This window comes from Finegoldia sp. BIOML-A1, assembly GCF_009678325.1.
GTDB classification, from domain to species: Bacteria; Bacillota; Clostridia; order Tissierellales; family Peptoniphilaceae; genus Finegoldia; species Finegoldia magna.
Genome location: NZ_WKZF01000006.1, coordinates 1 through 57,671 on the forward strand (window position 1 = coordinate 1; position 57,671 = coordinate 57,671).

42 protein-coding genes, 7 tRNA genes, 1 pseudogene and 1 other annotated feature (1 of these 51 running past the window's edge) are annotated in these 57,671 nt (G+C 36.4%); of the genes and pseudogenes, 32 read left to right on the top strand and 18 right to left on the bottom strand.

Annotated features, from left to right (window positions below):
- The first annotated feature begins 2 nt into the window (after nt 1-2).
- From GKG00_RS06290 to GKG00_RS06370, 17 genes are all read left to right on the top strand, one after another.
- Nucleotides 3-77 (top strand) — tRNA-Glu (locus tag GKG00_RS06290).
- A gap of 7 nt (nt 78-84) precedes the next feature.
- Nucleotides 85-160: transfer RNA gene (locus tag GKG00_RS06295), tRNA-Val, on the top strand.
- 42 nt (nt 161-202) lie between these two features.
- Nucleotides 203-279, top strand: a tRNA-Asp gene (locus tag GKG00_RS06300).
- A gap of 5 nt (nt 280-284) precedes the next feature.
- Nucleotides 285-360, top strand: a tRNA-Thr gene (locus GKG00_RS06305).
- 26 nt (nt 361-386) lie between these two features.
- A tRNA-Tyr gene (locus GKG00_RS06310) sits at nt 387-471 on the top strand.
- Between the two features lie 11 nt (nt 472-482).
- Nucleotides 483-557: transfer RNA gene (locus tag GKG00_RS06315), tRNA-Gly, on the top strand.
- A 39-nt stretch (nt 558-596) separates the two neighbouring features.
- Nucleotides 597-673, top strand: a tRNA-Arg gene (locus tag GKG00_RS06320).
- 844 nt (nt 674-1,517) lie between these two features.
- Entirely contained in the window at nt 1,518-15,305 is a 13,788-nt protein-coding gene (locus tag GKG00_RS06325) for a SpaA isopeptide-forming pilin-related protein (protein ID WP_154254774.1), read from the top strand.
- Nucleotides 15,306-15,437: 132 nt separating this feature from the next.
- A complete protein-coding gene (locus GKG00_RS06330) occupies nt 15,438-16,061 on the top strand; it encodes a hypothetical protein (protein WP_154254775.1) in 624 nt (207 codons plus the stop codon).
- A 208-nt stretch (nt 16,062-16,269) separates the two neighbouring features.
- Nucleotides 16,270-18,534 (top strand): pilin N-terminal domain-containing protein, encoded by a 2,265-nt coding sequence (locus GKG00_RS06335; protein ID WP_154254776.1) that lies wholly within the window; start codon nt 16,270-16,272, stop codon nt 18,532-18,534.
- Between the two features lie 127 nt (nt 18,535-18,661).
- On the top strand, nt 18,662-20,047 hold the full coding sequence (locus GKG00_RS06340; protein ID WP_154254777.1) for a SpaA isopeptide-forming pilin-related protein: 1,386 nt from the start codon (nt 18,662-18,664) through the stop codon (nt 20,045-20,047).
- Nucleotides 20,048-20,224: 177 nt separating this feature from the next.
- Nucleotides 20,225-21,091, top strand: coding sequence for a class C sortase (locus GKG00_RS06345; RefSeq protein ID WP_002840364.1), 867 nt, complete (start codon nt 20,225-20,227; stop codon nt 21,089-21,091).
- Nucleotides 21,078-21,917 (top strand): class C sortase, encoded by an 840-nt coding sequence (locus tag GKG00_RS06350; RefSeq protein WP_154254778.1) that lies wholly within the window; start codon nt 21,078-21,080, stop codon nt 21,915-21,917. Before GKG00_RS06345 ends, GKG00_RS06350 begins: the two co-directional genes overlap by 14 nt.
- Nucleotides 21,904-22,755 carry a class C sortase gene (locus GKG00_RS06355; protein ID WP_154254779.1) on the top strand — a complete coding sequence of 284 codons (852 nt, stop codon included), beginning with the start codon at nt 21,904-21,906 and terminating at the stop codon, nt 22,753-22,755. Before GKG00_RS06350 ends, GKG00_RS06355 begins: the two co-directional genes overlap by 14 nt.
- A 102-nt stretch (nt 22,756-22,857) precedes the next feature.
- Nucleotides 22,858-23,361 carry an acetyltransferase gene (locus GKG00_RS06360; RefSeq protein WP_154254780.1) on the top strand — a complete coding sequence of 168 codons (504 nt, stop codon included), beginning with the start codon at nt 22,858-22,860 and terminating at the stop codon, nt 23,359-23,361.
- Nucleotides 23,361-24,095 carry a carbon-nitrogen hydrolase family protein gene (locus GKG00_RS06365; protein WP_154254781.1) on the top strand — a complete coding sequence of 245 codons (735 nt, stop codon included), beginning with the start codon at nt 23,361-23,363 and terminating at the stop codon, nt 24,093-24,095. The genes GKG00_RS06360 and GKG00_RS06365 overlap by 1 nt, the downstream gene beginning before the upstream one ends.
- A 1,358-nt stretch (nt 24,096-25,453) precedes the next feature.
- Entirely contained in the window at nt 25,454-26,029 is a 576-nt protein-coding gene (locus tag GKG00_RS06370) for a Fic family protein (RefSeq protein ID WP_154254782.1), read from the top strand.
- Nucleotides 26,030-26,588: 559 nt separating this feature from the next.
- Here GKG00_RS06370 and GKG00_RS06375 read toward each other — a convergent pair.
- The 3 genes from GKG00_RS06375 to GKG00_RS06385 all read right to left on the bottom strand — a co-directional run bounded on the left by GKG00_RS06375 (nt 26,589) and on the right by GKG00_RS06385 (nt 28,606).
- A complete protein-coding gene (locus GKG00_RS06375) occupies nt 26,589-26,831 on the bottom strand; it encodes a type II toxin-antitoxin system Phd/YefM family antitoxin (protein ID WP_154254783.1) in 243 nt (80 codons plus the stop codon).
- A gap of 162 nt (nt 26,832-26,993) precedes the next feature.
- A complete protein-coding gene (locus GKG00_RS06380) occupies nt 26,994-27,596 on the bottom strand; it encodes a hypothetical protein (protein WP_154254784.1) in 603 nt (200 codons plus the stop codon).
- An 83-nt stretch (nt 27,597-27,679) separates the two neighbouring features.
- Nucleotides 27,680-28,606, bottom strand: a complete 927-nt coding sequence (locus GKG00_RS06385; RefSeq protein ID WP_154254785.1) for a YdcF family protein — start codon at nt 28,604-28,606, stop codon at nt 27,680-27,682.
- A gap of 79 nt (nt 28,607-28,685) precedes the next feature.
- On the opposite strand from GKG00_RS06385, the gene GKG00_RS06390 reads away from it, so the two are divergent.
- From GKG00_RS06390 to thiE, 7 genes are all read left to right on the top strand, one after another.
- Nucleotides 28,686-29,471 carry a patatin-like phospholipase family protein gene (locus GKG00_RS06390; RefSeq protein ID WP_154254786.1) on the top strand — a complete coding sequence of 262 codons (786 nt, stop codon included), beginning with the start codon at nt 28,686-28,688 and terminating at the stop codon, nt 29,469-29,471.
- Nucleotides 29,472-29,577: 106 nt separating this feature from the next.
- Complete coding sequence (locus GKG00_RS06395; RefSeq protein WP_094204231.1) at nt 29,578-30,072, top strand: hypothetical protein; 495 nt, start codon at nt 29,578-29,580, stop codon at nt 30,070-30,072.
- Nucleotides 30,073-30,133: 61 nt separating this feature from the next.
- Nucleotides 30,134-31,882 carry an ABC transporter ATP-binding protein gene (locus GKG00_RS06400; RefSeq protein ID WP_154254787.1) on the top strand — a complete coding sequence of 583 codons (1,749 nt, stop codon included), beginning with the start codon at nt 30,134-30,136 and terminating at the stop codon, nt 31,880-31,882.
- Nucleotides 31,860-33,596, top strand: a complete 1,737-nt coding sequence (locus GKG00_RS06405; protein WP_154254788.1) for an ABC transporter ATP-binding protein — start codon at nt 31,860-31,862, stop codon at nt 33,594-33,596. Before GKG00_RS06400 ends, GKG00_RS06405 begins: the two co-directional genes overlap by 23 nt.
- A gap of 1 nt (nt 33,597) precedes the next feature.
- Complete coding sequence (gene malQ, locus GKG00_RS06410; RefSeq protein ID WP_154254789.1) at nt 33,598-35,061, top strand: 4-alpha-glucanotransferase; 1,464 nt, start codon at nt 33,598-33,600, stop codon at nt 35,059-35,061.
- Nucleotides 35,062-35,120: 59 nt separating this feature from the next.
- A complete protein-coding gene (gene thiD, locus GKG00_RS06415) occupies nt 35,121-35,924 on the top strand; it encodes a bifunctional hydroxymethylpyrimidine kinase/phosphomethylpyrimidine kinase (protein WP_154254790.1) in 804 nt (267 codons plus the stop codon).
- The gene (gene thiE / locus GKG00_RS06420; RefSeq protein WP_154254791.1) at nt 35,917-36,555 is read left to right on the top strand and encodes a thiamine phosphate synthase; all 639 of its coding nucleotides are present in this window, start codon (nt 35,917-35,919) and stop codon (nt 36,553-36,555) included. Before thiD ends, thiE begins: the two co-directional genes overlap by 8 nt.
- Before the next feature lie 373 nt (nt 36,556-36,928).
- Here thiE and GKG00_RS09050 read toward each other — a convergent pair whose 3' ends face one another.
- A complete protein-coding gene (locus GKG00_RS09050) occupies nt 36,929-37,057 on the bottom strand; it encodes a hypothetical protein (protein WP_277752819.1) in 129 nt (42 codons plus the stop codon).
- Between the two features lie 129 nt (nt 37,058-37,186).
- Here GKG00_RS09050 and GKG00_RS06425 point away from each other — a divergent pair, with 129 nt between their 5' ends.
- The 5 genes from GKG00_RS06425 (at nt 37,187) to pepD (ending at nt 43,298) form a co-directional block, all read left to right on the top strand.
- Nucleotides 37,187-38,497, top strand: coding sequence for an MATE family efflux transporter (locus GKG00_RS06425; protein ID WP_154254792.1), 1,311 nt, complete (start codon nt 37,187-37,189; stop codon nt 38,495-38,497).
- A 22-nt stretch (nt 38,498-38,519) separates the two neighbouring features.
- On the top strand, nt 38,520-39,020 hold the full coding sequence (locus tag GKG00_RS06430) for a DNA-deoxyinosine glycosylase (RefSeq protein ID WP_154254793.1): 501 nt from the start codon (nt 38,520-38,522) through the stop codon (nt 39,018-39,020).
- A gap of 96 nt (nt 39,021-39,116) precedes the next feature.
- Entirely contained in the window at nt 39,117-40,370 is a 1,254-nt protein-coding gene (locus GKG00_RS06435; RefSeq protein ID WP_154254794.1) for an L-serine ammonia-lyase, iron-sulfur-dependent, subunit alpha, read from the top strand.
- Between the two features lie 229 nt (nt 40,371-40,599).
- Nucleotides 40,600-41,811, top strand: a complete 1,212-nt coding sequence (locus GKG00_RS06440; RefSeq protein ID WP_154254795.1) for a DUF819 family protein — start codon at nt 40,600-40,602, stop codon at nt 41,809-41,811.
- 71 nt (nt 41,812-41,882) lie between these two features.
- On the top strand, nt 41,883-43,298 hold the full coding sequence (pepD, locus tag GKG00_RS06445) for a beta-Ala-His dipeptidase (RefSeq protein WP_154254796.1): 1,416 nt from the start codon (nt 41,883-41,885) through the stop codon (nt 43,296-43,298).
- 373 nt (nt 43,299-43,671) lie between these two features.
- On the opposite strand, the gene GKG00_RS06450 is transcribed toward pepD, so the two are convergent.
- The 12 genes and pseudogenes from GKG00_RS06450 to GKG00_RS06500 form a co-directional block, all read right to left on the bottom strand.
- Entirely contained in the window at nt 43,672-44,835 is a 1,164-nt protein-coding gene (locus GKG00_RS06450; RefSeq protein ID WP_154254797.1) for a pyridoxal phosphate-dependent aminotransferase, read from the bottom strand.
- A 1-nt stretch (nt 44,836) separates the two neighbouring features.
- Complete coding sequence (locus tag GKG00_RS06455) at nt 44,837-46,192, bottom strand: AMP-binding protein (protein ID WP_154254798.1); 1,356 nt, start codon at nt 46,190-46,192, stop codon at nt 44,837-44,839.
- Complete coding sequence (locus tag GKG00_RS06460) at nt 46,185-47,078, bottom strand: thiamine pyrophosphate-dependent enzyme (protein WP_154254799.1); 894 nt, start codon at nt 47,076-47,078, stop codon at nt 46,185-46,187. Before GKG00_RS06460 ends, GKG00_RS06455 begins: the two co-directional genes overlap by 8 nt.
- On the bottom strand, nt 47,075-48,214 hold the full coding sequence (gene porA, locus GKG00_RS06465; RefSeq protein WP_154254800.1) for a pyruvate ferredoxin oxidoreductase: 1,140 nt from the start codon (nt 48,212-48,214) through the stop codon (nt 47,075-47,077). Before porA ends, GKG00_RS06460 begins: the two co-directional genes overlap by 4 nt.
- Nucleotides 48,211-48,504, bottom strand: a complete 294-nt coding sequence (locus GKG00_RS06470; protein ID WP_172976491.1) for a 4Fe-4S binding protein — start codon at nt 48,502-48,504, stop codon at nt 48,211-48,213. The genes porA and GKG00_RS06470 overlap by 4 nt, the downstream gene beginning before the upstream one ends.
- Nucleotides 48,485-49,021: a 2-oxoacid:acceptor oxidoreductase family protein gene (locus GKG00_RS06475; RefSeq protein WP_154254802.1), complete on the bottom strand. Its 537-nt coding sequence runs from the start codon at nt 49,019-49,021 to the stop codon at nt 48,485-48,487. Before GKG00_RS06475 ends, GKG00_RS06470 begins: the two co-directional genes overlap by 20 nt.
- 51 nt (nt 49,022-49,072) lie before the next feature.
- Nucleotides 49,073-49,298, bottom strand: a binding site (T-box leader).
- Between the two features lie 96 nt (nt 49,299-49,394).
- Nucleotides 49,395-49,694, bottom strand: coding sequence for a DUF5960 family protein (locus GKG00_RS06480; RefSeq protein WP_154254803.1), 300 nt, complete (start codon nt 49,692-49,694; stop codon nt 49,395-49,397).
- Between the two features lie 2 nt (nt 49,695-49,696).
- Nucleotides 49,697-50,032 carry a hypothetical protein gene (locus tag GKG00_RS06485; RefSeq protein WP_110058382.1) on the bottom strand — a complete coding sequence of 112 codons (336 nt, stop codon included), beginning with the start codon at nt 50,030-50,032 and terminating at the stop codon, nt 49,697-49,699.
- Nucleotides 50,022-50,858, bottom strand: coding sequence for a hypothetical protein (locus tag GKG00_RS09055; protein ID WP_341460835.1), 837 nt, complete (start codon nt 50,856-50,858; stop codon nt 50,022-50,024). The genes GKG00_RS06485 and GKG00_RS09055 overlap by 11 nt, the downstream gene beginning before the upstream one ends.
- Nucleotides 50,832-51,461: pseudogene (locus GKG00_RS09060) on the bottom strand (DNA polymerase); the annotation flags it as partial. The gene GKG00_RS09055 and the pseudogene GKG00_RS09060, both read right to left, overlap by 27 nt.
- Nucleotides 51,451-51,993 carry an ImmA/IrrE family metallo-endopeptidase gene (locus GKG00_RS06495; protein WP_154254805.1) on the bottom strand — a complete coding sequence of 181 codons (543 nt, stop codon included), beginning with the start codon at nt 51,991-51,993 and terminating at the stop codon, nt 51,451-51,453. The gene GKG00_RS06495 and the pseudogene GKG00_RS09060, both read right to left, overlap by 11 nt.
- A gap of 4 nt (nt 51,994-51,997) precedes the next feature.
- Nucleotides 51,998-52,402 (bottom strand): helix-turn-helix transcriptional regulator, encoded by a 405-nt coding sequence (locus GKG00_RS06500; protein WP_002834946.1) that lies wholly within the window; start codon nt 52,400-52,402, stop codon nt 51,998-52,000.
- A gap of 181 nt (nt 52,403-52,583) precedes the next feature.
- Between GKG00_RS06500 and GKG00_RS09065 the strand changes: the two genes are divergently transcribed.
- The 3 genes from GKG00_RS09065 to GKG00_RS06510 all read left to right on the top strand — a co-directional run bounded on the left by GKG00_RS09065 (nt 52,584) and on the right by GKG00_RS06510 (nt 54,690).
- The gene (locus tag GKG00_RS09065) at nt 52,584-52,709 is read left to right on the top strand and encodes an LDCC motif putative metal-binding protein (protein WP_002834945.1); all 126 of its coding nucleotides are present in this window, start codon (nt 52,584-52,586) and stop codon (nt 52,707-52,709) included.
- Nucleotides 52,710-52,987: 278 nt separating this feature from the next.
- The gene (locus GKG00_RS06505) at nt 52,988-53,833 is read left to right on the top strand and encodes a KilA-N domain-containing protein (protein ID WP_154254806.1); all 846 of its coding nucleotides are present in this window, start codon (nt 52,988-52,990) and stop codon (nt 53,831-53,833) included.
- A gap of 203 nt (nt 53,834-54,036) precedes the next feature.
- The gene (locus GKG00_RS06510) at nt 54,037-54,690 is read left to right on the top strand and encodes an alpha/beta hydrolase (protein WP_154254807.1); all 654 of its coding nucleotides are present in this window, start codon (nt 54,037-54,039) and stop codon (nt 54,688-54,690) included.
- Nucleotides 54,691-54,728: 38 nt separating this feature from the next.
- On the opposite strand, the gene GKG00_RS06515 is transcribed toward GKG00_RS06510, so the two are convergent.
- The gene (locus tag GKG00_RS06515) at nt 54,729-56,090 is read right to left on the bottom strand and encodes a YjiH family protein (RefSeq protein ID WP_154254808.1); all 1,362 of its coding nucleotides are present in this window, start codon (nt 56,088-56,090) and stop codon (nt 54,729-54,731) included.
- A 340-nt stretch (nt 56,091-56,430) separates the two neighbouring features.
- Nucleotides 56,431-57,671: the 3' portion of a hypothetical protein gene (locus GKG00_RS06520; protein WP_154254809.1), read on the bottom strand. It continues 19 nt past the right edge of the window; 1,241 of the gene's 1,260 nt are visible here — the last part of the coding sequence; its start codon lies beyond the right edge, outside the window; its stop codon occupies nt 56,431-56,433.

Genomic DNA, 57,671 nt, shown 5'->3' on the forward strand with positions numbered 1-57,671 from the left:
AAGGCCCTATGGTCAAGCGGTTAAGACATCGCCCTTTCACGGCGGTATCCCGGGTTCGAATCCCGGTAGGGTCACCAGATATATGGGCGATTAGCTCAGCTGGGAGAGCATCTGCCTTACAAGCAGGGGGTCACAGGTTCGAGCCCTGTATCGCCCACCATATATTTTTTATAAACAAAACGAAAATGAAATTCTAACACAAGGCCCGGTAGTTCAGTTGGTTAGAATGCCAGCCTGTCACGCTGGAGGTCGACGGTTCAAGTCCGTTCCGGGTCGCCAAGTATGCTGGTGTAGCTCAATTGGTAGAGCAACTGACTTGTAATCAGTAGGTTAGGGGTTCAAGTCCTCCCACCAGCTCCACAAATCCTTTTTAAATAAAGGATTACGGAGGAGTTCCCGAGTGGCCAAAGGGGACGGACTGTAAATCCGTTACTTTATGTTTCGGTGGTTCAAATCCACCCTCCTCCACCAAAAGAATTCATGCGGAAGTGGCTCAGTGGTAGAGCATCGCCTTGCCAAGGCGAGGGTCGCGAGTTCGAGTCTCGTCTTCCGCTCCAGACAACAACAGATGTGCATACATCTGTTTTGTTGTATATGAACGATTAGCTCAGCTGGATAGAGCGTCTGGCTACGGACCAGAAGGTCGGGGGTTCGAATCCTCTATCGTTCGCCAAGACTATAGCAATCATCATGATTACTATAGTCTTTTTTTATTTCTTCATAATTCGATATATTTTCAATTCAAATAAATAAACCTTATCTTATACCCAATTATTTTCAAAATAATCACAAATATTTAATAAATTTAAACAAATTTTAAAAAAATTTGCAAACGATACGATATTTTCCGCTCTTAGTAACAAATTATATCAAAAAATTCCTGTCTAAAATCTATAAATTATAACGTTTACTTAAAATAATCCGTAAATTTATAAAAATATTCTTAAATTTTTATGTTATAGCTTGCTAAATATACAAGGCAATATTTGAACGAAAAAATTAAAATAAATATCAAATTAGCAATTAATTTCATAATATAAAGTAAAATACAACAAATTAGTCAGTAATAAGATAAAAACAAAACAAATAAAATCTATTTAAAAAGTAATTTGTAAATATTTAATAAAATTTTATTTACAAAACATCAAAAAGTCATTAAAAAAATATGAACAAAACTTGTAAATTGACATTTCTTATATAGTATGGTAATATTTACACATAAATAGTACATGCAAATATATATTACATAAAAACAGAAGCAAACGTAATTATAATGGATATAAAAAGCAATGCATTTTATTTAGAACTAACAGAGTCAGGCAACATTATTCATAAAATATGTTGGGCTGATTCTTTCTTTATGTTAAGAAGATAAATGCAAACGATATGCATTAATTAGCTGAATGTTTGTAGTATTTTATTCTAAATGCATGTAAAGCAGTAGAGAATAAAATTAGTATAATAAATATCAAAAAACTAACATTTGAAATAAAAATCAAGTAATTCAGGAGGTTAAAATGAAGAAAATATTTGATAGACTAACGGCGTTAGTCATGGTAATGCTGATGTTCATACAATCATGCGTTCCAGCCATAACATCATTTGCTAAGGAGGAAGAGCTCGACAAGAGATACGTAATACAAAAGCTCGAGACCTTGAAACAGGATACCTATGCCAACTTTTCATTGAACCTCGCTACAGTAATTGATGACAAGAATTTGGACACAGATACGAACGTCAAGTTTGTATTGAACACTACGAACGTCAATTCTAACATCAAACTATTAGTTAGAAAGGATTTTAGTCTTTATGACGAGAGGACATTTGATACAGTAGAAGAGGCTCACAAAGAATTCGACAGAGTGGACAAATCACTCAAAGATCAAGGAGTGAGCTTGGATGTATCCGTAGTACAAGAAGATGGAAAATACAGAATCCATAACAACTACGTGCCTCAAGCTGACAAGGAAGACTTTGGAGACGACTACAAAGTATACAGCCTAAAAGTTGTTCCAGAATTTGATTTTGATAAAGAAGGATTGTTCAACAAACTTCCAGAAGATCTTAAATCAACAGAACAACACAGACTTCAACTTGCAGAAGAACGCAGACTTCAACAAGATGGCGAAGTACCAGAAGGTGACAAACACAACCGTACTTACATCTTCGACTTCAAAGTTGACAAAGCAGTTGACAGCAAACTTACAACAATAGCTCTTAATAAGGATGACAATAATCCACTTGAAGTAAAACAAAGCGCAGACTTATTTGCAGCTATATTAGATGATAAAACTTACAGCACATATCAAACAGAACAATTACCAGCTGAAGTTACATCATCAATAGAACACAAAAAAGAAGTTGCCGAAGCAAAAGCACAAGCAGACGCCAAAGCCAAAGCAGAAGCAGATGCCAAGGCAAAAGCCGAAGCTGAAGAAAAAGCAAAGAAAGAAGCCGAAGAAAAAGCAAAAGCAGATGCTAAGGCAAAAGAAGAAGCCGATGCAAAAGCAAAACAAGAAGCAGACGCTAAGGCAAAAGAAGAAGCTGAAAAAATAAAAGCAGAAGAAGCTAAAAAAACAGAAGAACAAAAAGCTCTTGAAGAAAAAGCCAAAGCAGAAAAAGATGCCAAGGCAAAACAAGAAGCAGACGCCAAAGCCAAAGCAGAAGCTGAAAAGTTAAAAGCAGAAGCCGAAGCAAAACAAAAAGCAGAAGCAGAAGAAAAAGCAAAACAAGAACAACTTGCAAAAGAACAAGCTGAAGCGGAAGCTAAAAGAGCCGCTGAAGAAAAAGCGAAAAAAGACCTTGAAAACAAAAAACTTCTTGGATTAGTACAAGGCTCAGAAGAAGAACAAGAAGAACCTATTATAAAGAAGAAGGAAACAACAGAAGAAATCAAAAAAGAACCTGCAACACCAGAAGAAAGAAAACAAAAAGCAGAAGAATTTGAAAAAGCATTGCAAGACAAAAAAGAAGACATCAAAAAACCAGAAGACAAAAAAGATGCTAATAATAAAGAAGACAATAAGACAACTGACAAAAAACAAGTCAGCAAAGAAACAAAAGGATTATTGGAAGGCATCAAAGAATTCTTCGGACTTACTAATCTTCAAAAAGCAGACCGTGAACTAAAAGCAATCCTATCAGTAAAAGCAAACGGATTAAAAGAAGTTCAAGCATTATTAGCAAGCTTTGAAGCAAAATATCACCTAACACAACAAGAACAAGCAAAGCTAATGGACGATAACAAAGATGCAATCAAAGCATTAATAGAAAAAGATGCCGACAAGAACTTTACACCACAAGTTTTGATGGCTGCGATGGGTTCTGATCCACTTACTGAAGAAGAAAAATCAAATTTAAAGAACAAGAAGTTTATAATAAGAACGAGGTTTGATGCTTCAGTTGCTAATGGAAATATTCCAACCACACAATCATTCACTATCAAGCTAGATGATAAGCTTACAGTAAATGATTCATCAAGTCTAAAAGCTATAACAGATAAAGATGGAAATGTTATAGCAAAACCAACTTATAGTAAAACTGCAAATTCCATAACTTATAATCTGGTAAAACCTATAACTAAAGATTTACAAATACCACTAGAAATTCCTGTTGACTATAATGTGGATAATATAAAAGTTGATGTTAATGGTAATTTCACAGTAACTAACAAAGTGTCGGGACTTGGAGTTAAAGCACCAAAAGACCTTGTTCCACAAAAAATCGACAAAAATGGTAAACCAGCAGGTTCTATTATCGAACCAGGCAGAAATGATGTTATAAAAATCATAGAACCTGACGATTCTAACTACAGGGTAGACACAGATGCTTATGCAATCCCTGTTATAAAAGATGGAAAACTAGATGGCTACAACTGGACTATCAAAGTGTCATCAGATACTGACCTAAATGAACTAGGACTTAAGGTTAATTTCACTGAAGTTGTAGGATCCGGTCTTGGTGAATTCCAAAATAGTAATGTAGAGTTAGACGATCAACTTGAAAAAGCCTTTGGTATTCACGATTCAAAACACCATGCTCCAAAAGCTGGTATTAAAGAAATAACATATAACTTCTACACACCAGTTCAAGGTATGCAAGAAAAGTACATGATGGATATTTCTATCATCCTTACTGCCAAAAACAAAGTTGGTGCCAAGAGATTTGTTATGAATGGCTGGCCAGCTGACAAGGTAAAAGAAGCCACACCTATAAGATCAGGTATGAACAATAGGACAACAGTCCTAGGAGAATTCAAATCAGAATCTGAAGCTAGATGGACTGTGACAGATGCAATATCAACTGGTGATGACAAAGGTACGAAAGAAAAGCCAGCTGATACAAAACTACCTTGGGAAACAAGAAAGCTAAGTGATAACCAAACTTTACAAAAAGGACAAGTTGCAGTTTATAAAATTGACACAACTTCAGGAAAGATGGTTCAAGTTGGACAAACACAACAAAATGTAAATCCAATGCCAGAAAAAGGAGAAAATCCAAACACAAACCAAACAGTTGGTACAATCGCAGTCTACGGCTATGACACAAGTTTCAACACAGACGAAAAGAAACCACTAAGTCTTGCTGGAGTAATGATTTCCAAATATAAAGACATCTATGTAAACCAAAATTGGAATCTTGACCAAGGTCTAAACATGCCAGCTCAAACTCTTAAGGCAGTAGACCCAAGTGATTCCAAAAACGAATTAGGTTCTACAAGTGTTGATGAAGAAACACCAGGTGCACAAGCAAGTAGATCTATAACAATACCTACTGTAAAAGTATGGAATATACAAAGTGAAAGGAAATTCACAAAGACACAGCCAAAAATAGTTCAAACTTTCCCAACTGATAAAACATATAATGGCAAAACTATATCCTATTACGAAAATCACAACTACTACGATCCAAACACAAAGGGATACAATATCCACAACAGGGGAACAGTAGAAGAAGTTCCAAAGAGGGCAAGCTTTACTATAGTAAAGACAGATAAAAAAGACCCTGAAAAGAAACTAGCAGGAGCTAAGTTCAAACTCTTAGGTGGACCAGAAGTAATCACAGATGCGAATGGTGAAGCTGTATTTAATAACATAGCACCAGGAACATATACAATATTTGAAACAAAAGCTCCAAATGGCTACAAATCAAATCAAGAAAATGCAACAATAAATATTGATAAAGAAGGAAGAGTAAGCCTTGAAGGTGGTCCTGCCAGCATATCTGCAGGAGCTAATCCAACTCAAACAGTTGAACACGGTGGTTATCCTGACTATATGAACGCAATGCAATATGCAACCAAGGATGCTAAGGGAAATGTTACAACTTACATCTTCCTTAAAGCCAATGAAGAACAAAGAGGTGGCTCTACAAATAGAGACACTAGACTTAACCTTAGAATGGATAATGGTAGTGTATCAACTGTAGAAGTTTTTGACGTAGATCCAAATTACCAAAGAAAAGACTTCAAATCTTATATGACTAGCCAAACTGTGGAATCGCATATAGAAAAATTAGGAGGAAGTGTATTAAACTATCCACATACCTATCCGATTAATGGTAGTGATAACATATATGATGATTTCTTGAAAAAAACCGGATATCAAATAAGTCTACCAAAAGAAAGATTTGCAAATGATTGGGGATTTTTGGTAAAGGTAACTGGAAAAGGCGATAGCCTAACATATGATTGGTTGACAAATGAGGACACAGGAAAACAAGCTAAACTCCAAGACCAAAAAATAGTTCCTTCTACTTCAAATGATACAGATAAGGCGACAAAAATCACTATTACAAACGAAGCCTTTGAAACTCGTCAAGTCGGACTTACAAAACTAGACAAGGGAAACAACCCTGTAGCTGGTGCAACTTTTGTGATAAAAGATGAAAATGGTGATGTTATCTCTACAGTAACATCTGATAAAGATGGCAAGGTATCTTTTGGAGATATGCCAGGAGGTAAATATACAATAGAAGAAACTGAAGCACCAGCAGGCTATGTAAAGTCAGATGTAATCTTTGAAGTGACAGTAGATGACTCTAAACAATTAACTTATATTCCTAAGTTTAAAAATGGTAATGGTTATCCTGTAAATGGTGAAGATTACTTCATAAAAGACATAGAACAAGGTCAAGATGATTCTAGGGCAAAAGTTACAAGCGTGACTCAAGACCTTTATGTAAATGATAAGGAAAATGGAAGTATTGGTAGAAGGCCAGGTATCTGGGAAGCATATTTCCTTGAATCTCTATCTTATACTGCGAAAATCAACCTAGACAATTCAGCACCTGGAACTAGATTTTCAATCCAATTTGACCCAAATCTAGACTTCACTCAATACTTTTCTGAATTTCCTAAGATAATGAAAGACGGAAAAGCCATTGCAGACCCTTACTTTGATTACACAACTAATAAGCTAACTTATGTCTTTAATAAAAATTCAGATGGTGGACCGACTTTAGCAGATATTAAATTAGTTGGTATGATTCCATCTAAATACTTTGCTCAAAATGATGGAACCTATAACTTCACAGTTACAGTTGCTCCAGGACAAGAAGGTTTAAATAACAACACCATAACTCCGTCTATCATTGCTGACTACAACTTATACTATTATGACCCAGCAGACTCAAGACCTTCTCAAGCATATTACTTTAGAGATGTATATAAGTCTGATGATGGCAACTGGTATGTAACAGCCTTGGCATACTATAACCCTGACTATGTAAAACCAGGAAAAAAAGACGTCCTTAACTTTAACTGGAAGTCTGTAAGACATTACACAGCAGGAAACTACGTAAAATGGAAAGGCGACGGAACTAAATCTCCATATGACCTTACAGATGTCAAGATTTATAGAACAGCACCGGATATGGGAAAAATTGATTTACCTGAATTACAAACAGATAAGAAGGTAAACTACAATATGCCCCTATCCTTTGGTGTAAGACCAGAGCAAGATCCATCAACTTATCATTTAATTTACAGTAGGAGTATAAATCCTAATGAAAAAATCACAAATGATAGAAATGGCGATGTAGTATTAAATTACGATCCTAGTAAATTAAATACATGGGGTACGGTTGAAGACAAGGGTCCTTTAAACATTCAAATGCCAAGCGTAAATAATAGCAACAAAGATGGCTATATTATTGAACAGACTTTCAAAATTTCTGATATAGACAAGTTCAACAACACATGGAGAGCCTTCAATATGTCCAATGGACCTTTCAACTCTGCCTTTGTATCAAAGGCCAATGCAAATAAAGCTATTGCTGATCAAACTGGAGGGGAAATTCCGAAATTCTACAGCCAAGAAGTTGGATTGTTCAATAAAAAATATGAACCAGGCAAGTTTAGCATACTAAAGCAAGACGAAACAAATAGTAAACCTCTTGCAAAGGCGACTTTCTCATTAACTGATGAAGACAATAATGTTATATACAGGTCATCAGGAGCAGATGGTATTGTAAGCTTTGAAAATCTAAAACCAGGTTCATATACCCTAAAAGAAGAAATATCTCCAACAGGTTTTGTAAAGACTGACAGAAGATGGAATGTCAATGTAAGTATAGATGGTAATGTAACAATTACTGAAATCGGTCTAAATGCTAGTGGCGGAACAATATATGGTAAGGAAATACAAATACCAGTAGGAAACAAACCTACAGCCACAGAGTTTAGAGTTTATAAGAAAGATGCAGACAACAAGCCACTAGAAGGTGCAGAATTTAAACTAACAAAACAAGGCGAAACAAATGCCTTTGCTACAGGTACATCTAGAGATGGTGGTGTTGTAAAGTTCAATAAATCTCTAGAAAAAGGAACTTATATCCTAGAAGAAACAAAATCACCTGATGGCTACCAAACACTTGATAGTAAATGGGTAGTGGAAGTTGATGCTAACAATAAAGTTAAGATTTACACTTACAATGAGAAAAAAGAAGACGATTCTAGTGGGGAAACACAACAATTTGAAAATTCACTTCTAACTCAAGATGGAGTCAATTGGGTCAACGTATCACAAAGACCAACTGATAAGTTTATCTCAGGTGATAACAGACAAACAGGCTATGCAGACAAATCAATAACACCTTACAAGCTAGGTACAAGAATTGTCGGTATAAATAAAACTGATAAATACGCTATCCAAAGATATGTAATAAACCCAGAAGGAAAAGATATAGACATCAACAGTGCTCTTGTTCACAGAGAAAAACTTTGGGATGACAATATGTCCTGGTATGCTGGAAAAGGAAAAGAAGATGTAAAGATTTACACTCTTGATAATCCAGTGACTACAAACGTGGAAGATATCAGACTATATTCTTATAATTACACAGATATTACTGATAAGATAGATAAATCATCTCTAGAATATTCTTATAGCGACAGACTACAATTAGTTTTCAAGAAAGAAAACTTAACTGATGCAAATGGAAACTCCTTAATCAAAGGAAGACCAATAGTTGTAGATGTTAAGATTCCTTACACATCTGAATATGGTGGAGTAGGTACTGGAATGGACCTTAACACATCAGAAGGACCATCATGGAAATCAGACTACTACGAACAAGTATCAGATATAGTAGTAGGAGATCCTATTAAGAAAAAAAATATCACAGATGATATCAAGGGTTCTTATATATCAGATGATTACCTAGATGTAACAAACGAAAAGAAAAGATACGAATTTTCTATCGACAAGGTAAACCAAGAAGAAAATGCATCTGGTGGTCACGACGCAGTCACAGGTGCAACCTTTAAACTAGTTGGACCAAAGCCTAGCGAAGATACAAGATGGACCAAGTCTGATGAAAATGGAAAAGTATCTTTCAAGGACTTAGTTCCAGGTATCTACAAATTAGTAGAAGAAGGAGCAGCCAAAGGTTACGAAAAATCTAACATTGATTGGCAAGTTGCAGTTCTTAAAGATGGCAAAATCTACATTAGAGAAAAAGATCCTTCTGCAAATACAGAAGAAAGAACTGCCAGCGAGGATAAAAATTCTAGATTAATTGTCGGAAATAATAATATATCTAGGATCATGGCAGCCTTAAGATTAGCAAATATAAGATCTTTTGCTGCAAATACTTGGGAAGTTGTTAATCCAAGTAGATCTACAACTGCTAAAGAATCCTACAATAGTGCAAATGACATTAACAAAGCTCAAGAACAACCTTACGATGTAAATCTATTGACTAGCAGTGATGTTGGCGATGGAGGAACAATCAATAGTTCAACTAGAACTGCAAAAGCAGGAGACACTGTAACAGTAACACCACAAGTAAATCCTGGTTATATCCTTGAAAAATTTGAGGTATTATATTCATCTGGAGCAAAAGTTTCTTACACTAATAACGGCACATCCTATAGCTTCACAATGCCAAATAGTGATGTAACTGTTAAGGCTAGGTTTAAGAAACAAGCTGAAGTTCCAACTAAGCACAAGATAAAAACTCAAACTCCATCAAATGGAAAGGTAGAAGTTCCTACAAGTGCCAATGTTGGAGATAAGGTAACTATTAAAGCCACTCCAAATAATGGATATGTAGTTGATAAGATTGTGGTTAGAGGTGGACAAGTTGACATCCCAGTAACTAACAACACATTTACAATGCCAAATAGCGACGTAGTTGTTGATGTTACTTTTAAAGCTCAAATCAAAAAATATACAGTAAGTTTCAATGCTAACAATGGTTCAGGCACAATGAATCCTGTAGAAGTTTCAGAAAACGACACTTACACATTACCAGCTAATAAATTCACACGACCACAAGGTCAAGTATTTAAGGGATGGAATGTAAGTGGACAAGTTAAACAACCAGGCGAAACTATAACAATTAAAGGAAATGTTGTTATTACCCCAGTGTGGGAAACATCTACATCAAAGCCACAAATGGTTAATGTTCCAAGTAATATTCAAAATGGAAGTGTATCAGTAAGTCCAACTTCTGCAGCACCAGGAGAAACTGTAACACTTACAGTAAAACCAGCTGAAGGTTATCAATTAAATAATCTAACTGTAACAAGGGCAGATAATAATGCTCCTATAGAAGTTAATGGAAAATCACAAGCAGGATCCGGTGATGTATCACTAGCAGCAGATAGTATTGGTGATCTTGAGATTTCAAGCGTATCTATCAAGAGACAAGCTGCATCAGAGGGCTCTGAAGAGATTTACTCATTTACAATGCCAGAAAGTGCTGTTAAAGTATCAGCAAGCTTTACACCAATACCAAAACCTGAAGATTTATTAGATAGCTTCGAACCAGAAGAAGGCAAGGACTTTTTAATCGGTGATAATCCTGAAAAACCAGTACAAATCACTAACAAGAAAGATGGTATAACTCCTAAGGTTATCAAGACTGATAGCTATGGAAATAAGCTTGAAGGTGCTAAATTTATCATCAAGAAGATGACTGATGATAAGTACGATACAGAAGACGACAAGTTCACACCATTAAAAGGAACATCTGATAAAGAAGGAAATGTAACATTCAAGGATGCTCAGGGAAATGTAGTTAAGCTTAAAAAGGGCTACTACGTAATGACAGAAGAAAAGTCCCCAGAAGGTTACAAGAGAATTATTGCTCCATGGAAGATTGAAGTAAGAGATGACGGTGGACGTATGTATTCTGTTTACAAGGGTCCAACAGATACTCCATCAAGCTTTATAGATAACGATAAAAAAGCAAATGCAAGAGCTTATTCTGGAACTGATATAAAAGTAAAATCTAGACTAACTTATATCAACCCAGAAACCAAGACTTATGTACAAAGAATCTATATAGACACTAGATATTACACTGGTAGCGACTTATTAAACGTACAAATCACTCCAAAATACAAGAGGGAAGAAATTGATAGACCTGGACTTCCTCCAGTAACTATCAAGGAAGGTGTAAAGACTGCCTATAGGACAACTTATGAATTAGTAAACCCAGGAGATAATGCAGACATTCAAGCTGAAGCTTTTGATAAGATCCTAAGAACTTACGACTTATCAAATCCAAATATGTCCATGGTAAACACTGCAAGGTGGAGACCATTTGACTGGGGCTTTGACGAAGACCAACTAAACATTGGCAAGGGAGTCTATATAGTAGAAGTCGAAGGCTACTATGACGATGCCATTATAAATGGTACAGCAACTAACGAAGTATATGTAGACAAAAACTTTAACTTCACTGACGCTAATGGAAAACCAAGTAAGGAACCTGTTAAAAAAGCTCCTTATAAGAAGACTGAAGCTCAAATCAATCCAGCAGACTATGGAAAGATCGACCTTCACGTTGACTTCTATCGAGGTAAGAGAGAGTTTAAGCAACTTTTAGACCCTATTCAAAATTACTTTGACACCGTTATTGGAGAGACTGGTAAAAACACAGCATCCTACCAGGGTGGTGCTGAAGCGATGAGAAAATATTTAGAAGCAAGATACGGAAAAGTAAGAGCTGATGCTTGGGCAAAAGAAAAACCAGCTGGTCAAAAATACGCTAATTATATCAGTAAAAAACTTTCTCTAAGCAATGGCGATTATATTACTGGTAAGATTGACCCAGCTATACCTACTAGGTCTTACCACAACGCAGACACATCTGTAGACCTAAATCCTATCTACTCTTCAAAAACTGAAAATGAAGTTCCAAAAGATGGGTTGGTAGTCGAAAATGAAAAGGAAAAATACAACATCACCTTCTCAAAACACGGTCGTGACAATCCAGACGATAAGGCGGACAGTCAAGAAGTAACTGAAAAAAGACTTGAAGGAGCAGTATTTAAGATTCAAAAACTTATTGGTGGAAACTATGAAGATGTCAAGGGATCAACTGTAGCATCTGCCTTCAACGGTTACTTTGGTTTCAGAAACCTAGAACCAGGTAGATACAGACTAATGGAAGTTCAAGCACCAAAGGGCTACAGACCTATAAACGAACCACTTCTATACTTCACTGTAGAAACAATAAAGACAGACTCTGGTAAGATTGTAGATCCTGAAACAGGAAAGATAATAGATATAAAAACTATTAAGGTTAAGTTCCCTGGAGATGATAAGGGTCAAGCTTTGACTAGCTTATATATGACAGATCCAAAGGATGCTAAAAAGAAAATTAAAATTAATGAAGTTGATTCTAAAGAAATCAACATGGAAACAACTATTTATAAATCTTCTGATGCAACTAGCGGCAAGCTGCTAAAAGAGTTAACTTTAGTAGTAAGTAATGGACGTGAATATGCTCTACTTCAAACTAAAATAATTTCAGATTCATCTGGATTTGTTTCTCTAGAATATCAAGGCGCTAATGGTGTTTACCAATATGTGCCAGAAAAAACAACTTCTGTACAAGATGGTAAGCTAGTTGACTTCGTAACAAGCGCCACTGCGAAAAACATGGGTAAGATAATAAACGAAAAACCTGGTAAGGGTTCTATCACTATCAACAAAAAAGATGGCGAAAGAAATGCCCTTAAGGGTGCAAACTTTAAGCTAACTAGACTATCAAGAAAGAAAACAGAAGACGAAACTGGTACAGATACTGGTACAGACAAAAAAGTTGACGGAATCTACAACGCTACTTCAGATGCTAATGGTAAGATAGAATTTGAAAATCTACCAATAGGTGATTATGAATTAGTAGAAACAGGATCAGTTAATGGCTACCAAAACAAGGGTCAAGTATGGCACTTCTCTATTGGTGGCGAGGGACTTGACCCATACAGTGGTCCAATAGCAAGAACTGGTGTAGATCTAACAAGTCAGATTACACTAAAAAAATCTGATATGACAATAGTTAGACCGGACAACGACCCTTATAAACAAATACCAAACACAATCTGGCCTAACTCAGCTCAGTTATTTAGATTTGACAATGACTTTGAAATAACAAATGGTAAAACTATAAGACCTGGAGATTATTTCCAAGTTAAATTAAGTGATTACACCGACCTATATGGTATCTACAACAAAGACTTAGTATCTGGTCTAGATATATACGCAGACGGAATTGGTACAATAGCCAAGGCTGATTATGACGCTACAAATGGCATAATCACCTACACATTTACAGAATATGCTAGAACCTATGAATTAACAGACTTCAACACAAGTATCGTAGGTCACATTACCCATTCCAAATTCACAACATCACGTTATAATGTGCCTGTTGGAATTAAAATGAACGGAGATAATACAAATAGCACATTTAAGAATGTAAATGTAATATTTGACCTAGGAACACATTTTGCAGAAGCTTATGGAACTAGACCAAACATATCTTCCAAGATAACCTACTTTGATACCAAAACTGGTGAATTTGAACACATCTTCTATCTAAATAGGGATCAAAACCTAATACATGATGGTAGGTTCACTTATCTTCCAGCTAAGGGCGTAGAAAATCTTAGAATGCAAGTCTTTAGGGTGAATGATAATTTATTGAATCATTACAATAGAAATTGGCAATACAATATGAACAATATCTTGCCACCATCTTATGCAGTAGATGTAAATAAACTTGTAAACAATGGAAGCATTTACTTGATTAACAACAACACTTATTATGGCGATGTATCTAGATACAATTCTGCAGTTTATACTTTCCCTAATGGATATTTACAACCAGAAGACACTTATATAATAAGAGTTACTGGTAATATCAAGGACAAGAAGGATACAGAAGACTATGAAGCACAAGGTAAAATCGACAGATATAACGCATACAATTACCATTTAGTGGGTGCTGAAAGACACGACTATGTCTATGCCCAATTAAATAGAACTAATGCGGAAGCTAAGCTTGAAATAACAGTAAAAAACCCTAAGAATGAAATCTCATTTAAGAAGACAGATTTAGAAGGAAGAGTTCTTAAAGGTGCGAAATTCGCCCTTGTAAAACAAGATGGTGAAAAATGGACTGAAGTGGAAAAATCTGAAAAGACTACCGGAGAAGACGGATTAGTAAAATACGAAAAACTTGCTCCAGGAAAATATGCCCTTATAGAAAAAGAAGCCCCAGCAGGCTACAACAAGATAGAAGGTCATATAGAAGAATTCACTGTAGATAAGGAAGGTATAATAACAAAAGAAGTTACTAAGCCATCAGAAGAAACACCAGCAGAAAATAAGCCGGTAACCGCAAGAATTAGAAGCGCAGTTCAAGGTCTAGCTAACAATTTAACAGGAGAAAAAACTAAAACTGAAACTGTCAACGAACCAATAGGATCAGATCCAATAAAGGTAGTAAACTACAAGAACATTGAATTTGTTAAAGTTGACGGAGATGACAATACTAAGACACTTCAAGGTGCAGTATTTGAAATTCACTACAAGGAAAAGGAAGACGACAAGTACGCTGCTCTTACTAAGAAAGTGAAAGAAAATGGAAAAGAAGTTGACAAACCAATAACTGTAACATCTGAAAAAGATGGTAAGTTCAAACTTCCAATCTCCAAAGATGGTTTCTATGCACTAGTAGAAACTAAAGCACCAGAAGGATATTCTAAACTCCCTGGTAAGATTAAAGAGTTTAAACTTGAAGGTGGAAGTGTTTCAGTTCTTGAAAAAGACCCACTAAAGGCAAGCTTGACCATGGGTAAGAAAGGACAAATAACTAGCCAAGTCCTATCAGTTGATAAGGATAAGAAGACATTCACACAAAGAATTGTAATAAATCCTAAACATGAAGAGATCACTGGTATCAACAACTTTTCTTACCTAAGAATCCTAGAAAATGGTTGGAGTATTACACCTAAGTTCATAGAATCTGATGGTAAAGAAGGAATTGGTGGAGAGGTTAAAGTCGCTCTTCTAAAGAAAGAACCAGGAAAAGATGATAAGAAATCAATTGCTGAATTAGAAGACACAGACTTCACTACACATGATGCAATCGAATATGGTACAGTAGGCAACAACACTGGTTCAAGATACTCACTAAAAGAACTTCTTGGGAAAGATACTGACTCAACAACTATTTCTACAACAGATACTATAGTTGTAGAATACACTGGAACATTAGCTGATAACAAAACATCGGTTGATCAAAAAGCAGAACTAATTATTGACAACACAATACTAGATACTGCTGATCACGGTCTTGATATAAATACGCTATCAAGAACTGATCCAGTCTATGTAGATGTGAACAAGTCCAACATTACACCAATACCAGTGGAAAACCGTAAGGCGACTTATCCATTGACAGGGGCGTTGGGTATTATTGGATTCCTTGTAGTGGGTGCTGTGATGATGACAACGGCGTACTACAAGTACAGACGTAAGAGAAGAGAGAGTGCTTTATCATGATTGGATTAGATCAAAAGATGAGGTACCCTCCGTAAAGGGACTACAAAGAGATAAGGGGATGAGGCGACATGCCAAGTCCCCGGGTCTCGATAATGTTCGGACAAATCTATTAAACGTCAATGAGGTGGTCTTATGGGAAATGATGGTAAGAAAGAAAGCAAGTTAAGATTAGTTAGATTAGAAAATAAAAATATTGTATATGAATTATCTTATACAGTATCAACAAATTGTAAAACATTTACGAAATTAGATAAGAATCAGATAATTAATTATGTAAATGAATTCTATTTGGATGCTAATCAAATTGATTATGACAAGTTATTAAATGATTTGAATGCTTTTAAAAGTTATAGAGATGATGTTGATATAAGCGTAAGAAAAGAAGGCGAATTTATAAGTTACGTGGCGCTTTTTGTATCATTAATTGCGATATCAGTAAAACTTATTGATTTAAAAGAAATTGCAAATACTATTTTTGCTGTTGTCCTTATACTTGCTATCGTTTGTCATTTTTATATGATGTATAATAATGGTATAAATTCCGGTTCAACGAAAGTAATAACTTTAAACAACGCAATATACACTCTTGAAACTATCAAGGAAGATATGTACAGGAATGGTAATTCGGGTACGGAATCTGATGAGAGATATGAAGGTCTTGAGCTTACAGAAGTAAAAGAGATAAGAACATACACATACAAGGCTACAAGAAATAAATATAGTCCAAGGGCTATGTATGAGAGAAAAAGACGTTAAGAAAAATTAACAAGCTAATCGAAGTTCTAATAAAAAGGGCTTGATTATAGAAAGCAGATAGAGAGGTCTGCGAAAGGCAAAGTCTAAGAATACCAATAAAATGATATGTTGGACGAAGCCTCAAAGAGAAAAGTGCCTAAAAGGCAAGGTTAAGGTAATAATTTGCGAAAAGCAAATGGTTATAAAATAAATATAAAGGAGTTATATTATGAAAAAAAGATTTTTATCACTAATCATGGCATTAGCGATGATCGTTGGCGTATTCACCCCACTATTATCAAGTGCAGCTGATGAAACAACAAACACTGTAACTTTACACAAATTAATTATGGACAAAGCTACACTAGCTGCATGGGATTACAAACAAGTTGAAAAAGATGGATACAATGGTACTCAAAATTTAGACCAATTAAAAGCATTGAATTCATTAGCTGGCAAAGATATCAAACAAATTGAAGGTGCATACTTTGCTGTTAAATACAACAGTGGAGATAACAAAGGCAAATATGTAACTATTAAAACAGCTACAAAAGAAGCTGAAAAACCAGAATATGGTGCAGTAGATTCTTTAGATGCAAAATTACCAGATGGATTTGAACTTCTTGCAGGTTTAACTAAGGCAGACGGTATTAAATTTACTACTAAGGGATTAAAAGGAGACTTCTCTATCGAAGAAATCCACGACAAGTCAACATATTTCAACAAAAAATCTGGTAGTATTCTTACAGATAGCAAGGCTGTTCCAGTAGAAATTACTCTACCATTAGTAAACAATAATGGTGTAGTAAAAGAAGCTCACGTTTATCCAAAGAACACAGAAGAAAAACCACAAATCGACAAGAACTTCCAAAAAGATAAAGGGTTAGAAGCTGCAAAAGGTTTTGAAAATCAAGATCTACTAAACGCTGGTGCTGCTTACGAAAACTACCAAAAGAAAAAAGCAACAGCTAAAGCAGAAATTGGTAAAAAGATTCCTTACGAAGTAAAAACACAAATTCCAGCAAAATCTAAATTAAAAACAGCTTACTGGTCAGATGAAATGACTGAAGGTCTTAAATATAATAACGATTTAAAAGTTACAATTGGTGGAGCAGATGCAAAAGTTGATGTTGATTACACAGTAACTACAGATAAAAATACAAATGGATTTAGAATAGAACTTACTGAAACAGGATTAGGAAAAGTTAATGGTAAAGATGCACCTGTAGAAGTAAAATTAACTTACTCTGCAACTGTAAAATCTATAACAGTAGTTGACATTCCTGAAGCCAACGACATCACTTTCCACTATGGAAATAACAAACCAGGCGAAGGAAACACTCCTATCCCTACAAAACCAAGCGAAAATGGAGACTTAACTGTTAAGAAGACTTGGGCTGATGGAATTCCAGCAAAAGGAGAATGGGCATCATTTAAATTAGTTAACGCTCAAACTGGTGAAGAAATTGGTACAGTTAGATTTGAAACAAAAGAAAATGCTGGAAAATTAGAAACTACTACAACTTATACAGCGAATGCAGAATACAAACCAATTGGAAATGAAAAAACTATAACAGGTCCAACTACTAAAACAGAACAAGGTAATGTATGGTCATTTAAATTTACAGGACTTGACAAAGAACTTCAATACAAAGTTGAAGAAGATAATAACATGAACCAAACTGCTCACTTTACAAAAGGTGAAAACGGTCAAATATTAATAACAAACAATAAGGATAACAATCCAAAACCACTTAACCCAACAGAACCAAAAGTTGTTACAGGTGGTAAGAAATTTGTTAAGACTGATGAAAATAAAAATAGACTTGCAGGAGCAGAATTTGTTGTTAAGAATGCAGAAGGTAAATATTTAACAACAAAATTAGAAGAAAAAAATGATGTAGCAGATAAGAAAGCTACATTAGATAAAGCTGTAGAGGATTATAACAAACTTACAGCTGAAGAACAAGCTGGTGAAAAAGGTAAAACTGCAAAAGCAGCGATTGATAAAGCACAAAAAGAATACAACGACGCATTTAAAGCAGCTGCAAATAAATATGAATGGTTTGATTTAAAAGCATATAATGATGATCCAGCAAATGCAGATAAGAAAATTAAAGATGTAAAAGACATACCAAATATTGTAAAACTTGTTTCAGATTCACAAGGTAGATTTGAAATAACAGGACTTGCATATGGAGAATATAAGTTAGAAGAAATTAAAGCTCCAAATGGATTTGCTAAATTAAATGGACCAGTTGACTTCACAGTAGCAAAAGGCTCATATGATGGTGATGCTGCTAAAGAATTCAAGTATGAAGAAACAATAGCTGAAGGTCAAACTCAAACATACGGACAACAAGTAATCAACAAGAAGGTAACTATCCCACAAACAGGTGGTATTGGTACTATTATCTTCACTGCTATTGGTCTTGCAATAATGGCATCAGCTATTATCGCTATCAAAAAAAGACAAGCAACTGAAGCTAGATAATAACTAGAAGAACAAGAACGAAGGAAAAGCAATTTTCCTTCTTCTAAAAGTGCAAATATGTGATGTATTTGCACTTTTAGAAGAATATAACAATGTTAATATAGAACTATAAATGGAAGGTAATAATATGAAGATTTTAAAAAAAATTTTAATGGTTATGATAATGGTGGCGATGACTCTTACTAGCACTTCATTTGCTGCGGGGGATTATTCGATAACTGTGACGGTGGATAAGAAGCTAGGAGAGACTCGTGGAGATATTTCGTTGTGGAAGGTGACTGGAAAACAAGTGCCATACGATAATAAATCAAGTAAGCTTGATGAACTTAATAAGTTATCTATTGAAGAGTTGAATTCTAAGTATTCTGACAAAAGGGTGATGGAGTTTAAGGACAATCAAATTGTGTTTGATAAGTTGAGTGCTGGTGCATACTATATGAGGGATACTTCTGGAATTAAAAGGGACAAGGATATTGTTCCTGCTTTGATTAACCTTCCAGATGATGTGGAGAATGACGGCAAGAATGTGACTATTCATGCGAAGGAATCTTCTACGAATGTGAGACTTGTGAAAGTGGACGAGAGCGGCAATCCTTTGAAGGGTGCTAAGTTTAAGTTACTTAAAAGAGAGGGTAGCGAGTATGTTGAGGTTAAGAACAAGGCTACTTTGAAAAAAGATGATAAGCTTGAACTATCTCCAAAAGATGACGACAGATCCAAGGTGAAATCTGAAGAAAAAGCAGATGAATCGAAGAACGCAAATTCCAAGGAAGTTAAAAAGGAAGAAAAGTCCAATAAGGAATCTAAGAATGAGGAAAAATCTGATGAGGGTTTGTATATTTCCAATGAATCTGGTGAGATTATAATCAACGATATTAAAAAGGGCGATTATATTTTCAGAGAGGTGGAAGCTCCAGCAGGTTATATGATTAAAAATATTGACACTAAGTTTACTATTTCTGATAAGTCTGTGGAACTTAGGGTTGTAAATAGTAAGACTACTACTGACAAGGGCAGACATGATTTCATGAAGACTGATGAAGCTAAGAAGCCTTTGGGTGGTGCGATGTTCAAGGTTATGACTAAGAACAAAGACGGTAAGTTTGAGCCTGTTAAGAAAGATGGCAAGGATTATATCGTGACAAGTGCTGACAATGGTAAGTTTGCTGTGGAAGATATGGATTATGGTAAGTATTACTTGGTTGAGATAAAGGCTCCGGAAGGTTTCATTTTGTTGAGTGAGCCTGTGGAATTTGAAATCAAAAAACAAGCCGATGATAAGACTATTTCCATTGCTTTCATTACTAACAAGAGAGATACTATCACTAGACGAAGAACTCCGGGCGACGATATTACTAGACGAAGAACTCCAGGTGGAGATATTACTCGTCGTATTCCAAAGACTGGGGACATTAGGTTTTTCATGAGTATGATTGGCGGTGCGATTATGTTCTTTATTGGTAAGTGGATAATTGCGAAGGACGATAAGTTAATAGGAAAAAATATTAAGTAAGTCGAAAAATAGATTTGAGAATATGCAAAAATAAACCCTCATGCTAGGTGGTCTACGATTTTGTGAGATGTGTTATTGGTGTGAGGGTTTGGTTATGTTCGTTATCAAATATTTTTCGATTTTATTTTTTTAAGGTATAATTGACTTAGAAATCGGTGTAGGAGAAAGGTTATTGTAATGTGGAAGAAGATTAAGCATAATTTTGTGTTTATTTTAATATTTTTGTTGGGATTTGGTGTGATGATGTATCCTGTGATTTCTAGGTTGTATTATAGGGTGGATTCCACAAATCAAGTGAAGGAGTTCGACAAGGCTGTGAAGGGTTTGTCGAAGGAAGAATTGGATAAGAGGTTGGCTTTGGCGAAGGGCTACAATGATTCGTTGAACAATGTGGTGAGTAAGGATCCTTACGACAAGAAGAACCAAGAAGAAGGCAGGAAGGCTTATGCGAGAATGCTCGAGGTGAAGGAGAAGATCGGTCACGTTGAGATTCCTAAGATTAATCAGGATTTGCCGATGTATGCTGGTACGAGCGAGGATGTGCTTCAGATTGGGATTGGTCACTTGGAGGGGACTTCTCTTCCTATTGGTGGGAACAATACTCACGCGGTGTTGACTGCGCACAGTGGGCTTCCTACGGCGAAGTTGTTTACGGATTTGAAGATGATGAAGATTGGCGATAAGTTCTACGTTCACAATATTTTCGGGACGTTGGCTTATCAGGTGGATCAGATTAAGATTGTGGAGCCGTCTAATTTTAATGATTTGCTGATTGTGAAGGGTCATGATTATTGTACGTTACTTACTTGTACTCCTATTATGATTAATTCGCACAGGCTTTTGGTTAGGGGTCATAGGGTTCCTTATGTTCCAGCTGTGGATGAGGCTCTGATTGCTGATAATAAGGCAAGTTATATTTACAGGTATTTGTTCTATGTTTCTTTGGTTATTATCGCTATTTTGTTGTATTTGATTTATCGTCAACGTAAGGCGAAGAAGAGGTTGAAGGAACTGGATGTAGAGGATAAGCATGAAGAAGTCTAAGTTAAAGGAAAATTTGAAGTATGTGTTGATTTTCTTGGTGGGGTTTGCTGTGGCGATGTATCCTTTGATTTCGAGGTTGTACTACAGGATTGAGGCTAACAGTGCGGTGCACGATTTTGATACTACGGCTAAGAAGATTGACAAGAAGGAGATTGACAGGAGGATTAGGCTCGCTCAGATTTACAACAAGACTTTGGATCCTAGTAAGCTTGCGGATCCTTATTCTGAGAAGGAAAAGAAGAATGCGATTAGCGAGTATGCGAGAATGCTCGAGGTAAAAGAAAAGATAGGCCACGTTGAGATTCCAAAGATTAATCAGGATTTGCCGATTTACGCTGGTACGAGTGAGGAGGTTTTGCAAAAGGGTGTGGGTCACTTGGAGGGGACTTCCCTTCCTGTTGGTGGCAAGAGTACGCACACTGTGTTGACTGCTCACAGGGGTCTTCCTACTGCGAAGCTGTTTACTGATTTGAACAAGATGAAGAAGGGCGATGTGTTCTACATTCACAATATCAAAGAGGTGTTGGCGTACAAGGTTATCGACGTTTTTGTTGTGGAGCCGAGCGATTTCGACAAGGTTTTGGTTGTAGAGGGCAAGGATTATTGTACGTTATTGACTTGTACTCCGTATATGATTAATTCGCACAGGTTGTTGGTGCGTGCTGAGCGTACTGAATACAATCCTACTGCTGTGGAGAAGGATTTGGTGAGTCAAGTGACTGGTAAGTACAAGATTTATTTGATTATTTCATTGATTATTATCGCGATTTTGTTGTGGTATTATATTAGACAAAGAAGAAGGAAGAAGAATAATGAGATCAAGTAGGAAGTTTGGTTATGTGATTTTGTTTGTGGGGATTGGGTTGTTGACGTTTTGTTTGAGCAATTTGTCGTATAAGATTTTCTCACAAGATAAAAAGATGGATGAGTTTTTGAAGGGTCAAGGCGAGATGACGACTGAGCTTTCCGAAAGAATCGAAAAATACAATTCGAATGTGAATGTGGATGAAACGGGTCTTGTGGATCCTTTTAATTCGGAGGATATTGAGCTTGAGGGTAGCAAGGTTATTGATGAGAATGGGATTTTCGGGTATTTGGAGATTCCTAAGATTAATTTCAAGAAGCCTATCTATTTGGGTGCTAGCTACAATCATTTGGCGAAGGGTGTCGGTCAACTTGACGGTACTTCGATTCCTGTGGGTGGTAAGGGCAGGCGTAGTGTGCTTGCGGGCCACAGGGGTTGGTACGGAGATATTATGTTGCTGAAGGTGGGTCAATTGTATTCTAATGATGTGGTGTATGTGCATCATCATGGGAAGACTTTGACTTACAAGGTTGTCGGAAGAGAGTACATTAGTCCGTCGGATTGGGATAGGTTGAAGCCTGTGGAAGGCAAGGATATGCTGACGATATTGTCGTGTGATCCGATGTATCCTCCGTTTACGAGAAGGATTTTGATTAACTGCGTGAGAGTTGATGAGAATTCCGGTAAGGCTATGACAGATGCTACAAGTAAGAAGAATGCGGCGACAATGAACACTAAGAGCGATTCGTCATCAAAGACTGTTGATTATGTTTTGTTGGCGCTTACGATATTAGCGTGGATTGTGCTTATTGTGAATATTAGAAAATTCGTGTTGGATATTAGAAAACACAAAAATTAGGAAACTGCGGGTGTGGGCTCGCAGTTTTTTGTGTGGGGGAAATGGCAAATGTGTGTGAATTAGGATATAATTGATGTAACGAATGATGAAAAAGAGGGATTTATGAGATATAGATTATATAATGCAGATGATTACGACAGATGTTGTGATTTGTTGAGAGATTCTAATATGAAGTATAGTTTTTCTGAGAAGAGCGATGTGAAATTGTTTGAGGACATTGTGAAATCGGAGAGTTTCTGTGAGGATTGTACGTTTGTGTTGGAAGACGGCGATGCGATTTGTGGGCTTGTGATGTTCACGAGATGTCGTGTGAGGAAGTTCGATGGGTTGTTGTTGTCGATTTTCTACATTGACGAGGAGCATTTGAGTGATGATAATGTGAATTTGCTTGTGGGAAATGCTGTCGATGATGTTATGAGTCGTGGGGTGAAATTTGTCTGCGTGATGGGAGAGCCTGGTGTGTTCACGAGGTTTGGTTTCACGAGGGCGAGGGACTACGGGATTTTGTGTCCTTTTTATGTGGAGGATGATTATTTCATGGCGAGATGCGAGGATGGTTTCAAGACTCGTGGAGAGCTTAGTTATGCAAAGGAGTTTTTTGAGTAATGAAGATTAGTTTGTGTGCTGTAGAGCAACGTTTGAATGATAAGGTATTTAATATGAAGCAGATTGAGAAATATGCGAGAGAGGAAGCTGAAAATGGAGCTGACATGTGTGTGTTTGGGGAGAGTTTCTTGCAAGGATTTGAGTGTTTGAGTTTCGTGTACAAGGATGATGTTGGTGTTCCTGTGACGCAAAATTCGAATGAGATTGCGGAGATTCGCAGGATTGCGAGGGAGAATGAGGTTGCGATTTCGTTCGGATATATTGAGAATGATCATGGTGCGTTTTATTCTTCGCAGATGACTGTGACAAAACGTGGAGAGATTTTGAACAATTACAGGAGAATGAGTGCTGGTTGGAAGGAGCCTTCTGCTTGCAGCGATTACAGGGAAGGCGACAAGCTGTATTTATTCAAGATGGATGGCGTGAGTTTTTCAACGTTGATTTGCGGTGATTTCTGGGAAGAGGATTTGTATACTTATATTTCTATGATTGACTCTGATATTTTGTTGTGGCCTGTGTTTGTCGATTTTTCGGTGAAGGACTGGTTTAAGAATGAGTTTGAGGACTACAAGAAACAGTCGCAGCTTGTGCCAATGCCGGTGTTGTTTGTGAATTCGTTTGTGGATGATGATGACAGGGCGAAGGGTGGCGCTTATGTGTTTTACCAAGGTAAGGTCGTTGAGGAATTGGAGCCAGGGAAAGAGGGCGTGTTGAGGTATGAGTTTGTAAGGTGAGGTATTAGAGAGTTTGTGTTGAGGTAGGTTTTGAGTGAGGGGTAAGTTGTTAGATGGGGTTAGAGAGTTAGTGTGAAGGTAGGCAGGGACAGGTTTTTGTTGCTAGAGATACGTTGTTTCAAACCAGAATAAAATGTTTAACTTCACTCGTCTAGCTTCCAAAAATTGGAAAACAACAAATCTCGAAATCCTAAAATTTGAAGCACGCTTCGCTTACGCGGTCAAATTTTGGCCGGATTTCTGCGATTAGAGTTTTCACAATTTTTTCCAGATGACTCGCTTAGTTAAAGCCTTTTATTCTAAAGGATCATACCTCATGGGGGATTAGGGGAGAAAGTTGATAATTCAACTCTCAAAATCCTAAATCAGTCCGCTTGCTTCGCTTTGCTCCCTGATTTTGACGGATTTTTTCGAATGAATTTTCGTTTGTATTAGGCTGATGCTTAGGTAGGTAAGGACAGGGGTTGTGGTTGCAGGATGAAGATAGAAAGTTCGTGTAAAGGTAGACAGGGACAGGGTTATGGTTGCAAGAATTACTTGGTTTCAAACCAGAATAAAATGTTTAACTTCGCTCGTCTGGCTTCCAAAAATTGGAAAACAACAAATCTCGAAATCCTAAAATTTGAAGCTCGTGCTGCGCACTCAAGCGGTCAAATTTTGGCCGGATTTCTGCGATTGAGTTTTCACAATTTTTTCCAGATGACTCGCTTAGTCAAAGCCTTTTATTCTAAAGGACTCATACCTCATGGGGGATTAGGGGGAGAAAGTTGATAATTCAACTCTCAAAATCCTAAATCAGTCCGCTTGCTTGCGCTTTGCTTCCTGATTTTGACGGATTTTTTCGAATGAATTTTCGTTTGTATGAGGCATTGCTTAGGTAGGTAAGGACAGGAGTTATGGCTGCTGGATGAAGATAGAGAGTTCGTGTGTAAGCAGACAGGGACAGGGTTTTTGTTTCTAGATTTACGTTGTTTCAAACCAGAATAAAAGGTTTAACTTCACTCGTCAACAAGGCGTAGGAGCAGGTTTGCTCGAATATCTGGTCTACAGAAATTTGTGATTTCTAAATCTTGGTCTCCTAAAATTTGAAGCTCGTGCTCCGCACTCAAGCGGTCAAATTTTGGCCGGAGCCCTTCGATTTGAATTCAACAAAATTTCTTCCGAATGATATTCTTCGTAAAACCCGGCTTCCTACTAAAAAACTCTTAAAGCTGAAAGCTCTAATCTCGAAATCCTAAAATTTGAAGCACGCTTCGCTTATATAAAAGAAAATAAAAATTATAACCGTATGAAATTCGACACGTTTAGAAATTACGCAGAATTTTACATAAAATAATGATAAGAAGGGATGGTGTTTGATGGGTAGGTTGATTGATGAGGAGCTTTTGTCTAAGAGGAGGGCGATTGAGCTTTGGGACAAGGGTTTTATCAATAACTTTGAGGTTGGTACTTACAAGGGTTTGCAGGAGATTCACGGGTTTTTGTTTCAGGATATTTTTGATTTTGCAGGGAAGACTCGTGATGTGAATTTGTCAAAGGGAAATTTCAGGTTTGCAAATTTGTTGTATTTAGAGAGTAATTTGGCGATTATTGAGAGGATGCCAGAGGGGTCTTTTGATGAGATTATTGAGAAGTATGTAGAGATGAATGTGGCGCATCCTTTCAGGGAAGGAAATGGTCGTGCGACTAGGATTTGGCTGGATTTGATGTTGAAGAAGAATTTGAACAAATGTATTGACTGGACGATGGTGGACAGGGCTGATTATTTGAGTGCTATGGAGAGGTCGCCGGTGAATTCTTTGGAGATTAAACACTTGTTGAAGAATGCTTTGACAGATATGGTTGATGACAGGGGTGTTTATTTGCGTGGTATTCAACAGTCGTATGTGTATGAGGATTTGGATAGGTATGATATTGAGGATATAGAGGAGTAAAAGAATTCGTGTGTAGGTAGACAGGAACAGGGTTTTGTTGCTAGAATTACGTTGTTTCAAACCAGAATAAAAGGTTTAACTACGCTCCTCTGGCTTCCAAAAATTGGAAAACTCTAATCTCGAAATCCTAAAATTTGAAGCACGCTTCGCTTACGCGGTCAAATTTTGGCCGGATTTCTTCGATTGAGTTTTCTAAATTTTTTCCAGATGACTCGCTTAGTTAAAGCCTTTTATTCTAAAGGAATTTATGTATAATCTTATGGTTTTCGCATGAAATACCATAAAAATCGTGGATACGAATTTGAAATTTTACTACAGATTTATATATCTCTAAACGAGAAAAAAGCAGATTATTACAATTGCTATAGAATATCATCTGGAGAAAATAATTATAAATCCAAGCGAAATGAACCGTTAAGAAATCTCACTGGTGCCAGAGCGAAGCTCGCACTTGAGATTTTAGGTTCATGAGCTTAGGATTTATTTATTTTCGTAAGCCAGATATTCGGGCAATTGTAGTTTTCTGCTTTGTTTTAATTTATGATATGTTGGCAATATTTTATTTTGAGAGTTCATTGTAAGCTTTTTTATTTTGTTTTAAGATTCTTTTTGAGATTTCTGTGATGCATTCATCATCAGCATTTTGTTCTGATTCAAATTCAGTATATTTAATAATTACGTATTTAGGATTATTATTTTTTAGTATGACAGCAGATCCTTGCTCATCTACTAAACGTGCTACTTTAGAGAAGTTTTGGTTTGCTTCTGTGATTGATACAAGATTTTTTGTATTAATTTTCATGATTATCCCTCCTAATAAAATTATACCTCTATCTAGGATAAATTAAACCTATTTTCGTAAGCTAGATATTCGGTCAATTGTAGTTTTCTGCTTTGCATATTTTGAAGAGGTTTTTATTCTCACAAAAAAAGAAGCTGTTTTGCAGCTTCTTTCCTAATTATATTAGAATTTGTTTACTACATTTTCCAAGGATTCTAGTTTGATTTGTGGATCCCATGTTGCGCCACTGTCTTTTAGTTCTTGGATGTATTGTTGTTTGTTTGATTTGTAGTATTCTATGGTATCTTTTAGTCCTTTTACTGATTGTTTGAAGTTTTCAGTGTCTTTGACTTGGGATACTTTTTTGATTAGATATTCTTGTGATTTTTCTGGTTTTGTTTCTAATGATGTGCATCTGTTGACCATTTCTGTGAATAGTCTATCCATTTTTAGTGATGCGCCTGCTGTTCCGTTTTCGTATTTTTCTAATCTTTCTACAAATTCATCTAGTGTTGCTTTTTCATCATCTGTAAGTTCTTGTTGGTTGTCTTTTTTTGTTTCGTCTTTTTCTGTAGCTTCTGTTGTTTCTTCTGGTTTTTTGTCTTCTTTGTTTTCTTTGTCTTCTTTTTTGTTTTCTTGTGTGTCAGCTGCTGTGTCTTTTTTGTTGTTTTCAGCTGTTGATGTTGTTGTATCTGGTTTATTCAATGATTGTTCGCTGCTACAGCTTGATAATGATACTGAAGCTACAAGTGCAAGTAATAGTCCAAATTTTTTAATGTTTTTCATAAAATCCTCCTCCGATTTCTTTACATATATTATACCACTATTTCGATTTTCCAATCAGGAGAATGTCTACAATATAGCTACGATTATACTAAGATGCCTATTATTATGGTGATGATGAGAAGCATTATGATGTGAACTACGATGTCCAGGTAGATTGCGGCTAATAATTCTATGAGGTATGTCGAGATTTTGGAGTTGAGGTTAGATTCTGCTGGTATTACTGTCCAATTGACTTTCATTTTGTTGCAGATGAGTTTGGTTCTGAATGCGTGGAAGTTGTTGGTGATTACGCAGACTTTTTTTCTGTCGTGTTCTGCATCTTGCTGTTGTATGAGTGTTTTTACGTATTCTATGTTTTGCATTGTGTTCATGGCAAGTTTTTCCAATAAAATATCTGTATCCTGGATGTTGTTTTGGACGGCGAAGTTTTTCATGGCTACGGATTCTTCGATGTCTCCGTTGGATTTGCCGCCGGAAAATATCATAATGCTTTTATCGGTTCTGTAGTAGGAAAATGATGTGAGCATTCTTTGTTTGATGAGATCAGACAGTTCGATTCCTTTCATGGATCCTCCAAGGACTACGATGTAGTCAAAATCTGTGGCGATTTTTCGGTATTTGATTATGAGGTTTCCAAGCAGGTGTGACAGTACAATTAAGCTCAGATACAAATTCATTCCTATTATGTATTGGTAAAGGTCAAATATTTTGAACAGGTTTATTGCTATCATTGCGATGTATAGTAAACTTGCTGATAAGTGAAGTGCGATGTTGGCTTTGACTTTTGCTTTTTGGTAGAGTCTGTATGATATTATCGCAAGGATAAATAAATTTGTGATTACGTTGATCGCTATGATTATGTTCAAAATTGTTCCGGAATTTGGTGAAAATATTAGTCCGATGGCACTAATTACGAATAAAATGGTGCTTGTTGCTGTGAACATACTTATGAAATTGTCTGAGGCTGCGATTATTAGAAGTATCGCAGATATTAGTAGTAGTGTGTACATGTGTTTTCCTTTCACGAAAAATTATATCACACATTGTGGGGTTGGTTGATGATATAATCATATTAAGAAGGGGGTCTTTATGAGAGGATTAGTGTTGGAAGGCGGCGGAGCGAGGGGCTGCTATCAGATTGGCGCTTACAAGGCGTTGGTGGAAATGGGAATTGACTTTGATTATGTCGTGGGAACTTCGATTGGAGCTATCAATGCGGCTATGATTTGCCAGGGCGATTGGGAGATAGCGTATAAATTGTGGGAGAATTTGACTTACGATGATGTGATTAGCTTAAAGGACAATGATGTCAATTCTATTATGGAACAGAGTTTAAGTTTGGATAATGCTAAGGATAAGCTTGTCTTGGCGAAGGATTTTATCGATAACAAGGGTTTCAGTGTGGAGCCTTTGAATGATTTGTTGAGCGAATATATTGATGAGAAAAGAGTTCGTGAATCTAAGATGAAGTTCGGGCTTAATACTGTTGATGTGGAACAAAGAAGGCTTTTGAATTTGTTTATTGAGGATATTCCACAAGGTCACTTGCGAGATTATTTGCGTGCGAGTTCCAATTTGTTGGTGTTTAAGCAAGAAAAACTTGACGGTAAGAGGTTGATTGATGGTGGGTATATGGAGAATAATCCGTACAAGATGATTGATGATGTGTGCGATGAGGTCGTGATTGTGTCGTTGAAGCCGTATTTGTTGACGAATAAGTTGAAGAAAAATCCAAAATACACGATTATTAAGACATGGGACAGGGACTTCCCAAAAATTTTGGAGTTTGAAAAGGAAAAGATGCGATACGGTTTGAAGCTTGGATATGATGATACGATGAAGGTGTATGCGGATTTGAAAAAAGAAAATTTGTAGAATTATTGGAAAATATGTTGAAATTTTGAAAATTTTGTTGGAAAAAGTTTTTGTTAGTTGTATAATATTTAATATAGAGAATTTTTGAAAGAAGGAGGTCTGAATAATGAGCATTAAAATTAATAATGAAGTAGTTGAAATGATGCTATATTTCTGGCAATCAGCGTCAGAAGGTCAAAAGGTTGCTGAATCTTTTATCATTGATGTAGCTAATAGAGATGAAATGAAGTTAATATACAATGACAAATTTGATGAGGAAGCTGTAAGAAGAGTTTTATCATCTATTACAAACAAAGAGCTTTTGAATGGTGGAAGTCCTGAAGAAAAAAGATTCTGGAACAACAACATGTGGATGATGGAAGATATGGGTGTGGTTGAAGCCATGGTTGACCCTATCAAACATTTGAACCTTGATGATGTTGAAACAGACAAGAAGGAATTGATTTTCGTTCCAGGTCATATTGAAGAACACTATGATTTGGGAGACAAATTAGTTGTGAACTTCTTCAAGGTATCTGTGGATATTTTTGGTGGCACAGGTGCTGTTACTATGGATGGAGAAGATTTCAGAGAACACATCATTAAATTATTGCAAAAATAGAATTTGCTATTTGGGGCTCTTTATGAGCCCTATTTTTTATTGCAAAAGTAAAGGAGTAAGTATGTTAAAAAGGTATAAGTGGTTTATTGATTACTACAAGAAAAGCTACATAATCGCAATTATCGCACTTATTTTTGATTATGCTTTCAAGTTGGTTTTGCCGTACATGATTGGTAATGTGGCGGACAATATTTTCAACAGGAATGTGACAGCTGAAAACTTGAAGATTAATTTGGGGATTTGTCTGGTTGCAAGTGTGTTGTGTTATGTGGTTAGTGTTGTGTGGAATTTGAATGTGTTTAGGGGCGATGACACGATTAGGTATTTGGTGACGACTAGGTTGTACGACAAATATTTGAAACAATCGCCGGAGTTTTTCGAGAAGAATTCCACGGGGTCTTTGATGGGGAAGGCTACAAATGATCCGTACGCTTTGGGAGATTTTGCGGGATATGGTTTGATGAGTTTATTCGATTCGACTTTTTATCCTATTTTGATAGTTATCGTGATGATTGTGACGACAGATTTCAGGTTGACTTTGTTGAGTGTGCTTCCACTTCCAATACTGGTTGTGGTGAGTAATAAAATCGGCAACAAATTGAATACGACTTTTGATGAGTCGCAAAAATCGTTCGATAAGATGAATGATCAGACTTTGGAAACTGTAAGTGGTGTGCGTGTGGTTCGTGCAAATAATTTGAAGGATTTTCAAAGAAAGAAGTTTCAAGACAGAGCGGATGATTTGTACGAAAAAAACATGGCGACTGCAAAGTTAATCGCATGGTATGGTCCCATCCAAAAGCCTATAGAGGTTATGACGTACGTTCTTGCGATTTCTTACGGAACTTATTTGATACGAACTGGCAGCATTACTGTGGGAAGACTGATGAGTTTTATGTTTTATTTGAATTTGTTGATTTGGCCGATGATTGGCATGGGCGATTTCATCAGCGTGAAGAAGCAAGCCGATGCGAGTATGGACAGGATTCAAGAGGTGTGGGATTACAAGGAAGACATTGTGAATAAATCTGATGCTGTTGATTTGAAGGAAAATCCTACGATTGAGTTTAGGAATTTGTCATTCAAGTATCCGACTTCGAAGGAGAATGTTCTCAGTGATATCAATTTCTTAATTACACCTGGAAAAACTTTGGGTGTTTTGGGAAAAACTGGAAGCGGCAAGACTACTTTGTCGAAGCAATTTCTTAGATTTTACGATGTAGAAGATGGAGAAATACTTCTGAATGACAAAAACTTGACCGATTATACTATCGAATCAGTCAGAGAAAGAATGGGATATGTTCCACAAAACCACATGATTTTTTCGAAGACTATTGGCGAAAATATCAAGCTTACAAACAAGGATGCAACGGATGAAGAATTGATGGAAGCTATACGAATGAGCGATTTTGAGAAGGATTTGGATAAGCTTGTGAATGGAACGGATACGTTGTGTGGAGAAAAGGGAATTAGTTTGTCGGGCGGTCAGAAACAAAGGATTGCGTTGTCGAGGGCTTTGATAAAGAATCCGGATATTTTGATTATGGATGACTGCATGAGTGCTGTGGATGGAACAACGGAGAAGAATATTTTGGATAATTTCAGAAAAATTCGCTCCGGCAAGACTAATATCATCGCAACTCATAGGATTAGCCAAGTGAAGGATGCTGATGAGATTATAGTTCTTGAAAACGGCAGAATAGTTGAAAGAGGTAATCACGACTCTTTGATGAAACAAGATGGTTGGTACAAGGAGCAATATTTGAGACAGACAGTGGAGAGTGCTTATGAGAAAGAGTGTGACGAATAGAATTATAAAATACTCCCTAAACGAGAAGAAAAACTTGACGATAGGGATGGTGTTTACGGTGTTGATGACTGTGTTCGAGATTATCGGGCCGATTATATTGGCGTATATCATCAACAATTTACTTACAGGAGAAAAACTTGTATACAATATTAGAAAATTAGCGTTGGTGTTGTGCTTGTATGCGGCGGTTTTCTTCGTGGATTCACTGTGGAAGTACAATTCTACGGTGTATTTGGAGAAAACTGCGAACAAAATCGCACGCAGAATGCAAATGGATGTGTACGATCACATTCAAAAAATGCCGATATCTTTTTATGATAATTTGCCGGCTGGAAAAGTTGTCAGCAGAATTACAAATGACACGAAAACTGTGAAGAGTTTCTACCAAATGGTGTTGGCACAGCTTATGGTAAGCGTAATTGTGAGTATTTTTATGATTGCGATGGTGCTTATAACTGACACGAAAATCGGGATTATTGTGTGCCTATTTTTTCCAATTATGTTTTATGTTTTTAAGAAATTTTTGCAAAAATCGCGCTTTGCATTTACAAATATGAGAAAATACATAAGCGAAGAGAATGCGAAAATCAACGAGACTATCAATAATATCGAGATAATCAAGGCGTATAATTTGGAAGATGATTTCAGTAAGGATTACGAAACTTCTGCGAAAAATGTGTATGATTACGGGTATATGGTGACCAGGGCTTATGGTACGATGAGCTACAATGTGTCACAACTTCTCAGAAACTTTGCAACGATTACGATACTTGGTATTTACGCATACAATGTTTTGACTGGAAATACTGATGTTAAGTTGGGGAGCATGTATTTGACGATGGAATACACTTCGAGGACTTTCTTGTACATCAGTAACTGCGTGGAAAGAATGGGCTCGTTGGAGCAATCGTTCAGTGCAGCAGAGCATGTGTTTGAATTATTGGATACTGAGGTCGAGGAGTTTCCAGAACGAGAAATCGGCGACATCAAGGGTGATGTTAAGTTTGAAAATGTTGATTTCTCGTATATTGAAAACGAACCTGTGCTTAAAGATTTGTCGCTTGATATAAAAAGCGGAGAGAGTGTTGCATTTGTAGGGTTTACTGGAAGTGGCAAGACTACGATAATTAATTTGCTTTTAGGATTTTACAAGCCACAAAAAGGTACGATCACAATTGACGGCAAGAATTTCAACGACTACAGCGTGGATTCTATAAGAGAGAATATTTCGCTGGTGCCACAAGATCCGGTGCTTTTTATGGGAGATGTGAAAAGTAACATCAGGCTCGACAAGGATTTTACAGATGAAGAAGTGGAGAATGCGTTGAGGGATATCGGTGCGGACAGGTTGATAGATTTCAGAAATGGTCTTGATGAGGAAGTCAAGGACAATGGTGCAAGTTTCTCAGCAGGTGAAAAACAACTTATTGCATTTGCGAGAAGTTACATCACCAATCCAAAGATTCTGATATTGGACGAGGCGACGGCAAACATCGACACGCAAACGGAATCTGTGATTCAATACGCAATCGACAAATTGAAACAAAACAGGACTACATTTATAATTGCGCACAGATTGTCTACGATTAAAAATGTGGATTGCATTTATGTGTTGGACAAGGGCGTTATTGTGGAAAAAGGAACGCACGAAGAATTGTTGGCGAATGGCAAGATTTACACGAGAATGTATCGTGAACAAAACAAGAAGGGCTAATATGAGTGTTAATAGAAAAGCAGGGATTTTGTGTCCTGTGTTCAGTTTGAGTTCTGATTATGGAATAGGAAGTTTTGGTGAGAGTGCGTATGAGTTTGTGAGGTTTTTGAAGAAATCAAAGCAGACTTACTGGCAAATATTGCCGCTTGTTCCGATAAGTTCTGATGGCAACAGCCCGTATTTGTCGCCGTCAACTTTTGCTGGAAACTACATGTACATCGACATCGACAAGTTGATTGAGGATGGTTTGCTGACGGAAAGAGATGTTCGTGGCTACAAATTCGAAGATGATTTTGTGGATTACGATTATGTGGCAAAAGTAAAGGATGAGATTTTAAGAAAGGCTTTTGAACGTAACAAGGATTTGAAGATAATCGACACAGAAAATTTTAGTGAGCGTGAACTTGTTCGTGGGTTTTGTTTGTTTGAGGCTTTGAAAAAGCATTTTAATGGCAAATCTTGGTTGGATTTTTCGGATGATATAAAATACCTCAAGAAGAAAAGCGTCGATTATTACGAAAATTTGTTAAAAGATGAGATTGAGTACAATGTATTCGTACAATGTTTGTTTTACAAGCAGTATTTCGAATTGAAAGATTACGCGAATGATTTGGGGATAAAAATATTTGGCGATTTACCGATTTATGTGTCGAAGGAAAGCAGCGATATGTGGCAAAATCCCGATATGTTTGTGGTGAACGAGGATTTGTCGCCGAAACTTGTTGCAGGAGTTCCTCCGGACAGGTTTTCTGAAACTGGACAATATTGGGGAAATCCCGTGTATGATTGGGATTATTGTGAGAAAACTGGTTTTGAATGGTGGTTGAAAAGGATGAAGCATAATTTGAAAATGTACGATGTGCTTCGTCTGGATCATTTTAGAGGATTTGAAGCTTTTTGGGCGATTGATGCATCGGAAAACACTGCTGAAAACGGACACTGGATTAAGGCAAAGGGCGAGGAGTTTTTTGAGATTTTGAAAAAAGAAAACTTGATTGACAGGATTGTTGCCGAGGATTTGGGTTTGATTACTGATGATATTATAAATCTGCGAGATAGGTTTTCCTTCAAGGGCATGAAGGTGATGCAATTTGCGTTTGATTTGAATGAGGAATCGGACTATTTGCCACACAATGTGGGAAAAACCACAGTGTATTACACTGGAACTCACGACAATCAAACGCTTAGGGGATTTGTAAATAGCAGAGGTTCTGATGAGCTTGATTACATTAAAAATTATGTTAATTCAGATGATGTGGAAATGGCTATGATAAAGGTTGCTTACATGACGAGAGCCAGTTTGTGTATGTGTCAGATGCAGGATTTCTTGGATTTGGATGATGATTACAGGACGAATACGCCTAATACGTTGGGTAATTGGACGTGGAGAATGAAAAAAGATTGGCTTACAGATGAGCTTGAATGTAAAATTTCTTCGATTGTGAAACTCTACAACAGGGATTAGTTGAAGTAAAATGATTATAGGTATATAATTTAATTTGCAGCAAATTATTAGGAGGAGTTATGAAGAAAGTTCTTACGATTGCAGGTTCTGATTGTTCAGGCGGAGCGGGAATTCAAGCGGATATCAAGACTATGTCGGCACACGGGGTGTATGCGATGAGCGTTATTGTTTCGGTGGTCGCAGAGAATACTTTTGAGGTGGTGTCGATTGAGGATTTGCCCGATGAGATTATAAAGGATCAGATTGATTGTATTTATAATGATATGGGAACTGACGCTGTGAAGATCGGGATGTTATCGAACAAGAGGATTATGAGTTGTGTTAGGGATAAATTATTGGAGTACAAACCAGAAAATGTGGTGTTGGATCCTGTGATGTACGCTAAGCACGGCGCTTGTTTGATGCAAGAAGATGCGATTGATTTGTTGATTGAGGATTTAATTCCTTTGTGCACTTGTATAACTCCTAACATTCCAGAGGCAGAGAGAATTAGTGGAATGAAAATCGACGGTGTGGACGATATGAAAAAGTGTGCTGTGATTATTCACGATATGGGAGCGAAATACGTTCTTGTGAAGGGCGGTCATCATGTGGGAGATGCGATTGATATTTTGTATGATGGCGAGAATTTTCACGAATTTGTGACTGAGAAGATTGACACGAAGAATACTCATGGGACTGGCTGTACGCTTTCAAGTGCGATTGCTAGTAATTTGGCGCTTGGAAAATCGATAGATGACGCTGTGAAATTCAGTAAGGATTACATTACTAATGCTATTAAGCACGATTTGCATATTGGCAAGGGAAATGGGCCGACAAATCATTTTTACAAATTTTTTGAAGGAGAGTTGGAAAATGAATAAGGAATTTAACTTAGGGTTGAACTTGGTCACGAATAAACAAACTCTCAAGGGCAGGGATTTGTCAGAGACTATTGAGATTGCGCTGAAAAATGGTGCAGATTCTGTGAGACTTAGAGAAAAAAACATGGATACAAGAAGCATTATGCGCGAGGCTTTTAGGATAAAAGAGATTACTCAAAGTATGGGCAAACTTTTGATTGTGAATGACAGGGTTGATATTGCGAAGGCGTGCGATGTCGACGGGGTGCATTTGGGACAAAAGGATATGCCGATAAAATATGCTAGGGAGATTCTTGGTGACAATAAGATTATTGGGATTAGTTGTCACACGTTGGAACAAGCGTTGGAGGCACAAGAGGCTGGCGCTGATTACATTGGCGTGGGGGCGATTTTTCCGACGTTCACTGGAGATGATTTCGTGAGGGTTACAATCGACACGTTGAAGGAGATTTCTGAGAAGATTCACATTCCAATCACTGCGATTGGTGGCATTAACAAGAACAATATTAGGATGATTTTCGACTGTAATGTGGATTCTGTGTCATTGACATCGGCGGTTTTTTCAACGGGAGATGTTGCAGCATCAACACAAGAGTTGAAACAAAAATTCGATATGATTTTGAGTAGATAACGAGGGGTGCGAGGGCACCTCTTTTTTGATGCGGTGAAGGTGTCGCAAGACATTGACGTTGTACAGGGACAAGGGGAAAGTAGAAAACCAGTTTGCAAGACATAGACACATGACATGGATAAGTAAACACAAAAACTCGTAAACCGCTCATCTGTCTACAAAAATTGATAAATTTATCGCTCATGAAACTAAAATCGCAAACTCGCTGACGCTCAAACAGTGCGATTTTTTAACGTTTCATTTCGCTTGAATTTATTCTTATTTTCTCCGTATGATATTCTTAGCGAACTTGGTAATCTACTTTTGTTTCAATGCACAATTAGCAACCTCGTTAATCTACTTTATTTTACAACCCTGCAAGCTACGCTCAGCTCTACGCCGCACACACACTCACATCCAACCCCTCTCCACACACGCCTACGCTCACAAACTCGCACTCATATCCAACACCCACACACGCCCACAACCCACTATCTCGCAACACACTCGCCCCTTTTACCACGCCATGCCCTCCTAATCCCACTCCCGACAAACGATGAGAGATATGGTATAATTATTTCATGGTTTGAAACGCGTCCATACACAAAGGCTATTGTGTGTGGGCGTTTTATTTTTTATTGAAGGAGTTTTTATGGGTAATAATAAGGCTTTTCTAGAGTTTGGGAAGTATGTTTTTCTGAATATTTTCGCGCAGATTGCTTTTTCTTGCTATACATTGATGGATACTTATTTTGTGTCGTGGAAGTTAAAAGCGGACGGGTTATCGGCTCTTAATATTGCATTTCCGATGTTTTGCATTATTAACGGGATGGGTTTGATGATTGGTATTGGTGGTGGTATCAAATATTCGATTTTTAAGAGTAAGGATAAGGATGATGATGCGAATACTATTTTCACGAATGCGGTGGTTTTGGGAATTAGCATTGCTTGTTTGTTTGTAATTTCAGGGGGATTTTTCTCTGATAAACTGGTGAGGTTTTTGGGAGCGGACGATAGTATTTTCGAGATGACTAATACTTATTTGAGAGTGATGATGTTATTTGCGCCGGCTTTTTTTATGAATAATATTTTGCAGTGTTTTGTCAGAAATGACAGGAATCCAAGGTTATCGATGGCTGCAATGGTTATTGGTAGTATTTCGAATGTGATTTTGGATTATGTGTTTATTTTTCCGATGAATATGGGGATTTTCGGGGCGATTTTTGCGACGGGTCTTGCTCCAATTATAAGCATGATGGTGACTTTTCCGTATATTATTTCTAGAAACAACGGATTTCATTTGAACAAGAATATTTTTGATTTCCATAGTATTAGGGAGATTGTGTCGAAGGGGATGTTTGCTTTGTTGACGGAAGCGACTTCTGCGAGTGTGATGTTCACTTTCAATATGATTATTCTTGGGATTTCTGGAAACGTTGGGGTAGATAGTTTCAGCATTATTACTGTGATTTCTTTGGTGGTTACGGCTATTTATACTGGTTTGTCGCAAGGTATTCAACCTTTGATTAGTCATTATTACGGGAAGAATGATGTTGAAAATGTAGGAAAAATTTTGAAGTATGCGATTTTTGTGCAAATTATGTTGTCGATTTTAATTTACGGTGCGATTTATTTCAACGCGGATATTTTAGCGGCATTTTATAACAAGGCGAATGATGTTTTGCTTCAAGATTACGCTGTGAGTGGTATGAAGATTTATTTTGTCGCGTGCTTTTTCATTGGTTTTAATATTGTGGTTTCGACTTATTTTACGTCAACTGAAAGATCAATTAAATCACAGGTGATTTCATTTGCTAGGGGATTTGTGATTATTATTCCTACGGCTTTGATTTTATCGAGGATTTTTGCAATGACTGGCGTGTGGGCAGCGTATCCTGTGAGTGAATTTATTGTTTGCATGATGGCTATTGTTTTATTTTTCAGAGAAAAGTCTGTGATATAATCAAGAGAGATTGGGGGATTTTATGAAAGGAAATTATGAGACTATTGTCCATCCGTTAAAACCTCTTTACGATGAGAATTCCAAGATTTTGATTTTGGGTTCTTTTCCATCTGTAAAGACTAGGGAATACGGATTTTTTTATGGGCATCCACAAAACAGGTTTTGGAAGTTGATGGAGAGGCTTTTTGATGTGGATTTGGATGTGAGTATTGAGGATAGGAAGAGATTTTTGTTGGAGCATAATATTGCTGTGTACGATTCGATTTATCAGTGCGATATTATTGGTTCATCAGATTCTAGTATCAAAAATGTGGTGCCTTCTGATTTGAAGGAGATTGTGGATTATGCAGATATTAATCATGTTTTTTGCAACGGGACTGCTTCTTTTAAGTGCTTTGAGGAATATCACGCTAAGAATTTGGGGGTGGAGGCTACGAAGCTTCCTTCGACATCACCTGCAAATGCTAGATACAGGTTGGATGATTTGGAAAAAGAATGGAAGGTTATTTTGGAGTATTTGTAAGAGTTTGAAATCATTTACAATAATGTATTTCTGGTGTTATAATGGTTAATGTATGGAAGAAATTGTTATAAAATTATTTTTTATTGAGGAGTACAAATGAAGAATTACACTGAATTATTAAAATCTGAATTAATTATGGCGTTGGGATGTACTGAACCGATTTCTATTGCGTTGGCAGCGGCTAAGGCTAGGGAAGTTTTGGGGGTTATTCCATGTAAGATAGAGGTTATGTGTTCAGGAAATATTATCAAAAACGTTAAGGGAGTTACTGTTCCAAACACTAACGGTATGAAGGGCGTGGAAGCTGCGACTGCTATTGGAACTGTTGCGGGAGATTCTTGTCTTGGGCTTGAGGTTTTGTCAAAGGTTACTGATGAGGACATCAAGGCTGCGAAGAATTTGATGGCAAAGGACATCATCACTGTTAGCTTAAAAGAAGGCGTGGAAAACTTAGACATAGAAATCGTAGCAGATGATGACAATGGAAATACTGTGGATGTTGAAATCAAAAACAAACACACAAATATCGTCAAGGTTACTAAAAACGACGAAGTAATACATATTGATAATTGCTACACTCACACACCAGAATACGAAAATTATGACGAACTTTCAGTAAAGGATATTTTTGAATACGCAAACAATGTTAACTTAGATGAGGTTAAGGATTTGTTGGAAAAACAAATTACTTTGAATTCTGAAATTTCCGATGAAGGATTGACTGGAAAATGGGGAGTTGCTATGGGCAAGATTTTGATGGATGAAGATGAATCTATCAGAACAAAAGCTAAGGCAAGAGCTGCAGCAGGATCAGATGCACGTATGAGTGGCTGTTCACTACCAGTTGTAATAAACGCAGGAAGTGGAAACCAAGGTATAACTTGCACGATGCCACTTGTTGTATTTGCAAATGAAAAAAATTACGACAGAGAAACATTATATCGTGGACTTTTGATTACGAACTTGACAGCACTTCACATCAAGAGATTTATAGGTAGACTTTCAGCGTTTTGCGGGGTTACTTCTGCGGGAGTTGCTGCAGGAGCTGGAATTTGCTACATGGAAACTAAGGATTTGGATTTGATTGAAAAAACAATAGGAAATGCTTTGATGATTGCATCGGGTATGATTTGTGACGGTGCTAAGGCATCCTGTGCTGCAAAAATCGCAACAGCTGTAGATGCAGGAATTTCAGGATATTATTTGGCGAAAAATAACAGAAACTTCGAACCTGGAGATGGTTTATTAAAAGACGATATCGAAGAAACTATCAGAAGTATTGGCTATGTTGCTAAGGAAGGTATGAAAGAAACGGATATTATTGTGCTTAACACAATGATTCAAAAATAATTTTGAGGGCGTTAGTAAATCTAATGCCTTTTTTATTTGTGCGAACAAAAACATTTTCATATTTAACACAAAAATGATTTGGTTTTAACGCTAAATTATAATGAAAATATCAGTTTAAAAGCAAGTAAATTACTTGTGATTTTTCTGATAAATGTAAAGAAAACACTTGCATAATTTATTTATTGGTATTATAATTTAATTAAATAAAATATTTTGAAGGAGGATTCTTATGGGATCATTTATTAGTGCCGAAAGTACTTGGATACTTTGGGCTGTATTGGCATCATGTGCTGCTCTTGCAATATATTTGGAACAAAAATATACATGGGCAAGTAAGGTTACAGGATGTATTTTGGCTTTGACTTTTACTTTAATTTTGTCAAACCTTAAAATTATTCCAACAGAAGCACCTGTTTACGATGCTGTTTGGGATTATGTAGTTCCTTTGGCTGTACCAATGTTGTTATTCAATGCTGATATCAAAAAAATTGGTAGAGATTCAGGAAGAGTTTTAATTATTTATTTATTCAGTGGTATTGGAACAATTTTAGGTGGATTTGTTGCATACTTTGCTTTGAAGAATGCAATTCCTGCATTGAACGATATCGTTCCAATGTTTGTGGGTACTTATACTGGTGGTTCAGTAAACTTCGTTGCAATGAGTCAACAATACAAGGTTCCTGGAGCTACTGTATCAGCTGCATTAGTTGCAGATAACTTACTTATGGCTTTATATTTCTTCACATTGATGGCACTTCCAACAATGGCTGTTATCAAGAAACATTATAAGATGCCACTTGTTAACGCTTTGGAACAACAATCAGAATCTGACAAGGAAGCTAATAAAACTATGGCTGCAAAATATTGGGGAGCAAAAGAAATTTCTCTTAAAGACATTGCTTTCACAGTTGCATTATCATTTGTTATCGTAGCCATTTCTGACAAATTAGCCACTGTTTTTGGAAACTTATTCTCAGGCGAAGGAGCTGGAAGTGCAATTTTAGGCGGATTATTGGGAAATAAATACTTGTTAATGACTACATTTACTATGATACTTGCATCAGTATTCCCTAAACAAATTTCATCTATTAGAGGTAGCCAAGAAATCGGTACTTTCTTGATTTATTTGTTCTTCGCAGTTATTGGAGCTCCAGCTTCAATAGGATTGATTTTGAGAGAATCTCCATTGTTATTAGTATTCGCATTAATCGTTGTACTAATCAACTTAATAGTTTCATTGATATTTGGAAAACTTTTCAAATTCAATATCGAAGAAATCATTATCGCATCAAATGCGAATGTCGGTGGACCAACTACTGCAGCAGCAATGGCTGTATCAAAAGGTTGGACAGAACTTATAGTTCCTGCACTTCTGGTAGGTACGTTAGGTTATGTAATTGGTAACTACTACGGTATTCTTTCGGGAATATTGTTACATTAATTTAGAAATTTGAACACATTCTTTGGGTTAATCTCAAAGAATGTGTTTGTTTGAACAGAAAAGGAGAAAATATGTTAGAAAATTTAAAACCAGAAAGAGTGTTTCATTATTTTGAAGAATTGACTAAAATTCCTAGAGAATCTGGAAATGAACAAGCAGTCAGTGATTTCTTGTACAAGACTGGAAAAGATTTGGGACTTGAAACAATTCAAGACGAAAGCAACAACATTATAATCAGAAAACCAGCTCATCCAGATTATGTGGATCATCCTTCAGTTGTAATTCAAGGTCACATGGATATGGTTGCAGAAAAAGCAGATGGTGTTGAACACGACTTTTTGACGGATCCTATTCCACTAGTTGTAGATGGTGACTGGGTTAAAACAGAAGGCACTACTTTGGGTGCAGATGATGGTATTGCAAGTGCTATTGGACTTGCGATTATGGAAGACAAAAACGCTAAGCACCCTGCACTTGAATTGTTGGTTACAACTAATGAAGAAACTACAATGGTCGGTGCAAGAGCTTTGAAGAGAGAAAACATCAAAGGAAGAAAGCTTTTGAATATTGACGCCGAAGTTGAAGGAATTTTATTGTCCGGTTGTTCTGGTGGACACAACATAATAGGAACTAAAAAGCTAAATTACGTGGACAATAAAATGAAAAACACTTTTGTTATGAACATTAACAACATGCTTGGTGGTCACTCAGGAATGGAAATTCACCAACAAAGAGGTAACTCCATCAAATTTGCACGTGAAGCTTTGAAGTTAATCGAAGAAAAATCACCGGTAGCACTTGTTAGCATCGAAGGTGGAACAAAACACAACGCTATTCCAAGAGATGCGAAGGTTGTGTTCAGTTCTAACGAAGACGATTACGATGTTGATTTTTCTGATTTAATTGCAAAATATCCATTGGATAAGGATATGAGAGTTAAGATTGAAAAATGCGACAACGCCGAAAAAGTATTGGATGAAAAAAATAAGGAAGATATCTTATCTTTCATCGAAGATGTTCCTCACGGAGTGTATAGCATGATGAAGGAATACCCAGATATCGTTGAATGTTCAAACAACTTGGCAATATTTGAAATCAAGGATAATACGTTGAAAGTAACCATTTCTCTTAGAAGTTCAAACCCTGAAACATTCGATGCACACACTGAAGATGTGTCAAAAGTTTATGAAAAATATGGATTTGAAGTTAAAAAGGAAGATTATTACAAACCATGGGCATTTGCAAAAGATTCTGAATTGAGAAACTTAGCGCTTGAAACATACAAAGATTTGTTTGGAAAAGAAATGAAGGTTGAAGTAGTCCACGCAGCATTGGAGCCAGCAGTATTCATAGACACATTCCCAGACATGGAAATGATCTCCATTGGACCTACTATGAAAGACGTTCACAGTCCTAAGGAAAGACTTTCAATCGAATCTACACAAAGAACTTACGAATTTGTGAAATCACTTCTAGAAAGACTTTAGTTTTTGACAAAATAAATCACAGAGAAAAACTGTGATAAACAAACCCTTATGCATAGAAATCGACGATTTTGTTGTCGTGTGCATAAGGGTTTTTGTGTGTGCGAATGAGAAATAAAGTGGATTACGAGTTTTTGTGTTTTGTTTGTCTTGAAACTATGTTGTAATTTACGAAGTCTAGATATTCGTGCAAATTGGTTTTCTACTTTCCTTTGTTCTGAAACGACTTTATCAATTTTTATAGATAGATGAGTGGTTTACGAGTTTTTGTGTTTTATTCCCTTGAAATTACCTTAGATTTTATAACATAGCAAAACCGCAACTAATGTCGCGGTCATTGCTTAGGAGTATTTATTTGAAATTAGGTAGATTTATTTTAGTCAACCAACAAATCGTTGATTTTTCGAAGTCGATTGATGGCTTCAATCAATGTGTCGTCGTTTTTGGCGAAATGAAATCTAACATAATCGTTATTATCGTCTTTGAAAAAAGATGAACCAGGTACTGGTGTTACGCCGATTTTTTGAGACAATTCTACGCAGAAATCATAGTCTGATTTGCGTTTGAACTTGGATATGTCGACCATCACGAAATACGTTCCTTGCGGAGAGTAGAAGTCTAGTCCGATTTCTTTTAATCCGTTAAGAAAAATATCTCTTTTGTGAGTGTATTTTTCTTGCAGCCTTTCGTAGTATTCGTCATCGAAATTAAGTCCGACTATCGCCGCTTCTTGTAGTGGGGCTGCTGCTCCGACTGTAAGAAAATCGTGCACTGATTTGATTGCTTGTGTGATTTCTTTGTTTGCGATTGTGTAGCCAAGTCTCCAACCTGTAATTGAGTATGTTTTGGACAAGGATGTCGTGGTGATGGTTCTGTCTTTCATTTTTGGTAATGATGCAAAATACGTGTGCACGTAAGGTTTGTAGACTATGTGTTCGTACACTTCATCTGTCACGACGTATGTGTCGTATTTTTCTGCAAAATATGCTATTATTTGTAATTCTTCTCTGGTGAATACTTTTCCAGATGGGTTAGAGGGATTGCAGAGGATGATGGCTTTCGGATTTTGTTTGAATGCATTTTCCAATTCGTTTATGTCAAAATCAAAATTTGGAGGGTTTAATTTTACGAATATTGGCTCTGCTCCGGACAAAATCGCGTCGGCTTTGTAGTTTTCATAAAATGGAGAGAATATGATAACTTTGTCACTAGGATTTGTGATTGCCATCATGCTCGCCATCATTGCCTCTGTACCACCGCATGTCACAACGACGTTTTCATCAGGGTTAGTGGTGTTTCCTGTAAGTTTTTCGTGTTTTTTTGCGATGGCTTCTCTCAAATTTTTCGCCCCACAAGTTATGGAATATTGGTGTGGGCCTGTCAGAGAAATTTCTTGTAATCTGTTTAATATTTCAACTGGCGGATCAAATTCTGGGAATCCTTGCGCCAAATTGATTGAATTGTATTTGTTGGCGACAAGTGTCATTTTTCTGATGACAGATTCTGTGAAACTTGTCGCTCTATTTGATAAGTTTTTCATTTTATTGTCTTTCGTCTATAACTCTGTTTGCTTTGTGAGTTTGTCTTGGAAGATATCCGTCTTCGTGGATGATGATTTCGTGAGGTTTCACACCAAGTCTAACTTTCAATTCTTTCCATATATTTTCTCTCAAAGCTTCTACATCTGTGATGTAGTCGTTTTTCTCTACTTCAACAGAATAAGCTGTGCTTAAGCTCTTGTCGAAGATTCTGATTCTGTATTCGCCAGTGATTCCTTCGACTTGTCTGATTGCGTGTTCCACATCTGAAGGAAATACGTTCACTCCAGATACTATGAACATGTCGTCTAATCTTCCTTGTATGTAAATCCTTGTAGATGATCTGCCGCATTTGCATCTTTGTTTGTTTACATATCCGATGTCTCCAGTTCTAAATCTAATCATTGGTCTTGCTTGTTTTCTCAAAGATGTGAAGACCAATTCTCCGACTTCACCTTCTGGTAGAACTTTTCCAGTTTCAGGATCGATTACTTCAACTAAGATTTGATCCTCAGCGATGTGTAGTCCATCCTTTTCTTCACACATTGCAGCACACGCTCCGAATATGTCACTTAATCCGTAGAAATCATACAAATCAGCGTCCCACAATTCTTCGATTTTTTCTCTTGTGGCGTTGATTGATCCACCAGGTTCTCCTGCGACGATTATTTTCTTCAACGATAATTCTTTTGGATCGTAGCCGTGTTTCTTGGCAGTTTCACCCAAATACCACGCATAAGAAGGAGTCGTCCATATTATAGTTGGTTTGTAATTTACAATTATGTTCAATAGTTTTTCAGATGGAATAGTTCCTGCCCAAATACAAAGTGCGCCGACATTTTGTGCTCCGATTACATCAGGCCCTCCGACAAATAGCGAGAAGTTGAGTGCGTGAACGTATCGGTCTTGTTTTCTCATTCCGATTTGGTAGAAAAATCTGGATTCTACGTTTTGGAATTCGTCGAGGTCTTGTTGTGTGAATGGTGAAATAGTAGGAATTCCAGTAGATCCTGAAGATGCGGAGATGAACACTACGTCGTCTTCACTTGTGCAAGCCATTTGTCCAAGGAAACTTCCCTTGTGTTGTGTGTCACGTTCTGTTTTCTTGTTGATAAATGGATAGTTTGCAAGTTCTTCAAGTGATGAAAATTCGTATGGGTCTAACAAATTTTCGTCGAAACTTTTTCTGTAGTATTCTGAGTTTTCGTAAGCGTGGATTAATATGTTTTTCAATTCGTGTAATTGTAGTTTTTCGATATCTTCACGGCTTAGCGTTTCCAATTCTTCTTCCCAGTATTTTGATGTTCTTAAACTTTCTAATTTTTCTTTTGTAATTTCTTTGATGTTATTTCTAATCATGATAGCTCCTCCTAAGTTTGTTTTCGTAATTTTTGATTGTGTTTTCTTCTATCAAATCTATTTCTTCATCTGTCAAATGTTTGTATCTTCGCTGTTTTCTTATATAATCGTGAACTGTTTTTCTATTTTTGATTTCTCTTATGGAATATTTTCCGTTTTCGTATTCTTCTAATGGGAACATGCAATTGTCCACGATTTCTTTTGCCAAATCAATCGTATCGTCTGTATTTGTGCCCCAACCGACTGGACAAGGGGATAGGACGTGAATGTATTTGGTTCCACGGATTTTGGATGCTTTCTCAACTTTGTCGATGTAATCTTGAATGTAGCCGACTGATGCAGTGGCTGCGTAAGATATGTCGTGAGCTGCGATTATATCGAAAATATTTTTCTTGTTGCGAGTGTTTCCGTGGATGTTTTTTCCTGCAGGTGTGGTAGTTGTCGATGAGCCAAATGGTGTCAAGGACGATTTTTGAATTCCTGTGTTCATGTAGGCTTCGTTGTCGTAGCAAATGTAGATTACATCGTCACCGCGGTCGATTGCAGCGGATAATGTTTGAAATCCAATGTCTGCCGTAGCACCATCTCCTGCAAATCCAACAATCTGCAAATCTTCAATCCCCAAAGCCTTTGCTCCTTCGTAAATGCCAGAAAGCATGGAGCCTGTTCCAGCGAACGTCGAAATAATCGAGTTGTTCTTGAAAGCTAATTGTGGGAAATTAAATCCAACTGCCGACATGCAACCTGCTGGAAGAACTGAAATTGCTCTATCTCCTAGAACTTTCAAAGCGATTCTAACTGCAAGGGCAGCGCCACAACCGGAACATGCCTTGTGTCCGTAAAAATATTCATCTTGTGTAATTGTTCGTTTGTTTATTTTACTCATAACTTCGCTCCTATAAAATTAAGTTCTTCGCCTGTTTGTTTAAGTTTTTGGAAAATCTCCTTGATGTTATCTCGTGTGATATTTCGTCCTCCAAGTCCTCCTACGAAATTTTGTGAATCGATGTCTGTGACTGATTTCACGTTAGTGTAGATTGTTCCGAAATGACCGAATGAAATATCTTTTTCCAAAACCCCAATTCTTTTCACGTTTTGAAGTTCTTTTCTCAATTTCTCTGTTGGAAAAGGTCTGATGTATCTTAGTTTCAAGTATCCGACTTTTTCACCTTGTTCTCTTAATTCATCGACTACACTTCTGATTAATCCCGAGATTGATCCGATAGAAATCAAAACATAATCTGCATCTTCAACTTTGTAGGAATCAATCACACCACCATGATCTCTATTGAAAATCTGTTTGAATTTGTCCCTTGATTCTTCGATTACATCTAATGAATCCACAACTGCTTTGTTTTCTCTGATTTTCCATTCCAAATTATCAGAAGGTCCCACTGAAAATCCCAAATTTCTTGGATGATCGACATCGAATTTGTTTTCTGTTTTGAATTTCGGTAAGAATTCATCCACATCATTAGCTTCAGGAACATCAACAGGTTCGTAAGTGTGTGTGAGGTCGAATCCATCCAAGTTAATCATCACTGGAGTGGAGACTTTCTTGTGTTCAGCTATGTAATACGCTTCAATCACTGTGTCCAAAGCTTCTTGTGCATCTTCCACGTACACTTGAATCCAACCGCTATCTAATTGCGACAAGGAATCTCGTTGGTCTCCAAAAATATTCCAAGGAAGTGCAGTTGAACGATTCGCATTTACCATAACGATTGGAAATTTGCCGCCAGCAGCGTAGGGAAGACATTCCGCCATGTACAACAATCCTTGTGAACTTGTCGCTGTGAAAGTCCTCGCCCCGATTGCGCTTGCACCAATTGCACAAGATAGAGCAGAGTGTTCACTTTCCACATGAACAAATCTAGAATCAAGCTGTTTCTGTTCTACTATTTCCGATAATTTTTCAACCACTGTAGTTTGTGGAGTGATAGGGTAGGCTGAGATTACGTTTGGTTTCGATAATCTAACGCCCTCTGCTACAGCTTCATTTCCCGATAAAAATCTTCTCATTTTATTTTCCTTTCTATTGCATTGAAATTGCAAATCTTCTGGCAAATTCCACAACCCTTGCAAAAATCTTGGTTAATACTAACGTATGAGTCTTGCTTTTCAATCGTTCCATCTGGACAATACAAATAACATTCCAAGCAGTTTTTGCATTTGCCCTTGTCAATGAAATAATCAAAACTTCGGTACGAATCGTTGGTAACTGTAAGGAAACCCGCTTCGTAATATGTTCCCAAAGGATAATCTTCTATTTTTTCAAATCCATTGAACTGTCTAAGCTCTGGCCTTTTCATTTTCATTCACCTCTTTCAAAACTTCTTCGAATAATTCTACGTTTTTGTCCACAACTGATGGCGACAAATTATCTTTGAAACTTTCTACAATGCTCTGTTTGTCGATTACATTGAATTTGGAGAACAACGCCCCAATCATTGCAGTATTTGTAATCGGCTTATGTAAAATATCCAGTGCGATTTTGGTCGCATCGACAGAAATCACATTTTTTTCTTCAAATTTTTTGGAAGAATTGATGAATACTGTGCAATCTTTAAGATTTTTTAATTCGTCGATATCAAACATCGATTCATCGAGTATAACCAAATAATTTGGATTTTGTACTTGCGTTCTGTCTTCGATTTTTTTCGTATCAATTTTTGTAAAAGCACTCACTGGAGCGCCTCTTCTTTCAGGACCAAACGTTGGGAAAGCCAACGAGTACAAGTTGTCTTGTTTCACACATGCATTTCCAATTATTTTTGATGCAGTGAATGCTCCTTGTCCACCTCTTCCTCTAAATGTTATCTCAATCATAATCTCCTCCTAATTTTTATAATAAAAAAAGCCCTTTCTATTATTTCTAATAGAAAGGGCGAAATATCCGCGGTACCACCTTTTTTGTGTATGTAAAAATACACCACTTCAAGCTCCATCAAGCTCTAACTCGTGATAACGGAAGTTGCCGTACAGTCCTAATATCGAACTGTCCCCTCAAAGACCATGTTCACCATAACATCAATTTGCTCCTCTCACCAAATGGAGCTTCTCTGTAAAATCTATTTATGACTACTCTTCTTTTCTGTAGGTTTGATTTTTAATCATTATACATTCGTAAAAAAATATTGTCAAGCTTTTTTTGAAAAATTTATAAAACAATAACATATTACGTGCAAATTTAACAATTATCTTATAAATCTTTAAGTTCCGATTGCGTTTTGTGGCAGATGTATTCAAAAAGAATTATGGATTTGTTTTCTTTTACGAAATTTTTTCTGAAGATAAAATAGTGGTCGCGGTTATCCTTGCAGTTTTTCGCGTTTATCCTGAAATAATCATTTTTTGTAGACACCATGTGTTCTAAAATGTCGTCTGTTAAGAATGTAAGTGGTACGTTTATGTTTGCGTATTTGTAAAAATCTTTTTCAAAAGCTATGAAATTGTCCGAAAAATAATCGAATTGAAAAGTATTTTTGTGTAATGTATTCATAATTACTCCATCAAATTAATGTTCAAAATATTGTCGAATTTTATCTCTATCATTTGACCGTCGCTTTCAAAATATATCTTGTCTTCAAAAAAATCGTAGATTGTCCCTACGTATGATTTGTTATTGTGGGTGAAGATTTCGACTGTAAAATCATTCAGAAAAGCTTGGCTTATCAGTAAAAGCAAGCTACTCGCACCCAACGATTGTACGCTTACATTTTCAGTCATCGAATGTAGTGCTGTCGTGTGCTCTGACAGGAAAAATCCCATCCATTTCGCCATTTTTCTGTCGCAATATTCCCTGGCTGATTTGTAGGGAAGATAATTTCTAATAATCATAAGTGCCGTCCATTCCGCCGCAGTGGCCTCCAATTAGTTTGCTTCGTTCGATAACACGTGATCCTTCCATAAGAGATGTCGCTTTTTGAATGGAAGTGAATCCGTATTTGTCTCTGATTTCATCGATTGCAGATTCCAAATTTTTCTGTTTTTCTATTTTCTCAATGTCTTCGAAAAGTGAAAATGATATGCACGCTTCATCCACCAAATTTTCATAACTTACGCCAAGTCTTCTCACAGATCCTCCCTGATATTTCTTGTGAAACAAATCCATAACATGAGCTGTTAGCTCTGCTGTTGATTGGGAAGGGGGGATGGTTTTTTGTGCGTGGATGGATTTTTTGTTTTCCTTGTAGGAATATCCAACATAAATCGACACCACAGTCGCTTTTTTTCTGATTCTTCTAATTCTTATAGCAACTTGTTCTGCGATTTCTTTGAGAACTATTTCGATTTCACTTTTCTTGGAGTAATCTCTGTGAAGAACTTGTGAATTGCCCAGTCCCTTAGATTTTCCTTTGTAAGGTTGTGTGACTTTAGATTCATCTACGCCGTTCGCGTGAAACCACAACTGCACGCCCATAATTCCGAATTCTCGTTTCAAAATATCTGGATTGGAATTTGCGAGATCTCTCACCGAAAAAATACACAATTTATTCAGCCTTCGCTTCATTCTTTCACCGATTCCCCAAAAATCTGTCAAATCAGGAATACTCCACACTTTTTGTTCTACATCCTCATAAGACCAATTCGCTCTCATATTCACAGTTTTCTTCGCTTCGTTGTCCAGCGCAAGCTTTGCCAACAGAGGATTGGAATTACTCATTCCAACTGTAGAGTACAAGCCGGTTTTGTTTCTGATTTCGTTTTGGATTCTAGAAGATATCAAATCCAATTTGTCCTTGCGCGATATTTTTTTATCTGGAATGAAATAATTCAAACTAGTCGTCAAATCGATAAATCCCTCGTCGATAGAATAGGGAAGAATCTCGTCTTTTGAGGCGTAATTCATGAAAATCTTCTGGATTTTTAAATTCTCCTCAATATACAAAGCCATTCGAGGCGGAACGATGACGGTGTTTTTCGCCCAAGTTTCGATATAATTTACATATGAATCGGTGATGGGTAAATTCTGTCTGAGAGCCGATTGGAAGTTAAACTTCCTATCGTGGACGTGAAAAGGCAAATCAAAAGCCCTACCGACATTCTTCTTTCCGAAAACTTTCTTGAAAGTAGGAGAACTTGCGAGAATTAACCCACTCGCATTGTCGGAATTACTCATGACGCAAAGAGAAGTTGTCAAAGGATTCAGATTTCTCTTGACGCATTCAACACTAGCGTAAAAACTTTTGATATCCACAAAAGCAATATCAGATTTTGGCTCCAAAGAGTAATCTATAAGGCCCATAACAACCTCCTTACTCGTCATCCAACGGACTATAATCTTCCAAAAAAGTAGATTTTGGATTTTCAATATAACAAATATCTGCTGGAAACTTGTTCAGCTTCACCATTTCAGATATTTTCAAATTCAACAAATTAATATCCACACCCAGCTTATAGGCCATAGTCTTGTCGTCAGTGTACTCGCGCATAGTTTTAATCAAATCTTCATCCGAAATCAAAAGATGAGCCGCGAAAATATTCGCCTCATTTTCAAACACATCAGTAGGATTGAACACCTTGCTCTCGTGAAAAGCTTGGCCATCAATGCAGTATTTCCTGTGGAGTTGGTCGTGGCCAATCTCGTGAGCCAGTACGATTTTTTTCAAACTTCCGATGTTGTTCGCAATCAAAATAACCCTATTTCTAAGAATTACCTGATACACTCCCAAAAGTTTGGACGGACTATCGATATAATGAAGCTTAATTCCCAACAAATCCAAAAGCTCCTCGGGATTTCTGGTGTGGTATTTTTCAACCAAACTATTTACCTTATCATATATCCATCTATTGTACATAAGACTACCTTTTATTCTTGTTTTTTCCGTATTTTTTATTCTCTAATTTGGCTTCGTAATACGCCTCAGCAATCGCATTGAAAAGTTTATCCTTGTCTTCTTCAGGAAGAGAACCTCCAGCAAAAAGCCCTGACAAATTATCCACCAAATTCTCCGCATCTTTTTTACCAGAATATCCGAATTTTTTAGCAGAATCCAGTACGAAATTATCTTCCACAGTCAACAAAAAATTGATGTCAACATTGAAAAATTCCGCGATTTTTTTGTACATATCTTGAGTGCGTGGACGAGTGCCTTTAGTTTCGTAGTTACTTATAGTCTTCAAAGTAACACCAAGCTTGTCCGCAAGTTCTGTCTGAGTAAGACCTCTGTCTTCTCTAAGTTGTTTTAATTTAGCACCAAAGCTCATTGATTTCCTCCATAAATAAAATTAGAAGTTCAAATTCAAAACATATGAACTGTAACTACTAATATTATAATTTAAACTTCTAATCACGTCAAATTTTTTGTGGAATTTGAAAATGAAACTCAATAGGTGTATAATATAAATGTAAACAAGTTGACATTGAAACTAAAAAGGTAGTGATTAAATGAAAATTTTTAGTAAAATAAAGAAAAATTTTGAAGAATTTCTAAAAAAATTGGGCAACGAAAACAAAAACACTTTCGGAGAAGAAAGATTAGACTGTTGCACAATGAATAAACAAGATAAATAGAATATCACAAATCGGATTTGAGAAATCAAATCCGATTTTTTCATAAAACAAAATTAAATTTTAAAATCAGAGCGAAAGAAATCAAACTTTCGCTCTATTTTTTTGCACAGAGAAACAGCTACAATACTGAATTTACCAACTCATTTTGATATAATAAAAGGTAAGAATATTTAATAAACAAGAATGAAAATATAGCAGGTGATCACATGGATAACATAACAGGAGCTAACCTTGGATTTGAAATTGTAAAGAGTTCACCAACATAAGGAGGGAGCAAATTGTCTAAAATGAAGAAAGAGCAAATTTCTGCTAAGGGATTTTCAATTCAAGTATATACTGAAGATTTTAAAAATGATTATATAAGCTTAACGGATATAGCAAAATATAAAAACACAGATGATCCAAGATTTGTTATTCAAAATTGGATGAGAAATAGAAACACCCTTGAATTTATAGGATTATGGGAAGTTTTGAATAATCCAAATTTTAACCGTGTGCAATTCGACACGTTTAGAAATGAAGCAGGCCTAAATAGATTCACAATGACCCCAGGGAAATGGATAGAATCTACAAATGCTATAGGAATAGTTTCAAAAGCTGGCAGATATGGAGGGACATATGCTCATTACGATATAGCAATGGAATTTGCGTCTTGGCTTTCTCCAGAGTTTAAGCTTTATATTATTCAAGACTATAAAAGATTGAAGGAAGATGAAACCTCAAAACTATCATTAACTTGGAATCTTCATAGAGAAATTTCAAAGATTAATTATAAAATTCATACAGACGCAATCAAAGAATATCTCTTAAAAGACCTAACTAATGAACAATTATCTTTTAAATACGCAAGTGAAGCAGATATGCTCAATGTTGCCTTATTTAACAAAAGAGCAAAACAGTGGCGTGAAGAAAATCCAGATTTAAAAGGCAATATGAGAGACTATGCAAGTTTGAATGAATTACTTGTGCTTGCAAATATGGAAAGCTATAATGCAATTCTTATTGGAAAAGGTGTGGATCAAAAAGATAGAATGATTGAACTTAGAAAACTTGCAAGAACACAATTGAAATCACTTAAAAAACTTGAAGATAGTGGTATTAAAAAATTAGAGGGAAATAAATAATCATTTAAGTAATTAATAACCAAATTTGCAAAAAAATCATCGATCTTATCGTGGAACAAGCAGAGTATATCGACGAAGTTGTAGGATAAATTTATCAACAAAGGAGATTATTATGGAAAGAACTATTCGTGTAAAAGGAAAAGTCAGATACTGAGACAATTACGTGGATAATAGAATAATTTTTGGGGATTCTAGAGTATATTATGAATTATAAAAGTGAAGTAACGAAAAAAATATATATGCTATCAGGTTTAGGATGTGATATATCAAACGTAAGTGAGCTTGAAAAAGAGTTAAATAAATTCAAGTATACCATTGAATATATCAATTTACCTGGACAATATTCAAATATAGATGTGAACGTAGAAAACAAAGAAGATTTTGAAAAATGGATAGAAACTCAGATACCAAAAAATTCAATAGTTATTGGATATTCACTAGGTGCAGACTTATTGCTTAGAAACATTGAAGTGATAAAACCGGATAAATTAATTATTTTAGACGGGGCAATAATTACGAATGATTTCATGAAAACAACAGTGGAAAAAGAAGTTGAATTTAGTAGAAGTTATATAAAAGAAAATAGTCTTGAGATGAATGCTGATATAATTTCTAATTTGCTTTATATAAAGTTCAAAGAAGATGTGGATGTTTTTGACATGCATATAAAAGAAAAAACGCTGTTATTATTATCCGATACACCAGATGATTTATATGAATACAAGAAAAACAAAGTAGAAAAAAATAATAATCAAGAAAATATAAGATCAGTATTTATCCAAAATACATCACACGATTTTCACACTGAAAAGCCAGTTGAAATAGCTGAGTGTATTGGTGAATTTTTAAAGGAATAATCAAAAAACCAGAGAATTGTCCGTTCTCTGGTTTTCGTTTACATAAACAACAAATGTGCGATTGGTGCTACTATCAAAAGTGAGATTATTGTTCGTTCGATAAATATGACGAATAATTCGAACAAGTTTACAGGAATTGACGATGCGAGGATTAGTCCGCCTACTTCTGATAAGTAGATCAATTGCGTTACGGAGATTGTCGCTACGATGAACTTGGTCATTTGCGATTGAATTGTGCTTGCAGCGATGATGGATGGTGTGAACATGTCGCTGAAGCCGACGATCATTGTCTTGGATGCTTCCAAACTTTCTGGAACTTTCAAGAAGTTCAACAGTGGCAAGAAAGGCTTACCTAAGATTTCAAAAACTTGCGTGTTGTTTGCAAGTACAAGCGACGCCGTTCCGATTATCATAACAATCGGCATTACTGAAAACCACATTCCAAATGCGTTTTCGATTCCGTTTTTCAAAAATTCTCCGATTCCTTTGTGAGACTCTGCACGTTTGATTGCCAAATCTAGTCCGTACTGTACCGATGAAGAATAATTTTCTGCAATATCTTCGTTATCATGATTAGATTTTACTACGTAGTCGTCTTTTTTGAGTGACAATGGTGGAATTCTTGGAACTATAATCGCACAGACAATTCCAACTAAGCAGACCAAAAGGTAGTACACTCCGAAATAGTCGACCATGTCAACTTGGGATAAAACGATAAGGCTGAATGTGATGGAAACTGCAGAGAAATTCGTAGAAATAATTGCAGCTTCTTTTGCAGAATAATATCCAGATTCGTATTGGTTTGAAGTCAGCATGACACCCAATGTTCCATCTCCAATCCAACTTGTGATGCAATCTACTGCGGCACGTCCAGGAATTAAAAATACTGGACGCATTATTTTTGTGAAAATCGCACCGATAAATTCCAAAAGTCCGAAATCTAATAAAAGTGGAAGAAGCATGCTTGCTATTACAAAAATTATTACAAGTGATGTCAACAAATCGTTGAGTATAAATGTCGCAGATTCATCGGCAACTATCATGTCGAAAAACGGCCCAAGGTTAAGCTTGTCCTTCAACACGACCATCCACACGACGATAAATCCCAGAATTCTAAGTACTAGCCACACAGGCGTTACAGAAAATGTCTGATCTAAAAGTTTGTTTTCTTTGATGAATTTTACATTGAAACTTGCCAAAACGCTCATTACAAAAGATATTGTGATTATAATTGTGCAAAGTGCTGGCAGATAATCGCCAATGGTTTTGGCTATAAAATCAGCGAAAATTTTGACGATTATAGTCCATTCGCCATCGAATTTTACGGGTATCATGAAGATAATTATCCCGATAATCGATGGAATCAGAAAATTCATTAGTGATTTTTTGTTGGTTTTCATATTATCTCCTCGCTTTAAAATATTTCAACTAGTATAACACTTATGAAAAGATGATGCAAGAAAATAACAAATAAAATTGATTAGGAGAAGCAAGAAATCATATGGCACGAAGAATTAGAAAAATCCTCTAGCATGAATATCTAGACTACACAAATTGAAGATTTCTAAATCTCAAAATCCTAAAATCGTAAGCACGCTAACGCTTACGCAAATGCGATTTTTGACGGATTTTTTCGATTGGAAAATCAAACAATTTGTTTCGTATGATATTCTTAGCCAGAGGATTTTCTAATCTACAAAATCTCAAATAAAAAAGGCTACCGATATAGTAGCCCGTAAATTATTCTTCCGTATCTTCTTTTTCATCATCGTCTGATTGATTTTCTTCAGCCATTGTTTCCATTTCTTCTTTCAAAACTTTGTTGTCCAAGTTTGAATCTTCAATCATTGATTTTACTTTTTTGGCATCTTTTTTGCTGTAATGTTGATCGTCGTCGTATTTCTTTTCCAATAAATCTAAAATTTTAAATCTTCTTTTGGATTCTTTTTTGATTTTTTGGAAGTCTCTGATGTATGCGTAAATCAAGAATATTATCAAAATTATTCCGGCGTAACCAATTATAGGGTATGTGATGCTGATAAGTTTTCTGAATCCTAAAAAGCTTAGGAAAAATCCTATCGTTACAAATCCAATCAAATATATTTTGTATTTTGTAGGATTGTCCTTGGAAGCTCTTTTAGCTAACGAATAATATAATCCGATAGCTGTGTTGAAAATCATTCCGAATATTACAAAACTCATTATCAAACCTAAAACTGGATTGATTTCTTCGATTAGAGTTTGTGTTGGAAGATCTGCATCTTTTAGAATGTCGACTCTCATGAATAGTACAACTGCCAAAAGAGCGGTTACTGTTCCTGTGAGAAATCCTCCCAACAATCCACTAACTTTGGCTTCTTCTGATAAAACGTGATTGCCACCGATTGCAAACGCCGTACTTAAACCAACCATCATACACAATGAAAAATAGTTGATTACAGAAAGCCAAGGACTGTCGAAATTTTTAGGAATAGTCTTAGCAATTGGATTTAATTGGTCAAAACTTCCGTCAAATTTTATAATTGTATAGACTGATGCGATTAAAATTAACGCAACAATAATTGGCGTGAATGCTCCGATAATTCTTGTAACTTTTTCAAAATCCATCATTCCTACGAAAATTACAAGTAGTGCGCAAATTAAAGACCCTATCCATGGAGCTAGTCCAAATTGTTGGTTGAGGTTGGATCCTGCACCTGATAGCATTACGAACCCGATTATAAATCCTGTCAAAATAAGTAAAATGTCGAAAATTCTAGTGAATTTTTTGGATGCTATTTCGTCCAAAACATCGCTGTGTTCATCTGCAAAATAATACGAACCCAACTCTAAAATAATCGCTCCAATAAATGTATGCAACAACAAAACAAATAGCGCAGTCCACAAACCAGATTTGCCATAAGCTGTGAAATATTGCAAGATTTCTTGTCCACTTGCAAGTCCAGCACCAGTTAGCACTGCTACGTATGCAAGGGATGTGC

What these genes read in the sequence shown, in the direction of transcription:
- GKG00_RS06325 (WP_154254774.1), top strand. Translation starts at nt 1,518, where the DNA reads ATGAAGAAAATATTTGATAGACTAACGGCGTTAGTCATGGTAATGCTG.
- GKG00_RS06330 (WP_154254775.1), top strand. Translation starts at nt 15,438, where the DNA reads ATGGGAAATGATGGTAAGAAAGAAAGCAAGTTAAGATTAGTTAGATTA.
- GKG00_RS06335 (WP_154254776.1), top strand. Translation starts at nt 16,270, where the DNA reads ATGAAAAAAAGATTTTTATCACTAATCATGGCATTAGCGATGATCGTT.
- GKG00_RS06340 (WP_154254777.1), top strand. Translation starts at nt 18,662, where the DNA reads ATGAAGATTTTAAAAAAAATTTTAATGGTTATGATAATGGTGGCGATG.
- GKG00_RS06345 (WP_002840364.1), top strand. Translation starts at nt 20,225, where the DNA reads ATGTGGAAGAAGATTAAGCATAATTTTGTGTTTATTTTAATATTTTTG.
- GKG00_RS06350 (WP_154254778.1), top strand. Translation starts at nt 21,078, where the DNA reads ATGAAGAAGTCTAAGTTAAAGGAAAATTTGAAGTATGTGTTGATTTTC.
- GKG00_RS06355 (WP_154254779.1), top strand. Translation starts at nt 21,904, where the DNA reads ATGAGATCAAGTAGGAAGTTTGGTTATGTGATTTTGTTTGTGGGGATT.
- GKG00_RS06360 (WP_154254780.1), top strand. Translation starts at nt 22,858, where the DNA reads ATGAGATATAGATTATATAATGCAGATGATTACGACAGATGTTGTGAT.
- GKG00_RS06365 (WP_154254781.1), top strand. Translation starts at nt 23,361, where the DNA reads ATGAAGATTAGTTTGTGTGCTGTAGAGCAACGTTTGAATGATAAGGTA.
- GKG00_RS06370 (WP_154254782.1), top strand. Translation starts at nt 25,454, where the DNA reads ATGGGTAGGTTGATTGATGAGGAGCTTTTGTCTAAGAGGAGGGCGATT.
- GKG00_RS06375 (WP_154254783.1), bottom strand. Translation starts at nt 26,831, where the DNA reads ATGAAAATTAATACAAAAAATCTTGTATCAATCACAGAAGCAAACCAA.
- GKG00_RS06380 (WP_154254784.1), bottom strand. Translation starts at nt 27,596, where the DNA reads ATGAAAAACATTAAAAAATTTGGACTATTACTTGCACTTGTAGCTTCA.
- GKG00_RS06385 (WP_154254785.1), bottom strand. Translation starts at nt 28,606, where the DNA reads ATGTACACACTACTACTAATATCTGCGATACTTCTAATAATCGCAGCC.
- GKG00_RS06390 (WP_154254786.1), top strand. Translation starts at nt 28,686, where the DNA reads ATGAGAGGATTAGTGTTGGAAGGCGGCGGAGCGAGGGGCTGCTATCAG.
- GKG00_RS06395 (WP_094204231.1), top strand. Translation starts at nt 29,578, where the DNA reads ATGAGCATTAAAATTAATAATGAAGTAGTTGAAATGATGCTATATTTC.
- GKG00_RS06400 (WP_154254787.1), top strand. Translation starts at nt 30,134, where the DNA reads ATGTTAAAAAGGTATAAGTGGTTTATTGATTACTACAAGAAAAGCTAC.
- GKG00_RS06405 (WP_154254788.1), top strand. Translation starts at nt 31,860, where the DNA reads ATGAGAAAGAGTGTGACGAATAGAATTATAAAATACTCCCTAAACGAG.
- malQ (WP_154254789.1), top strand. Translation starts at nt 33,598, where the DNA reads ATGAGTGTTAATAGAAAAGCAGGGATTTTGTGTCCTGTGTTCAGTTTG.
- thiD (WP_154254790.1), top strand. Translation starts at nt 35,121, where the DNA reads ATGAAGAAAGTTCTTACGATTGCAGGTTCTGATTGTTCAGGCGGAGCG.
- thiE (WP_154254791.1), top strand. Translation starts at nt 35,917, where the DNA reads ATGAATAAGGAATTTAACTTAGGGTTGAACTTGGTCACGAATAAACAA.
- GKG00_RS06425 (WP_154254792.1), top strand. Translation starts at nt 37,187, where the DNA reads ATGGGTAATAATAAGGCTTTTCTAGAGTTTGGGAAGTATGTTTTTCTG.
- GKG00_RS06430 (WP_154254793.1), top strand. Translation starts at nt 38,520, where the DNA reads ATGAAAGGAAATTATGAGACTATTGTCCATCCGTTAAAACCTCTTTAC.
- GKG00_RS06435 (WP_154254794.1), top strand. Translation starts at nt 39,117, where the DNA reads ATGAAGAATTACACTGAATTATTAAAATCTGAATTAATTATGGCGTTG.
- GKG00_RS06440 (WP_154254795.1), top strand. Translation starts at nt 40,600, where the DNA reads ATGGGATCATTTATTAGTGCCGAAAGTACTTGGATACTTTGGGCTGTA.
- pepD (WP_154254796.1), top strand. Translation starts at nt 41,883, where the DNA reads ATGTTAGAAAATTTAAAACCAGAAAGAGTGTTTCATTATTTTGAAGAA.
- GKG00_RS06450 (WP_154254797.1), bottom strand. Translation starts at nt 44,835, where the DNA reads ATGAAAAACTTATCAAATAGAGCGACAAGTTTCACAGAATCTGTCATC.
- GKG00_RS06455 (WP_154254798.1), bottom strand. Translation starts at nt 46,192, where the DNA reads ATGATTAGAAATAACATCAAAGAAATTACAAAAGAAAAATTAGAAAGT.
- GKG00_RS06460 (WP_154254799.1), bottom strand. Translation starts at nt 47,078, where the DNA reads ATGAGTAAAATAAACAAACGAACAATTACACAAGATGAATATTTTTAC.
- porA (WP_154254800.1), bottom strand. Translation starts at nt 48,214, where the DNA reads ATGAGAAGATTTTTATCGGGAAATGAAGCTGTAGCAGAGGGCGTTAGA.
- GKG00_RS06470 (WP_172976491.1), bottom strand. Translation starts at nt 48,504, where the DNA reads ATGAAAAGGCCAGAGCTTAGACAGTTCAATGGATTTGAAAAAATAGAA.
- GKG00_RS06475 (WP_154254802.1), bottom strand. Translation starts at nt 49,021, where the DNA reads ATGATTGAGATAACATTTAGAGGAAGAGGTGGACAAGGAGCATTCACT.
- GKG00_RS06480 (WP_154254803.1), bottom strand. Translation starts at nt 49,694, where the DNA reads ATGAATACATTACACAAAAATACTTTTCAATTCGATTATTTTTCGGAC.
- GKG00_RS06485 (WP_110058382.1), bottom strand. Translation starts at nt 50,032, where the DNA reads ATGATTATTAGAAATTATCTTCCCTACAAATCAGCCAGGGAATATTGC.
- GKG00_RS09055 (WP_341460835.1), bottom strand. Translation starts at nt 50,858, where the DNA reads ATGAGTAATTCCAATCCTCTGTTGGCAAAGCTTGCGCTGGACAACGAA.
- GKG00_RS06495 (WP_154254805.1), bottom strand. Translation starts at nt 51,993, where the DNA reads ATGTACAATAGATGGATATATGATAAGGTAAATAGTTTGGTTGAAAAA.
- GKG00_RS06500 (WP_002834946.1), bottom strand. Translation starts at nt 52,402, where the DNA reads ATGAGCTTTGGTGCTAAATTAAAACAACTTAGAGAAGACAGAGGTCTT.
- GKG00_RS09065 (WP_002834945.1), top strand. Translation starts at nt 52,584, where the DNA reads ATGAAAATTTTTAGTAAAATAAAGAAAAATTTTGAAGAATTTCTAAAA.
- GKG00_RS06510 (WP_154254807.1), top strand. Translation starts at nt 54,037, where the DNA reads ATGAATTATAAAAGTGAAGTAACGAAAAAAATATATATGCTATCAGGT.
- GKG00_RS06515 (WP_154254808.1), bottom strand. Translation starts at nt 56,090, where the DNA reads ATGAAAACCAACAAAAAATCACTAATGAATTTTCTGATTCCATCGATT.